This is a genomic window from Acidovorax sp. NB1, from assembly GCF_005405905.1.
In the GTDB taxonomy this organism is placed as follows: domain Bacteria; phylum Pseudomonadota; class Gammaproteobacteria; order Burkholderiales; family Burkholderiaceae_C; genus Acidovorax.
This window is the reverse complement of sequence record NZ_BJHU01000025.1, coordinates 222695-279286: the sequence shown is the minus strand read 5'-3', so window position 1 is coordinate 279286 and position 56592 is coordinate 222695. Positions and strand designations below refer to the sequence as shown.

The following is a 56592-nucleotide window of genomic DNA, read 5'->3' as shown; positions in this document are numbered from 1 at the left end:
CGCGGCTTCTTGCTGAACAACCAGCTCACCGACTTCTCCTTCACGGCCACCGACGCGGCGGGCAACCCCATTGCCAACAGCGTGCAGCCGGGCAAGCGCCCGCGCAGCTCCATGGCGCCCACCATCATCTTCAACGCCGCAACGGGTGACTTGGAAGGTGTTGTCGGCTCGCCCGGCGGCAGCGCCATCATCCAGTACACGGCCAAGACCATCCTGGGCATGACCGACTGGGGCCTGAACGTGCAGCAGGCCATCAACCTGCCCAACTTTGGCGCGCAGACCAACGCCACCACCTCCATTGAAAAGGGTTCGGTGATCGACACCGCCGCCATCCGCGACGGCCTCAAGGCGCGCGGCCACACCGTGGCGCAGACCGACACCTTCACCAGCGGCCTGCATGGCGCGGTGTTCAACGGTGTGCGGTCCAATGGCAATGTGGGCCTGCTGTCGCGCAACCCGGGCGCGGGCACCTATGCCGGTGGCGCCGACCCTCGCCGCGAAGGGATTGCGCAGGGCAACAACTGACCCGCGTTGTGATGGTCGGCTGCCGCATCCGAACCGGTGCGGCGCCGATGCAGGAAGAGGCTGCCAGGGGGACTACCGGGCAGCCTTTTTTTGTGGGGGCTCCGTGGCCACTGTCGGGTGTGGTTCGTCCGCCAGCGTGCGCAGCAGGGTGGTGAACGTGGCCGTGGGGCCCACGTTGTCCTCGGCGCGGTAGACCAGGGTCAGCGGCACATCCAGCCGCCCGCCATCCACCAGCGGCCGGTAGGCAATCGCATGGCGGTGCACGCCCAGCATGGACGACGGCACCACGGAAATGCCCGTGCCCGCCGCCACCAGGTTGAGGTTGGTCAGCATGCGCGCCACCTCGGCCACCACGCGGGGGCGCACGCCCTGCTCGGCACACAGCGCCAGCAGGTTGGCATACAGGCCGGGCGCGCCGGGGCGGCGCACCAGGATCATGGGTTCGCCCTCCAGGTCGGCAATCTGGATGGGCAGCGGCTTGCCTCGCCGCTGGCGCAGGGCCAGCGGGTGGTCGATGGGCAGGGCCACCATGGCGGGCTCGTGCTGCAGCGTGTCGAACACCAGGCCCGCAGGCCGCGCCACGGGCACACGCAGCAGGCCACAGTGCAGGCGGCCATCGGCCACGGCCTCAGTGATTTCGGCGGCGTTGTTTTCGCCAATCTCTAGCACCAGGCCGGGGTGGCGGGCGCGGCACTCCCGCAAGGCGAACGGGGTGAATTCATGGGCGGCGGCCGAGCTGGTGAAGGCGATCGCGAGCCGGCCGGTCTTGCCCTCGGCCAGCAGCTGCATGCGGCTGTGCAGCGCGTCGAAGTCATGCACCAGGCGGGCCGCATCGGCCTGCAGCGCGTGCCCGGCCTCGGTCAGCGTGACGCCCTTGGCGTGGCGCTTGAACAGCACGAGGCCCACGGTGTTTTCCAGGGCCTTGATCTGCTGGCTGAGCGGCGGCTGGGCCATGCCCAGCAGCTCGGCCGCGCGGGTCATGTGCCCGGCCTCGGCCACGGCCAGAAAGTAGCGCAACTGGCGGATGTCCATGTCAGTGCCTGCGGGTGGCTGGGAAGGTGGTCATATGAAAATCGTATTGCCGGGGCCAATTTTGCCTATTTGACGTATTGAGAGCCGGTTTCTACGATGCAGCGGCATCCGGCTGCGCACCACACAGACATACAGAACTTCTCAGGAGACACATCCCCCATGAACGCCCCGCAACCCCCTTCCTCCCAGCCCCCCCGGGCCCGCCTGGCCTTGGCGGGCCTCGCCTGCCTCGCGATGGCCGCCTGTGTGCCCATGGCACCGACCCGCGCACCCGCCGCCAAAGCCGAGGCCGCCCCTGTGGCGGCGGCCTGCCCCAAGGACCTGGCTGCCATCGCGCGCTGTCTGGCGGGTCGGGATTCGGCCGGGGCCTACTACCTCATCGCCATCCCGCAGAAGTGGAACGGCCACCTCGTGCTGCACGCGCACGGCGGGCCCACGCTGGGCGCACCCAAGGCCGAGCGTGCGGTGGAAGACCTGGAGCGCTGGTCCATCATGGTCCGCGCGGGCTATGCCTGGGCGGGCAGCACCTTCCGCCAGGGCGGGGTGGAAGTGCGTGCGGCGGCCGAGGACACCGAGCGCCTGCGCCAGATTGTTGTGCAGCATGTGGTGCAGCCGCAGCGCACCATCCTGCACGGCCAGTCCTGGGGCGCCAGCGTGGCGGCCAGGGGGGCCGAGATGTTCCAGCGCACGGCCGATGGCAAACGTCCGTACGACGCCGTGCTGCTCACCAGTGGCGTGCTCGCGGGCGGCAGCCGCTCGTACGACTTCCGCACCGACCTGCGCGTGGTCTACCAGTACCTCTGCAACAACCACCCCCGCCCCACCGAGGCGCAGTACCCGCTGAACATTGGCCTGCCTGCCGATGCGGCGATGACGCAGGCCGACCTGGCGGCACGCGTGAACGAATGCCTGGCCCTGAACAAGCCGGTGGCCGAGCGCACGACCGAGCAGCAGCGCAAGGTGCAGACGCTGGTGGACGTGCTGCGCATTCCGGCCAGCTCCATCCAGGGCCATATGAACTGGGCGACCTTCCACTACCGCGATGTGGTGCAGCACCGCACGGGGGGCGCTAGCCCCTTTGGCAACCGGGGCGCGGTCTACAAGGGCTCGCCAGACGATGCGGCGCTCAACGCGGGCGTGCTGCGCTACCGCGCCGATCCGCAGGCCGTGGCGCGATTTGCCGCAGACACGGACCCGACCGGCCAGATCCCCGTGCCCGTGCTCACCGTGAAGGGCGTGGACGACCCCACGGCCTTTGTCGAGCTGGACGCGCAGTTCAAGGCCACGATGGACAAGGCGGGCAGCGGCGCGCGGCTGGTGCAGACCTTCACGCGCCACAGCGGCCACAGCTACCTGAGCGACCCCACCTATCCCACGCTGATGGCGGCGCTGCTGCGCTGGGTGAATGAAGGCGAGGGCGCCAAGCCCACGCCCGCAGGCATTGCTCAGCAATGCGCTGCCTACGAGGCCGAATTTGGCAAGGGCTGTGCCTTTTTGCCCACCTATGTGCCCGCACCGCTGGCCAGCCGGGTGGTGGACCGCGAACGGCCATGACGCCACAGGGCCGAAAAGTCTGCTGTTGATCCCCTGCGCGATCGCAAGCAGGCCCTGAGGGCCCACCCGTAGCCCCCAAAACAAAAGGGCCCTGCGTTTCGGCAGGGCCCTTTTTTGTGTTTGCTATTAAATATATAGCTGCATTCGCTTGATGGTCGCGCGGTGGAGGCCTTTTTGATGCCTGAAATCCACCGGCGCTCCCTCCGCGCAGGTGCTGCGCGCCTTTCGCAAGCTCAGGCGCTCAGCAACCCAGCGGCTCACGCCACGGCTTACTTCACCGTGCTGAGTGCGTCGTTCAGCGTCTTGCTGGGGCGCATCACGGCATCCAGCTTGGCGACGTCGGGCATGTAGTAGCCACCGATGTCGGTGGGCTGGCCCTGCACGGCGTTCAGCTCGTCCACGATCTTCTGCTCGTTCGCGGTGAGCAGCTTGGCCAGGGGCGCAAACTTGGCGGCCAGGTCGGCATCTGCCGTTTGCGCGGCCAGTTCCTGGGCCCAGTACATGGCCAGGTAGAACTGGCTGCCACGGTTGTCCAGCTGGCCGGTCTTGGGCGAGGGGTTCTTGTTGTTGTCCAGCAGCTTGCCCGTGGCGGCGTCCAGCGTCTGGGCCAGGATCTTGGCCTTGGCGTTGCCGGTCTTCAGGCCCAGGTCTTCCAGCGACACGGCCAGCGCCAGGAACTCGCCCAGCGAGTCCCAGCGCAGGTGGTTTTCTTCCACCAGCTGCTGCACATGCTTGGGGGCCGAGCCGCCCGCGCCGGTTTCGTACATGCCGCCACCCGCCATCAGCGGCACGATGGACAGCATCTTGGCCGAGGTGCCCAGTTCCATGATGGGGAACAGGTCGGTCAGGTAGTCGCGCAGGATGTTGCCGGTGGCGCTGATGGTGTCCAGGCCGCGGATCACGCGCTCCAGCGTGTAGCGCATCGCACGCACCTGGCTCATGATCTGGATGTCCAGGCCGGTGGTGTTGTGCTCGTGCAGGTACATCTTGACCTTGGTGATCAGCTGCGCTTCGTGTGGGCGGTACGAGTCGAGCCAGAACACGACGGGCATGCCGGAGTTGCGGGCGCGGTTGACGGCCAGCTTCACCCAGTCGCGGATCGCGGCGTCCTTGACCTGGCACATGCGCCAGATGTCGCCCGCTTCCACGTTCTGGCTCAGCAGCACTTCACCCGTGGCCAGGTCGGTGATGTTGGCCACGCCGTCTTCGGCGATCTCGAAGGTCTTGTCGTGCGAGCCGTACTCTTCGGCCTGCTGGGCCATCAGGCCCACGTTGGGCACCGTGCCCATGGTCTTGGGGTCGAACGCGCCGTGCCACTTGCAGAAGTTGATGATCTCCTGGTAGATGCGGGCGAAGGTCGATTCGGGCATCACGGCCTTCACGTCCTTCAGGCGGCCGTTGGCGTCCCACATCTTGCCGCTGTTGCGGATCATGGCGGGCATGGAGGCGTCCACGATGATGTCGTTGGGCGAGTGGAAGTTGGTGATGCCCTTGGCCGAATCGACCATGGCCAGCTCGGGGCGGTGCTCGTGGCAGGCGTGCAGGTCGCGCTTGATCTCGTCGCGCTGGCTTTGTGGCAGCGTCTCGATCTTGCTGTACAGATCGACCATGCCGTTGTTCACGTTCACGCCCAGCTCGTCAAAGGTCTTGGCGTGTTTGGCGAACGCGTCCTTGTAGAAGATGCGCACGCAGTGGCCGAACACGATGGGGTGCGACACCTTCATCATCGTGGCCTTCACATGCAGCGAGAACATCACGCCGGTCTTGCGCGCGTCTTCGATTTCCTTCTCGTAGAACTCCAGCAGCGCCTTCTTGCTCATGAACATGCTGTCGATCACTTCGCGGTCGAGCAGGCTGACCTTGGGCTTGAGGATGATGGTCTTGCCGCTCTTGGTGATCAGTTCCATCTTCACGTCACGGGCGCGGTCCAGGGTCATGGACTTTTCGCCGTGGTAGAAGTCGCCGTGGTGCATGTGCGAGACGTGGCTGCGCGATGCCTGGCTCCACTCGCCCATGGAATGCGGGTTCTTGCGCGCGTATTCCTTCACGGCCTTGGGCGCGCGGCGGTCGGAGTTGCCTTCGCGCAGCACGGGGTTCACGGCCGAGCCGATGCACTTTCCGTAGCGGGCCTTGATCTCTTTCTCTTTGTCGTCCTTGGGCTGGTCGGGGTAGTCGGGCAGGGCGTAACCCTTGGACTGCAGCTCGGCGATGGCCGCCTTCAGCTGGGAGACCGATGCGCTGATGTTGGGCAGCTTGATGATGTTGGCATCGGGCTGCAGCGTCTTCTTGCCCAGCTCGGCCAGGGTGTTGGGCGCGCGCTGCTCTTCCTTCAGGAACTCGGGAAACTCACCCAGAACACGGGCGGCCACCGAGATGTCGGACTCCACCACGTTGATGCCCGCTGGCGCGGCGAACGTGCGGATCAGGGGCAGGAAGGAAGCCGTGGCCAGACGGGGTGCCTCGTCGGTCAGGGTGTAGATGATGGTGGGTTGCTGGGTCGTCATGGCTTGTCTCACGAAACAGAGTATGTAAATGCCCCCGGCTGGGTCACAGCGGGGCCAAACGCGGATGCTCTCTGATTCTCCTTGCTCGGGGCTGTCTGGGACCCCTGTTTTTGCAATCGAATCTCACAATGCAAAATTATCATAAGCCCAGGGCATCTTTTTTCACCAAATAAGTGGTAATCACCCTGCGGCCCCCTGCAGTTTGACCGCCTTGGCGCCTGCGCGCCACCCCCTCAAAGACCCTGTGAAAACCCTCAGGGAACGGCCATCACGCGGCCGGGCAGGATGGCAAACCGTGCCCAGTGCCCGGGCAACGTGTCGGGCGCCGTACCGGTGAAGGCGCCGAAGGCGGGCAGGACCAGCTGCCCATCGCCCCAGCCAAAACAGGGCGCCCGCAGCGCATCCCGCGCCGGGCCGCGCAGCCGCAGCGTGGGGTGCAGGTGCCCCGCGAGCACCGTGTGGCCCGCCACCGCCTGCGGGTGGTGGCAGGCCAGTACCGGCACATCGGCGCAAGGCCGCCAGGGCTCGTTGACCAGCGCCATCGCCAGTGCGGTGGGCGGGTCGCCCGCATGTAGGTCATGGTTGCCGCGCACCAGGGTCATCGCCACATGCGCATGGCGCTGGCGCCAGGGGAGCAACTGCTGCCACAGCGCATCGGCCGCGCCGCTGCGTGCGTGCAGAAAGTCGCCCAGAAACACCAGGTGGTTGGCGCCGGTGGCGGCCAGCACCGTGTCGAGCCGCGCGAGGTTGTCGGCCGTGGTGCCATGCGGCACCGGCTGCCCCGCGCGGCGGAAGGTGGCTGCCTTGCCGAAATGCACATCGGCCACCAGCACCCTGCGCGCGGCGGGCCACCACAGGGCGCGCTGGGGCAGTAGCTGCAGCGCGGTGCCGCAGGGCAGGGTGATGGCGTGCGCGCCTGTGGGGGATGCGTGGGCGCTGACGGGCAACGTGGTCATCGTGCTCAGAGTCCGGGGCGTTTGCGGGTGCGGCGGGGGGCGTTCCCAGCCGCTGCCCGGCGCGCGCGCTGTGTGCGGTTGCTGGTGTTCTCAGGAACGTCCCACACCATGTCCGTGGGCTGCACGGCGTGCTGCGCCAGGTGCGTGCCGGTAGTGGCGTCGGCCGCTTGCTCCAGCGCCTGCACCATGCGCGCCAGCCGGTCGGCCAGGGTCTCGGTGCTCAGGCGCTCGCGAAAGCGCTCCACCATCAGCGGCAGGGCGAATGGGGTGGGGCGTTTCAGCGCGTGGATGGACAGGGTCTGTGCCTGCATGTCGCGCAGTGTGTGCGCCAGGCGGTCCATGTCCAGTTCGTTGGTCAGCAGCTCGGCACGGGCCTGGGCCAGCAGCAGGTTGCCCGGGTCGTACTGCGCAAACACGTCGTAATACAGCGACGACGAGGCCTGCAGCTGGCGGCTGCTGCGCTGCTCGCCGGGGTGGCTTTGAAAGATGAGCCCCGCAATGCGCGCGATCTCGCGGAAGCGCCTGCGCGCCATCTCGGTGGCGTTCAGGCTGGCCAGCACTTCGTCTTCGAGCCCGCTGCCGATGGTGGTGTGTGTGCCTTCGCCAATCAGGCGCGGCAGCAGTGTGGTCCAGTCCACCGGCTTGGCCGACAGCAGCTCCAGCCCGTAGTCGTTGACCGCGATGGAGAAGGTGTTGGGCACCTGCTGCGATGCGCGCCAGCCCAGCAGACCGGCCAGCCCCAGGTGCACCAGGCGCCCCGCCAGCGGGTACAGGTACAGGTGCCAGCCCTCGCGGGTGTGCAGGGTCTCGGCCACCAGGCGGCTTGGTGTAGGCAGGGCCGACCAGGCCTGCTGCAGCGCCAGCAGCGGTTGGGCGCAGCGCATCTCGGGTGTGGTGAACTCGCTGCGCTCGGCCTGCGCCAGCTGTTCCAGCATTGCATCGGCCAGCGTGTTCGACAGCGGCATGCGCCCGCCGCTCCAGCGCGGCAGGGCGGCGCTGCCCTTGGGGGCGATGCGCACATAGGCCGTCATCTGCTGGGTGCGCACCAGCTCCAGCAGGCGACCTGCAAACATGAACACATCGCCCTTGCGCAGCCGGGCGATAAAGCTCTCTTCCACCGACCCCAGGCGCCCGCCGCTCACAAACTGCACCTGCATGGCGGCATCGCTCACGATGGTGCCGATGTTGCTGCGGTGGCGGCGCGCCAGGCGCGCATCGGGCACGCGCCAGATGCCATCGTCGTCCGGCACCACGCGGTGAAAGTCCGGGTAGGTGGCCAGCGACGCGCCGCCCTGGCGCACAAACTGTAGTGCCCATTGCCAATCGTTGTCAGTCAAGGCTGCGTAGGCCGGTGCGCGGCGCACTTCGGCCAGCAGCACATCGGGCACAAAGCCGCCGCCCAGCGCCACGGTCACCAGGTGCTGCACCAGCACATCCAGCGGTGCACGCGGCGTGTGCCGGTCTTCAATGCGGCCCTGCGCCAGCGCATGGCGCGCGGCGGCGGCCTCCACCAGCTCCAGGCTGTGCGTGGGCACCAGCGTGATGCTGGAGCTGCGCCCCGGCGCATGGCCCGAGCGGCCCGCGCGTTGCACCAGCCGCGCCACGCCCTTGGCCGAGCCGATCTGCAGCACCTGTTCCACCGGCAAAAAGTCCACGCCCAGATCCAGGCTCGATGTGCAGACCACGGCCTTGAGCTGCCCGGCCTTGAGGCCTTGCTCGACCCAGTCGCGCACCTCATGCCCCAGCGACCCATGGTGCAGCGCAAGGGTGCCCGCCCAGTCGGGCCGCGCCTCCAGCAGCGCCTGGTACCAGCGCTCGGCTTGCGACCGGGTGTTGGTGAACACCAAGGTGGACGCGGCCGCTTCGATCGACTGCACCACCTGCGGCAGTAGGCTCAGCCCCATGTGGCCCGCCCACGCAAAGCGGTCGGCCCGTGCGGGCAGCATCACCTGCACCTCCAGCCGCTTGTCGATGCGGCCCTGCACCAGCACGGCGGGCGGTGCTCCTGGTGCGTTGGGCAAGGGCTGGGGCAGCAAGGTGTGCAGGGCCTCCTCCAGGTTGCCCAGCGTGGCCGACATGCCCCACACCTGCAGTGCCGGGCTCCAGCCCGACAGGTGCGCCAGCGCCAGCTGCACCTGCACGCCGCGCTTGTTGCCCACCAGTTCATGCCACTCGTCCACCACCACCAGGCGCACGCTGGCCAGGCGCTCCCGCGCATCGGCGCGGGCCAGCAGCAGCGAGACGCTTTCGGGCGTGGTCACCAGCAGCGTGGGCAGGCGGCGGTCTTGCGCAGCGCGCTCTCCGCTGGCGGTGTCGCCCGTGCGCAGCCCGCTGGTCCATGTGGGGGCCAGGTCGGGCAGTGGGGCCTGCAGGGCGCGCAGCGAATCGGCAGCCAAGGCGCGCATGGGCGTGATCCACAGCACGGTGAGGGGTGGTGCCGCAGCGCGGCGCGTGCGCAGGGCGGTGCGGGCGTTGGGGGCTTCTTCAGGCTCCGGTGCAGCATCGGCCTGCGCCAGGTGCTGCAGCGCGCCCAGCCACACCGCATAAGTCTTGCCAGCCCCTGTGGTGGCATGCAGCAGGCCCGAGCGGCCCTCGCCCATCGCGCGCCACACGTCTTGCTGGAAGCCAAAGGGCTGCCACCCGCGCGCCGCCATCCAGGCGGCTGCGGCACTCGGTGCCACCGGGGGCTTGCGCGTGCGGCGGGTGGTGCTCATGCCGCAACGTCCTCCCCAGGTAGCAGTGCTATCAGCGTTTGCAGGGTATCGGCTTCGGCCACGGGTTTGTCCTGCCGCCAGCGCAGCATGCGCGGAAAGCGCACTGCAAAGCCGCTCTTGTGGCGCGGGCTCTTCGCAATGCCCTCAAAGCCCAGCTCAAACACCAGCGTCGCGTCCACGCTGCGCACCGGCCCAAAGCTCTCGCGCGTGGTCTTGCGGATGATGGCGTCCACCTGAGCAATCTCGGCATCGGTCAGGCCCGAATAGGCCTTGGCAAAAGGCACGAGCTGGCGCTCCGGGTCGTCCTGCGGGCCGGTCCACACGGCAAAGGTGTAGTCGGTGTACAGGCTGGCACGGCGGCCGTGGCCGCGCTGGGCGTAGATGAGCACCGCGTCCACGCTCATGGGGTCGATCTTCCACTTCCACCACACGCCCACATCCTTGGTGCGGCCCACGCCGTACTGCGCGCTGCGGTGCTTGAGCATGAAGCCCTCGGTGCCCATGCTGCGCGCGGCCTCGCGCTGCCGCGCGAGGTCGGCCCAGTCGGGGCCGTGCAGCAGGGTGCTCAGGCGCAGGGTGGGTGGGGTTACGGGTTCTGCGATGGCGTCGGGGGGCTGCAGCGCCGCTTCCAGCAGCGCGCGGCGGGCCTGCTGCGGCTCTTGGCGAAGGTCTTGCCTGGCGTGCTCCAGCAGGTCATAGGCCACCAGCACCACGGGCAGCTCGCGCCGCAGCTTGGGGGTCAGCGTCTTGCGACCCAGGCGCTTTTGCAGGTCGGCAAAGGGGCGGGGCTGGGGCTCATCGGGCAGCCAGACCAGGATCTCGCCATCGACCACCGTGCCATCGGGCATCTGCGCCATTGCGGCCTCGGCCAGTTCGGGGAAGCGGTCGGTCACCAGCTCCTCCCCGCGCGACCAGACCCACACCGCGCCCGCGCGCCGCACGATCTGCGCGCGGATGCCGTCCCACTTCCATTCCACCAGCCAGTCGCCGGGCGTTCCCAGCAGTGCAGGCATTTCGGCCACTGGCTGGTTGAACGGGTGGGCCAAAAAGAAGGGATAGGGCTGGCCCGCATCGGCAGCATCCGGCGTATTGGCATCCTCGTCCACCGGCGCGATCAGCGCCTGGTAGTCGCTGGCCTGCGGCTGCCGGCCGATCTGCGTGTAGCCCATCAGCCGGTGCGCGATGCGCTTGGGGTCGAGCGCGCTCACCGTGGCCAGCGCCTGCGTGACCTGCAGGCGCGACACCCCCACGCGGAAGTTGCCGGTGATGAGCTTGAAGTACACAAAGCGCTGCTCGGGCGCCAGCATGTTCCATTGCGTGCGCAGACGGCTATCCGCTTCATCGGGCGGCAGGGCGCGCAGGGGCAGCAGCTGGGCCATCCATTCGGCCAGCGTCAGTTCGGTGGGTTGGGTGGGTGGGGGCAGCAGCAGCGCCAGAGTTTCGGCCAGGTCGCCCACGGCCTGGTAGCTTTCTTCGAACAGCCACTCGGGCAGGCCTGCAGCCTCTTGCGCCAGCGCCTTCAGGCGCTTGGTGGGCACCATCTGGCGCGGTTTGCCACCTGCCAGAAAGTAGGTGGCCCAGGCCGCATCGGTGGGCGGCGCCACGCGCAGGTACGCCACCAGCGCCGCGAGTTTGGCCGACTGCGCGGTGGTGGCGTCGAGCGCCTGGAACAGCTGGGCAAAGGCCTTCATGCCGTCCCCTCGGGTGCGGGCTCGCTGCCTGGCTCCGGCGCAGCCCCTGTGTCGTCCTCGTTGTCATCGGCGCCGTATTCGGTGGCGAACACCTGGGCGTCCAGCCCTTGCTCGCACAGCCAGCGCACCATCACCGCCGTGCTGCCGTGCGTCACGATGACGCGCTCTGCGCCCGTGGCGCCAATGGCTTTCTGCAAGCTCGGCCAGTCGGCGTGGTCGCTCATCACAAAGCCCCGGTCCACGCCCCGGCGGCGGCGCGCGCCGCGCACCAGCATCCAGCCACTCGCAAACGCGTCGGAGTGTTCGCCCAACCGCTTGAGCCACGGCGTGCCCGCAGCCGAGGGCGGGGCCAGCACCAGCGCGCGTTTCAGGTCCGCCTTGGTCAGGCCCGGGTCCGTCACACGCAGCGTGGGTGGCAGGGCTACACCGGCCGCGCGGTACACAGCGTTGAGCGGCTCCACCGCCCCATGCACCACGATGGGCCCGATGCTGGCATCCACGCCATGCAGCAGCCGCTGCGCCTTGCCAAAGGCATACGCATACAGCACGCTGGCCTTGCCCACCGCCGCATTGGCAGCCCACCAGGCGTTGATGTCGGCAAACAGCGCGGGCTGCGACGGCCAGCGGTAGATGGGCAGGCCAAAGGTCGATTCGGTGATGAAGGTGTGGCAGCGCACCGGCTCGAACGGCGGGCAGGTGCCATCGTCTTCGAGCTTGTAGTCGCCCGAGGCCACCCACACCTGGCCGCCGTGTTCCACCCGCACCTGGGCCGAGCCCAGCACATGCCCGGCGGGGTGCAGCGACACCCGCACGCCATGGTGGTCGATGACCTCGCCGTAGCCCAGCGTCTGCAGATCAATGCCCGCGCCCAGCCGGTTGCGCAGCGTGCCCGCGCTGCCCTCGTGCGCCAGGTAGTGGGCCGAGCCCATGCGTGCGTGGTCTGAATGGGCGTGTGTGATCACGGCCCGCTCCACCGGCCGCCAGGGGTCGATGTAAAAGTCGCCCTGCGGGCAGTACAAGCCTTCGGGGCGGTGGACGATCAGATCGTTGCGGTGCATGTGGGTGGGATCGTAGGCGCCCCGCCAAAGCCGAGGTGCGACTTGGGATATCCGTCGCGCGCCGGTGAAAATATGGAAGAAAATAGCCGTCTCCGCGCGCCTATAAATGTTTGTAAGCTATTTATTTGATAGCAATTGCATGCTGCAGCGCTGCGGTTCACCAGGAGAGGAGGGCTCTGCATGCATTGTGTCGATTCAGGCTGGTGCCGGGGTGGGCTCCTGCCCCTGCTGGCCGCGTTCGCGGTGTCGTCGGCCAGCGCCCAGGAGGGGGCATCTCCGCAGGCGCGCACCAACGCCTTCAACGACCCCTTCGTTCAGGTCACCAGCGCCGTCCCGCACTGCCCCGTGCCCGAAGGTCCGCTCTACACAGAGGCGGAAGTGCGCGAGCTGGCGCATGTGCGATCGCAGCACGGCGGCAGCTGCCACCGCGTGGGGCGGTGCCGCCTGCCCAACTCCTACCTCTACGACGCCGAGATCATCCCGCGCGTGCAGCGCTACATCCGCGAGGACGGCCGTTTTGGCGACACCAGCGTGTGGGTGCTGGGCGAACGGCGGCTGGTCACGTTGATGGGCTGCGTGCAGTCGCAAGCCCAGGCCGAGGCGCTAGAGAAAGCGGTGCTGCTGGTGGATGACGTGATGGGCGTGATCAACCTGCTGCAGGTGGGCACGGCGCGCGATGGTGTGCGCTACCCGGCGCTGCCCGCGCAGTAGCTGGCGCACGGGCGCTGCCGGGGCCTCTTTATCCCAGCCGCGCCTGGTGCGCAATCGGTCCGGATACGGGCTTGCATCGCCTGTGCCACACATGGCGCGTGGGGGCTTGGGCTGGCCTGTTTCCTGCTGCATATTGCCGGTTCTCCTATTTCACCAAGGAAATCACGTCATGCGATTCAACCGTTCTCTGCTGGCGGCCGCCACCCTGGCCCTGGCAACCGTTGCTCCCACCGTGTCGGCAAAACCGTTCAAGTGGGCAGGCTCCACCGATATCCAGAGCATGGACATCCATTCGCAGAACAGCGCTTTGGGCAACGGCATCCATGCGGCCGTGTACGAGTCGCTGGTCATGTTCAACAGCCGCACCCTCAAGGTCGAGCCGCTGCTGGCCACGTCGTGGCAGCAGGTCAGCCCCACGCAGCTGCGCGTGAAGCTGCGCCAGGGTGTGAAGTTCAGCGATGGCTCGGCCATGACCGCCGATGACGTGGTCTTTTCGCTGCAGCGCGCCATGAGCAAGACGTCTACCTACTCCATCTACACCCAGGGCATGGACCGCATCGCCAAGGTGGATGGCGAGACCATCGATATCTTCCTGAAGAACCCCAACCCGGTGATCCTGAACCAGCTCACCGAGCTGCGCGTGATGAGCAAGGCCTGGGCCGAAAAACACAACGCGGTCGAACCCAAGGACATCAAGTCCAAGGACGAAACCTACTCCCACCGCAACGCGATGGGCACCGGCCCCTTCATGCTCAAGGAATGGGTGCCTGACCAGAAGATCGTGTTCACTGCCAACCCCAACTGGTGGAACGCAGGCAAGACCGAAGGCAATGTGACTGAGATCACCTTCACCCCCATCAAGTCCGAGGCCACACGCATTGCCGCACTGCTGTCGGGCGAGGTGGACATGGTGCGTGACACCAGCATCCAGGACCTGGGCCGCCTCAAGGCTCACCCCAACCTCAAGGTCATGGAGATGGTGGAGAACCGCACCGTGTACCTGGCCATGGACCAGTTCCGCGACGAGCTCCCTGGCGGCAACATCAAGGGCAAGAACCCGCTCAAGGACCTGCGCGTGCGCAAGGCGCTCTACCAGGCCATAGACAGTGCCACGCTGCAGCGCGTGACCATGCGGGGCATGTCCAAGCCCACCGGGGCCATCGTGTCGCCGCTGGTCAACGGCTGGACCGATGCCGCAGATAAGCGCCTGCCTTACGACCCCAATGCCGCCAAGGCGCTGCTGGCCGAGGCGGGCTACAAGGACGGCTTCGAGGTGGACTTTGCCTGCAGCAACAACGCCATCATCCAGGACGAGGAGCTGTGCCAGGCCATCACCTCGATGTGGTCGCGCGTCGGTGTGAAGGCCAAGCTGCGCACGATGCCCTCGGTCACCTACTACCCCATGGCCCAGCGGCACGAGGCCAGCATTGCCCTGCTCAGCTGGGGCGTGCCCACGTTCGACGCGCTGTACACCCTGCAGTCGCTCACCCGCACCAAGACCACGGGCGGCGACGGCAACTACAACCTGGGCCGCTACAGCAACGAGCGCATGGACTACATCGTGGACCGCGTGAAAACCGAGACCGACCAGCCCGTGCGCAACCGACTGCTGACCGAAGGCCTGCAACTGCAGAACGACACCGTGGCCAACATCCCCCTGCACAACCAGATGCTGGCCTGGGCCATGAAGAAAAACGTGGAGCTGGTGCAGCGGCCGGACAACCGCATCGATTGGCGGCTGATCAAGGTGAATTGAGCCCTTTGGCGCCGCAGCCTTCGAAGCTGGCGCGACCCATGCCAGTGCACCCGTGGAACCGGCTTTGCCGGGCCACCGGGTGCGTCCCCCCTGGAGGGAAGGCGCCGGAGGCGACTCAGGGGGGCATTCATTTCATCGGCTGCAGCATGATGATCGCCATGCCCGCCAGCGTGACCAGCACGCCCGCCACATCCCACGCCGTGGGGCGGATGCCATCCACCGCCCACAGCCAGGCCAGCGCCACCCCGATGTAGACACCGCCGTAGGCCGCATACACGCGGCCTGCGCCCGCAGTGTCGTGCAGCGTGAGCAGCCAGGCAAACAGCGCCAGGCTGGCGGCCGCAGGCAGCAGCAGCCACAGCGGTTTGCCGTGTTTGAGCCACAGCCAAGGCAGGTAGCAGCCCACGATTTCGGCGAGGGCCGTGGCGATGAAAAGCAGCAGTGTTTTCAGCATGGTGCGGGGCGGTGGTGCTGGACATCCGGGTCAGTGGCCAGCCACTGGCGCAGCGCCAGCTCGCCCTTGGGAGTGAAGTGCACCACGCGCGAGCCTTGCGCGCGGCGGGCCCATCCCCCGTCGAAGAGGCGCTGCAGCAGCGCCGCGCCCAGGGCGCCGCCCAGGTGGTGGCGGCGCTCGCTCCAGTCCAGGCAAGGGCGACACACCATGCGCCGCTGCTGCCCCAGCGTGGAGGTGTCGATCCCTACTTGGGCAAACCATTGCGTACCAGTGGGCGTGAGGGCCGCCCCCTGGGGCGTGGCCTGCAGCATGCCCTGGTGCAACAGCGCTTCATAAAACTGCACGCCCACCTCACCCGCCAGGTGGTCGTAGCACATGCGCGCGCGGCGCAGCGCGGGCTCCCGGGGGCTGGCGCGCAGGCGCACGGCACCGGCGCGGAACGCCACGTTCATCAATGACTCCAGCAGGTGCGCCACATCGCGGTCTGCCAGCCGGAAGTAGCGGTGGCGGCCCTGGCTTTCCACGGCGATCAGGCCGGCATCCAGCAGCTTGGCGAGGTGGGCGCTGATGGTCTGCTTGGTCACGCCCGCAAGGTCGGCCAGCTCGGTGGCCGTGAGCGCGCGGTCGGCCATCAGGGCGGTGAGGACTTCGGCGCGCGCGCTGTCGCCGATGAGCGCGGCAATGCGCGCGATGTGGGGGCCGTCTTTCATGGTTCGATCTTGGGCGAACCATCTCTGCCCGTCAACGGCCTATCGTGAAGCCCTTGCCAATCCCAGACTTTGGAACCCCATGATTACCTGCTTCATCCGCTACGAGATCGACCCCTTCCAGCGCGACGCGTTTGCCGAATACGCGCGCCGCTGGGGCCAGATCATTCCCCGCTGCGGCGGCCACCTGCTGGGCTACTTTCTGCCGCATGAAGGCAGCAATTACGAGGCCTGGGGCCTGATCGGCTTTGACTCGCTGGCCGCCTACGAGGCCTACCGCGCGCGCCTGCGCGCCGACCCCGAAGGCCGCGCCAACTTCGCGCTGGCGCAGAAGAAGCGTTTCATCCTGCGCGAGGAGCGCAGCTTCACCCAGGGGGTGGAAGGCACACTGGGCCTGCCCGCCCACCCACAGGGGGCCACCACATGATGGCGGTGATCTTCGAGGTCACGCCTGCGCACGGCCAGCAGGACGCCTATCTGGGCGCGGCCGCAGCGTTGCGTCCGGTGCTGGAGCAGGTGGACGGCTTCGTTTCCATCGAGCGCTTTGAAAGCCTGAGCGAGCCCGGCAAGCTGCTGTCGCTGTCCTTCTGGCGCGACGATGAGGCCGTGGCCCGCTGGCGCCAGCAAGAGGCGCACCGCAGCACCCAGGCGGCCGGGCGAGACCATGTGTTTGCCGACTACCGGCTGCGCGTGGCGGCGGTGGTGCGTGACTACGGCATGAACGACCGGGCACAGGCGCCCGCCGATTCCCGTACGGTGCACGGTTGACCGCGCGCAGGTCCCAGCAGCCTGTTTGCGACCCCTGCGAGATCGCAAACAGGCGCTCACACCGGCATGTAGCCCGTGCGCAGCGCGTGGGCCCATTCGGGCCGTCCATTCCGTTGTGCCAGCAGCGCCATGGGTTCGTGGTCGTAAGGCACCCGGTGGTGCGCCACCTGCCAGCCTTGTGCCGTCCGCTCCGCGATGGCGTAACACGCATCCGGCGTGCCGTTTTCTACTTTATGGGCCACAGGGTGGTCGTCACTGTAGGCCTGCAGGCCCACGCTGCCGGGGTTGACCAGCAAAACGCCCGCTCCCAGACGCACCTGGCGCGGCACATGGGTGTGGCCGCAGGCAATCAGCGGGGCGTATTGGCCCGACAGGCGCTCGTCGATCTCGGCCGGGGTGGCGGCGCGCACCGTGCAGCCGTCCAGCGTTTCGAGCAGGTATTCATGGTCGCTGCGCGGCGAGCCGTGGCACAGCAGCACGTCATCGTCCAGGCGCAGGGTGTGGGTCAGGCTGCGCATCCAGGTGAACTCCGCCTCGGTGAGTTGCGCATGCGCGTACTGGTCTGATGCGCCACCGTGGCCTGGGCGCAGCTGCAGCACCTGGCGCTCGTGGTTGCCCGCCAGCGAGAGCCAGTCCGACGCCATGAGCCACTGTGCCGTCTCGCGCGGCAGCAGCGGGCCCGAGAGGTTGTCGCCCAGGTTGACCACACGGTCGGCGCCCCGGCGCGTGATGTCCGCCGCTACGGCTTCGAGCGCCGTGAGGTTGCCGTGGGTGTCCGAGACAAAAGCGATGCGCATGGGGATGCCATGTTGTGGGTGGTTTGCGGGTCAGCACGGCGACACGCTGCCGCGTGTACCGCTGTACGTGTGCCGCACATCCTATGTGTTTGCCCGCGCTGCTTCCAGCGCCAGTGGCAGGTACTGCGCCAGTTGCTTGTGCGCCAGTTCGTCGATAGAGCGCAGCTTCAGGTGCCTGCGCCCCTTGCCCGCCCCCTCCAGGTGGCCGAAGGGGTCGCTGATGCGCGCGCCCTGCCCGAACTCCACCGACACATGCCCCTGGTAGGCGAACACGCCGCAGAACGACACCCCCTGCGCAGCAAACAGAATGCCGCCGTACTTCACCTCTTCCGTGGGTGCCTCAAAGGGCGGCTGCAGCACCAGGGCGCGCACGGCCTGCACGATGGCGTACTGGGTTTCGCCGAGGAAGCGGATGTCTTCAAGCAGTGCGGGGACAGAACGTGTGGCCATGGAGCATGTGAGGGCTGCGGGAATGTGCAGGGTAGGCGATGTTGCTGACAATGGGGTGGCAGCAGCGGGCGCATTGCCCAGGCACTCCGCACCCGCAGAGGCCTGTCAGAATCTCAATAAAAATAGCCGCTTCCGCCTATTAATATTGAATTTATTGCTATCAATAGAGTAGCAATTACAGGGTGAAAATTTTCCCCGGATTCAGGATGTTCTTCGGGTCCAGTGCGCGTTTGATGGCGCGCATCATGTCCACCGCGCCGGTGCCGGTTTCGTCCAGCAAAAAGCCCATTTTGTGGATGCCCACACCATGCTCACCCGTGCAGGTGCCGCCCATGCTCAGGGCCCGGGCGACCAGGGTGTGGTTCATGGCCTCGGCCTTGGTGCGTTCTTCGGCGCTGTTCGGGTCGATGAGGTAGCCGAAGTGGAAGTTGCCGTCGCCCACGTGGCCGACGAGGAAGTAGGGGATGCCGCTGGCTTCGACCTCGTCCACCGATTCGAGCAGGCAGTCGGCCAGGCGGCTGATGGGCACGCAGGTGTCGGTGCTGATGGCGCGGCAGCCGGGGCGGCTTTGCACGGCGGCGAAGTAGGCGTTGTGCCGGGCGGTCCACAGGCGCGTGCGTTCTTCGGGAGTGCTGGCCCATTCAAAGGCCTGGCCGCCAAATTCGCTGGCGATGTCTTGCACCATTTCGGCCTGTTCCTTCACGCTGGCGGGCGAGCCGTGGAACTCCATGAGCAGCATGGGCTCCTCGCGCAGGGTCAGCTTGCTGTGCGCGTTCACCATGCGCACGGTGTGGTGGTCGATGAGTTCCACGCGCGCAATCGGCACACCGATCTGGATGATCTGGATGGTGGTGCGCACGGCCGCTTCGATGCTGGGGAAGGAGCAGATGGCGGCGCTCACCGCCTCGGGCAGCGGGTACAGGCGCACGGTGATCTCGGTCATGATGCCCAGCGTGCCTTCGCTGCCCACCATCAGGCGCGTGAGGTCGTAGCCCGCGCTGCTCTTCTTGGCACGGGTGCCGGTGTGGATGACTTCGCCGCTGGCGGTGACCACCTCCAGCGCCAGCACGTTCTCGCGCATGGTGCCGTAGCGCACGGCGTTGGTGCCGCTGGCGCGCGTGGCGCACATGCCGCCGATGCTGGCGTCGGCGCCGGGGTCGATGGGGAAAAACAGGCCGGTGTCCTTGATGGCTTCGTTGAGCTGCTTGCGCGTGATGCCGGGCTGCACGGTCACCGTGAGGTCTTCGGCGTTGATGCTGAGCACCTGGTTCATGCGGCTCACGTCAATGCTGATGCCGCCCTGCACGGCCAGCAGATGGCCTTCGAGCGACGAGCCCGCGCCGTAGGGGATCACGGGCACGTCGTACTGGCTGGCCAGCTTGACCGCATCGGCCACGTCCTGCGTGTTTTCGGCAAACACCACGGCGCTGGGTGGCGGGGCCTGCAGCGAGCCTTCGTCGCGCCCGTGCTGCTCGCGCACGGCCTGGGCCAGCGAGCACTGCGCCCCGAAGCGGGCCTGCAGCGCATCGATGAGTGCCTGGGGCACGTTGCGCAGTTGGATTTCGGGCAGCAGGTGGGCGGCAGCGGTGGGGGCGTTCATGGTGTGTGTCTCCGGTGGGTGCGGTCAGTGAGAAGCATTCTAGGTTCGGCCCCGTGGTCGGGTGCTGGGTGATCGACCTTGGGCCCGGCTGGGGATGCGGGTATTCACGGGCTTGCTGGTCAGGAGTCGCGTAAATACATTACGTTTGAAATGTATATTGTGAAAACGCCATGAACCACCGTGTTTCCCCCAAGACAGGAGCGCGCCGCACCCATGCCGAGCGCAGCGCTGCCACGCGCCAGCACCTGATTGCCACGGCCATCGATGTGATCCAGCATCGCAGCCTGGAGGAGATGTCCATCCACGAGCTGGCCAAGTCGGCGGGCATGACCTCGGGCGCGGTGCAGCACCATTTCGAATCGAAAGCGGTGCTGATGATGAATGTGCTCAGCGAGCTGATCGAGTCCACCGTGCGCTCGGGCGAACTCTGGCCCAGCCCGGCGCTGCCAGCGCGCGAGCGGGCTACGAAGTTTGTGCAGGCCGTGTGGAACCTGGTCTATGCGCAGCCGCGTTTCATTGTGGCCTGGAACATCTACCTGGGCTGTCGCAATCAGCCCGAGGTGCTAGGCCACATTGCCGAGCTGCGCCAGAGCGTGCAGGCCCGCATGCACGAAGGCTTCTTCACGGCCTTCCCCGAGCTGGCGGCAGAGCCCGACCGCGACGGCCTGCTGGGCCTGGTGCTGTCGTCGCTGCGCGGGCTCGGGCTGCTGCAGTTGTTTGCCCCTGCACCGCCCACCGTGACCGATGCTGCCCAGCAGGCGCAACTGGACTGCCTGGCCGAATGGATTGCCGCCAGGTGCGAAGCCGCTGTTGCGCCTACCGAGGCGCGCACACGCCGCCGCTGACGCCCCTCTTTGTCTGCCCGTGGGGTGTGCGGCACGTACCGCCTGCACGCCGCGCCACTCGGGCATCCCTTGCAGAAAACATCACCAGGAGACACACCATGACCTCAGCCCCTGCGCGCGCTCCGCGCTTCCTCGCGCTCGCCGCTCTGGCCTGTGCGGCCGGCAGCGCCCACGCGCAGCAGTCTGCGGCCTACCCGGCCAAGCCCATCCAGCTCATCGCCCAGCAGCCGCCGGGCAGCGGTTCGGACGCGATGACCCGCGTGTGGGCTGATTGCGCCGCGCGCGAGCTGGGCCAGCCCGTGGTGGTGCAGAACAAGCCCGGGGCCAACGGCATCCTGGCCGTCAACTACCTCAAGGCCCAGCCTGCAGATGGCTACAACCTGCTGAGCATCGGCATGTCGCAGATGACCATCACGCCCTATGTCTACAAGCAGCAGCCGTATGACCCTCTGCGCGACTTTGACGGCGTGGCTGTGCTGGGCACGTCACCGCTGGTGCTGGCTGTGCCCGCAGGGCAGGGCATTGCCAGCCTGGCGGATCTGCAGAAGCTGGCGCGCTCCACGCCGGGCGGTATCAACTTCGGTTCGCCGGGCAAGGGCAGCCCAGCGCACCTGCTGACCTCTGCGCTCGTCGAAAAGCTGGGCGTGCCCGGCACCCATGTGCCCTTTGTGGGCGAGGGTGCAGGCCTTACCGCGCTCATGGGCCAGCAGATCCATGCGATGACGCTGGTGATTGGCACGGCGGCCGCACAGGTCAAGGCGGGCAAGCTGGTGCCGCTGGCGCTGTTTGGTGCGCAGCGCTCGCCCTTGCTGCCCGATGTGCCCACCATCGCCGAGGCCCTGCCCGCTGCCAGCGACCTGGCGCGGCCCGCGTGGATTGCCGTGGTGGCCAAGGCCGGCACGCCGCCTGAGTTGCTGAACCGGCTCAATGCCGCCACAGAGAAATGCCGGGGTGGCGATGCGCAGTACAAGTCCCGCCTCGAAGCCATGAACGTCACGCTCACTGCCACCGCACCGGCCGATGCGCGCGCCTGGGCGGCCCGCGATGCGGCCATTTGGCGCCCGCTGATCGACAAGCTGGGACTGGCCACCGAATGACGGTGGGCACTGCGGAGCCCCGGGTCACGTTGACCCACGGCGGGCAGCTGCGCGGCCTGTGGGAGGAGGGCGTGCGTGTCTTCCGTGGCATGCCCTACGCACAGGCGCCACGCGGCGCGCTGCGGTTTGCGGCGCCGGTGCCTGCCTCGCCATGGTCCGGCGTGCGCGATGCCACTGCGTTCGCGCCCATGGCACCGCAGCTGGCCCGCACCGCGCGTGCCAATGCGCCCATGCTGGGGGGCGACGACTGCCTGGCCGTCAACGTGTGGGCGCCGCCCGTTGAACCTGGCGCGCATCTGCCCGTGATGGTGTGGGTGCATGGCGGCGGCTTCTTTCGCGGTGCGGCCAGCGAGCCCCTGTACGACGGCGCGGCGCTCGCGCGGCGGGGCGTGGTGCTGGTGTCGGTGCAGTACCGGCTGGGCATTGACGGGTTTTTGCACTTCGAGGGCGAGGAGCAGGCTGCGCCTGCCAATCGCGGCTTGTTGGACTTGCTCATGGCGCTGCAGTGGGTGCGCGACCATATTCACGCCTGGGGCGGCGATGCGACGCGCACCACGGTGTTTGGCCAGTCGGCCGGTGCCGGGGCCTTGGCCTGCCTGATGGGCATGCCTGCATCGCGCGGGCTGTTCCAGCGCGCCATTCTGCAAAGCCCCAGCGTGGCCTGCCAGACCTTGCAGGAAGCCGCCGCCGCGCGCCGCGCTGTAGCCACGCTGGCCGGGGTGGAGCCCACCTTGACTGCATTGGGAGGAGCGCCGCAGACCGCCGTGCTGCGCGCCGTGCACCGGCTCGCGTCCGAGCCTGCGCTGCGGCAACAGCACGGGCTGGGCGGGCGCAACTTCTTTCCCCTGCGGCCCGTGGTCGATGGCCAGGTGCTCACCGCGCCGCCGCTGGACGCGCTTGCGCAGCAGTGGGCGGCCCAGCCGCCCGACCTGCAGGTGCTGGTGGGCAGCAACGCGCAGGAGATGCGCCTGTACCACGTGCCCGGCGGCGCCATCGACCGGGTGACGGAGGCGCAGGTCCATGCCTTTGCGCAGGATGTGGGCTTGAGCCCTGGTGCCGCCGAGGCCCTGCGCCACATGCTGCCGCCCGCGCAGCAAACGCCCGGGGAGTGGCTGTGCGCGATGCAGTCCGACTACTACTACCGCGTGCCCGCGCAGCGCATTGCCGCGCTGGCCAGCCGCTGGGCCCGCAGCGCCCATGGCTATGAGTTCACCTGGTCCTCGCCGCAGTGGCGCGGGCGCCTGGGCGCAGCGCACGGGGTGGAGCTGCCGTTTGTCTTTGGCAATCTCCACACGCCCACGGGGCAGGAACTCACGGGGCCCACGCCACCCGTGGCACTGGCGGATGCCCTGCAACAGCCCTGGGTCGCGTTCGCGCACCATGGTGATCCCGGGTGGCCGCCCTACGCCGGTGAAGAACCCCTTCTCCAGCACTTCGGCGAGGCGCTGTTGTGCGCGCCTTGCCCGCAGCCTGCACGGCTCGCGCTCTGGCAAGGCATCTTGTAGCAGCGCGTTCCAGAAGAAATCGGAAGGGCCAGGGAGGGCCTGTCAGGGGTACCGCATTCGCTGCCGGATGGCTACACTGGCCCGGCGTTCGTTCGCGACCGACCAACGATAGGGAGGGATGACCATGGCTTCAGCCAGTGTGGGAGATTGCCTGTCGGGTGCCTGGGGCACCTTCAAGAAAAACGTCCTCACCCATGTGGTGTGTACCTTGCTGGTGATGGTGGTTGCCGGCATCAGCGCGGGCCTGCTGGCCGGGCCCATGGTGGTGGGCTACATGCGCATGATCGAGCGCGAGACGCGCGGCGAAGCGGTGCAGATCGGCGATGTCTTTCGGGGCTTTGACGACTTTGTGCCCGCGTTTGTGGCGGGGCTCATCAGCTCGCTGGTCGTGTCGCTGGGCTTCATGCTGTGTTTCATCCCTGGCCTGCTGGTCATGGCGCTGCCCCCGGTGGCGTTGTTCCTGGTGGCGCGCGGCGAGCGCGACGGTGTGGCCGCTTTCAGCCGGGCCTGGAGCATCGTGACCAAGAACCTCGGCTCGGCGTTCTTCTGCTCGCTGGTGCTGGGCATTGTGGGCTCGCTGGGCTTTCTGCTGTGCTGGGTGGGAGCGCTGCTGACGCTGCCGCTGTCCACCATCGGCTCCTACTACATGGCACGCCAGCTGGTGGGCGATGAACCGGTGGCACTGCCTCCCCTCTGAGCCCGGCCCCGCCGTGGCGTCGCTGGGCAGCCCGCCCGCCTGGCAGCCGCTGGATAGGAGCGCGCGGCTGCTGCGGCTGGCGTTCGGCCTGGGCTGGCCCCTAGCCATGGCTGCCACGCCATCGTGGCTGGGGCGGGGTGGGCTGGGCCTGGGCTGCGGGTTTCGCGCGCTGACGGGCATGCCCTGCCCGCTGTGCGGCGGCACGCACGCGTGTGCAGCGTTGGTCCAGGGCGATTGGGCGGCCGCCTGGGCCGCCAGCCCGGGCGCGCTGATACTGCTGCTGTGGCTGGTGCTGCTGACGGGCCAGGCGGTGGTCGAAGGCGCCCAGGGCCGCCGCCGCGTGGCACGATGGCCGTGGTGGCACCCGGCGGTGCTGGCAGCGGTGGGCGGCGGGCTGGTGCTGTCCTGGGGCTTGCGCCTGGCCGGGCTTGCATAACGGCTTGCCGGCCCCTGAGGGCTTTGTTGCTTTCCTCTGTGCAAAAGCGATAGCGTTCTGCGGCCGTTGGGGCGCCGCGCGTGCGTAGCGGCCCGCCAACGCCTGCACCACATCCATGCACCAGCATCCCCTCGGGTGGGCCTGGCGCAGCCCTGCGCCTCGTTGCGGGGCAGGCTACCCCCATGGTGCACAGCCTCCGTGCGCCAGGCTGGTGCATTCAGCTTGTATACCAGTTGGCACGGAACCTGCGATACCGCAGGCAATGACCACCGCCACCGAGATCAGCAACCGCATCATCGAAGCCGTGATGGCGCAAAAGCTCGCGCCCGGCTCGCGCCTGGGCGAGCAGCAACTGGCCATGCTGTTCGACTGCAGCCGCACCATCGTGCGCGAGGCGCTCACGAGGCTGGCCACACGCGGCATCGTCACCGTCAGCGCCCGGCGCGGCTGGTATGTGATCGAGCCCTCGCAGGACGAAGCGCGCGAGGCCTTCGAGGCGCGCCGGGTGATCGAACTGGGTTTGCTGCACCAGCTCAAGGTGGTGGACAAGACGGCACTGCGCCAGCTCAAGAGCCACTTGCAGCGCGAAAAGGCCGCGCTGGCGGGCACCGATGTGGGCATGCGCAGCTTTCTACTGGGCGACTTCCACGTGTGCCTGGCCGAATGCCTGGGCAACAGCCTGCTGGCCGACACGCTGCGCGACTTCACGGCGCGCACCACGCTCATCGCCATGCTCTACCAGTCGTCGCACGATGCGGCGCAGAGCTGCGCCGACCATGTGCGCATCGTCGAGGCGCTGGAGGCGGGCGACATCGCCCACGCCGAAGCGCTCATGTCCGAGCACATCGGCACCGTGCAGTCGGCCCTGCGCCTGCAGGCCAGCAGCGACCCGCTGGCTGGGTTGCGCGACGCACTGGCGCCGGTGAGCAAGAGCCCTGCACAAGCCACTTCACCAGCCCGCGCGCGCAAGTCCCGCGCCACCAAGAGTTCCATCCCCCCAGCGTCTGACCCAGACGCGCCTGCCGACGCATCCACCTACCTAGGAGCCCTGCTATGACCACCGCCCGCACCGTCACTTCGTCCACCCGCCGCCTGACCCTGGGCGTGCTGGCCGCCACCGGCCTTGCTGCGGCATTGATGGCGCCCGCCGCCCACGCGCAAAACGCGCTGGACAACATCCTCAAGGCCAAAGAGATCAAGATCGCCATCCCCACCGATTACCCGCCCTACGGCTTTGTCGGCACCGACCTCAAGCCCCAGGGCCTGGACGTGGAGATGGCCAACTACATCGGCGCCAAGCTGGGTGTGAAGGTCGAGCTGATCCCCGTGACCAGCGCCAACCGCATCCCCTACCTGCAGACGCAGAAGGCCGATCTCGTGATCTCCACGCTGGGCAAGAACCCCGAGCGTGAGAAGGTAATCGACTTCACGGCCGCCTACGCACCGTTCTTCCAGGCCGTGTTTGCCAGCAAGAGCCTGAACATCAAGAGCTTTGCCGACCTGGCGGGCAAGACCGTGGCCGTGACGCGCGGCGCCATGGAAGACCAGGAGCTGGCCAAGGTCGCGCCCCCCGGCGTGGACGTGAAGCGCTTTGAAGACCACGCGGCCAGCATTGCGGCCTTTGTGTCGGGCCAGACGCAGGCCATTGCCACCAGCGCATCGACGGCGGGCACCATCATGGTCAAGAACCCCAACCTGGCCACCGAATACAAGCTGCTGCTCAAGGACAGCCCCAACTTCATCGGCGTGGCCAAGGGCGAAGACAAGCTGCGCCTGCGCGTGAACGAAATCATTGCCGAGGCGCGCAAGTCCGGCGACATCGACAAGCTGTCCAGCAAGTGGCTCGGCCGCCCTGCGGGCGACCTGCCCCTGTGATGCTGCGTACCGGATGAACTGCTGAAACCCAAGGGCCTGCGGCGCGACAAGCGGCGCAGGGCACAAGCATGCTGATTGCGCTCGATTTTTCTGCCGTCCTCGCGTCCTGGCCTTTGCTGGTGCGCGGCGTGGTCTGGACCATTGGCCTCACCATCGTGGGCACCGTGCTGGGCCTGCTGCTGGGCACGGCCTGCGCCTGGGCGCGGGCGCGCAACCTGGGCCACCGGCCCACGGCGCTGCGCTGGGTCGTGGCCAGCTATGTGGAGCTGGTGCGCAACACGCCGTTCATCGTGCAGCTGTTCTTCCTGTTCTTCGGGCTGCCCGCGTTGGGGCTCAAGCTCTCGCCCGAATTTGCATCGGTGCTTGCCATGGTGATCAACCTGGGCGCGTATTCGGCCGAGATCATCCGCGCGGGCATCGAGGCCACGCCCCGCGGCCAGATCGAGGCCGCGCACAGTCTGGCGCTCACGCCGGGCCAGACCTTCCGGCGTGTGGTGCTGCCGCCCGCGCTGCAAAAGGTGTGGCCCGCCATGGTCAGCCAGATCATCATCGTGATGCTGGGCTCGGCCGTGTGCGGACAGATCTCCACACCCGAGCTGAGCTACGCCGCCAACCTCATCTCCAGCAACACCTTCCGCGCGTTCGAGGCCTTCATCCTGGCCACGGCCGTGTACCTGGTGTTGTCCATGCTCACCCGCCGCTTGCTGATGTGGGTGGGTGCGCGTTTCTTGGTCGGGAGGTAAGCCGCCATGGTTGAGTTTTCTCTCTGGGACATCCTGCGCAACCTGCTGCTCGCAGCGCGTTGGACGGTGTCCCTGTCCCTCATCGCCTTCATCGGTGGCGGCCTGGTGGGCCTGGTGCTGCTGGTGCTGCGCCTGTCCAAGCTGCGGGGCGTCAACCGCGCGGTGGGCGCCTATGTGCAGGTGTTCCAGGGCACACCGCTGCTCATGCAACTGTTCCTCGCGTACTTCGGCATTGCGCTCTTTGGCATCAAGACATCGCCGTGGACGGCTGCTGCGGTGGCGCTCACGCTCTACACCAGCGCCTACCTCACCGAGATCTGGCGCGGTTGTGTGGCGTCCATCCCCAAGGGGCAGTGGGAGGCCGCGCAAAGCCTGGCGCTCAACTTTGGCGAGCAGCTGCGCCATGTGGTGCTGCCGCAGGCACTGCGCATTGCGGTGCCACCCACGGTGGGCTTTCTGGTGCAGGTGATCAAGGGCACCGCGCTGGCCTCGGTCATCGGCTTTGTGGAGCTGACCAAGGCGGGCAGCATGATCTCCAACGCAACCTACCAGCCCTTCCTCGTCTACGCCTGTGTGGCGCTGCTGTACTTTGCCCTGTGCTTCCCCGTGAGCCTGGTGGCGCAATCGCTTGAAAGGAAACTCCATGGCAACCGCCGTTGAAACCACCCCGGTCCCCGCGCACGATGGCATCGTGGTGGGCGAGCCCCCCATCGTGGACATTACGGCCCTGCGCAAGTCCTACGGCAGCAACGAAGTGCTCAAGGGCATTGACCTCAAGGTGCAGCGCGGCGAGGTGATTGCCATCATCGGCAAGAGCGGCTCGGGCAAGAGCACGCTGCTGCGCTGTGTGAACGGGCTGGAAGAGTTCCAGGAAGGCGCGCTCAGCGTCAACGGCCAAAAGCTGCTGCACGACAGCCCCGCAGCCATGCGCGCGCTGCGCCAGCAGGTGGGCATGATCTTCCAGAGCTTCAACCTGTTTCCGCACCTCAGCGTGGGCCGCAACATCATGCTCGCGCCCACGTTGGTGAAGGCGCGTGATGCCAAGACAGCGGAAACGCAGGCGCGCCAGCTGCTGGCCCGCGTGGGCCTGGCCGAAAAGTTTGACGCCATGCCCGACCAGCTCTCGGGCGGCCAGCAGCAGCGCGTGGCCATTGCCCGCGCGCTGGCCATGGAGCCGCAGGTGCTGCTGTGCGACGAGATCACCTCGGCGCTGGACCCCGAACTGGTGGGCGAAGTGCTGCGTGTGGTGGAGTCGCTGGCGCAGGAAGGCATGACGCTGATGATGGTCACGCACGAGATGGCGTTTGCCCGCAAGGTGAGCGACCGCGTGATCTTCATGCACCAGGGGCGGGTGCATGAAACCGGGGCGCCTGCCGCGCTGTTTGGCAATCCGCAGACACCGGAGCTGCAGCAGTTTCTGTCATCGCTGCACGATTGACACGTGAGCGCTTGTGAAGGGGCCTCGCCGCTCGCGTTGGGCTGGGCCCAGAATCTGGGCCGGGCGGTGGGTGCCGCGCTGCACGCGCTGTACGCGCAAGGGCCCGCCCACGCCCTGGAGTTCCAGCGTGGGCAGGCCCTGCTTCCTTCATTTCAGGCGTGGTAGGCGCCCGGCTGCGTCAGGACTGAACCCCCTTGTCGAATTCAGCGCGCGAGAGTGTGCCGTTCTGGTCGGCATCCAGCTCCTTGAAGCGCTGGCTGATGGCGGGCAGTGTGGCGGCTTCCTGGGCGCTCAACTGTCCGTCCTTGTTGGTGTCGGCCCGGTCAAAGGCGGCTGCAGCGGCTGTGGACACAGTGCTGCTGGGCCCGACCGTGAAGCCTGCGCCCGCCTGGGCTGTGCCCTTGCCCTGCGGCCCGAATTGGGGTGCGGAGGAAGACGACGTAGTCTGCGCGTGCAAGGCACCCACGCCGCCCAGGGTCAGGGCCGCAAACAGCATCACGCTGCGGGTGTCGAACGAATAAGTGCGTCGTTGCAATGCTTTCATGGGAAGCGAAGCTCCTTGGAAGTTGAACAGGCTTGCATTGCACCGCAGCCAGGCCCTGCACGCCAGCACTCTTGCCTGCTGTTGCCTGGGCCAACATTTGCCTGCGCCATGTAACGGTGCGGGCCCGTTTTGTGTTGTTGTGTGGCGGGGATGTGCCAAGACGTAGCTCGGGGGCTATGTGGGGCGGCTGGCGGAGAATCACACTTCTCCTTCTTCTACGTTTTCAGCAAGGCACCGCCATGGGCAACCGACTTTCACAGATCGCCACACGCACGGGCGACGCCGGAACCACCGGCCTGGGCAACAACCAGCGCGTTTCCAAGAACAGCTTGCGCATCCACGCCATGGGGGATGTGGATGAACTCAACTCCCACATCGGCCTGCTGCTGTGCGAGCCGCTGTCCGATGAAGTCCGCACCCTGCTGGTGGAAGTACAGCACCAGTTGTTCAACCTGGGTGGCGAGCTGTCGATTCCGGGCTTTGAACTGCTCAAGGCCGAAGCGGTGCTGGCACTGGACGAGGCCCTGGCACACCACAATGCAGCGCTGCCGCGCCTGCAGGAATTCATCCTGCCCGCAGGCACCCGCGCCGCATCGCAGGCCCACATCTGCCGCACCGTGGCCCGCCGCGCTGAACGCGCCGTGGTTGCCCTGGGCAACGAAGAGGCGCTGAACGACGCCCCGCGCCAGTACCTCAACCGCCTCTCCGACCTGATGTTCGTGCTCGCCCGCGTGCTCAACCGCATGGATGGCGGCGACGATGTGTACTGGAAAAGCGAGCGCCTGGCACAGCAGAACGCTACTGAATAGATAGCTATCAAGGCATTGTGGTCAAGCGGTAACGGCCAATTTCACTCGGATTTCCGCTAACCAGTTTGAAACCGGCGCGCACCAGGCCAGGACCGCCGCGCAAGGGCCGCCCCGCAGCGCTGGCGGTGTCCCCCTTCCCGGAGCGCGCAGCGCGTAGAGAGAAGGGGGAAGCGGCGCAGCCGCTCAGGGGGAAGTCCTCTACCGGGGTGCGAGGATCGCCATCGTCAGCCGCGACACGCAGGTCAGCTCACCCGCTTCGTTGTGCAGATCGATGTGCCACACATGCGTGGTGCGGCCGATGTGCACCGGCTTGGCTGTGCCGGTCACCCAGCCGCTGGTGGCAGAGCGCAGGTGGTTGGCGTTGATGTCCAGGCCCACGGCGCGGTAGCCCTCGGGCAGGGCGTAGTAGGCGCCGGTGGAGCCCATGGACTCGGCCAGCACCACGCTGACGCCGCCGTGCAGCAGGCCAAAAGGCTGGATGGTGCGGTGGTCCACCGGCACCCGGGCGCGCAGAAAGTCGTCACCCACCTCGACAAATTCGATGCCCAGGTGCTCTACGGCGGTGTTGCGGTTGGCGGCCTTCAGCAGGGCCAGATCGATGGGTTTCTTCCAGATGGGCATGGTGGTCTCGAAAAGGGGGCGGGGTAGAGTCGGCACACTACTGCGCCGCATGCGGGCTCCATAGAATGCCGGGTTCCCCCGGGGGTCGGCGGCTTGCCGGGTCAGCATGCAGTGAGTGTCTCACTGGCATGCCCGGGTTGTGCATTGTGCTTTTTCCCGGAGTCGGTTTCCTATCATGCAGCGTCGCCAGTTTGTCACCCTTGCCTCCCACACCACGGCCGTCCTGGCTGCCCCCGTCTTCATGCGCAACGCATGGGCACAAGAGGGCGGCATCACCGGCAAGACGCTGACCATCGGCTGCTCGGCCGCGCTCAGCGGCCCCCTGGCGGGCTTTGGGCAGGACATCAAGCAGGGTGCCGAAGCGGCGCTCGCGCACATCAACAGCCGGGGCGGCGTGCATGGCCGCACGCTGCAGTTCAACATGGTGGACGACGGCTATGTGCCCCAGCGCACCACCGACAACATCAAGCAGATGATTGGCCAGGGCAGCGCCTTTGCGCTGCTGTCGTGCGTGGGCACACCCAACAACACGGCCATCCTGCCGCTGATCGAAGAGGCGGGCGTCCCTTACGTGGCGCCGCTCACGGGTGCGTCGTCGCTGCGCAAGGGCGGGCGCAACGTGTTCCATGTGCGCGCCAGCTACACCGACGAAGTGCGCCGCCTGGTGCAGCGCCTGGCGGGCATGGGGCTCAAGGGCATCGGCGTGGTGTATCTGGACAATGGCTACGGCCGCGAGATGCTGGACGACGCCACGCGCTCGCTGGCCGAGCAGAACATCAAGCCCTCCGTCCAGGCCGCACTGGCCACCGACGGAAAGAACCTGGCCGATGTGCTGGCCAAGGTGGCCGAGGCCCGCCCCGCCGCCGTGCTGCTGGCCACGGCGGGTGCGGCCTCGGTGGAGCTGGTGCGTGGCATCAAGAAAACCGTGCCGGGCGTGCTGATGGCCGGTGTGAGCGTGACGCTGACCAGCGACGGCCTCAAGCAGCTGGGCGATGCAGGCAGCGGCATTGCCGTGACCATGGTCATGCCCGACCCCAACCGCGCCAAGACCCAGCTGGTGCGCGACTACCAGGCCGCCATGCGGGCCAAGGGGCAGCAAGACTTCACGCTGGGCAGCCTGGAGGCCTACGTCAACATGCGCGTGCTGGCCGAAGGCCTGGAACGTGCGGGCTCGGACCCCAGCCGCACCAAGCTGCGCAATGCGCTCGCAGGCATCCGCAACTGGGACATGGGCGGTTTTGTGGTCGATTACAGCGGCCAGTCGCCCTATGTGGGCTCGCGCTTCATCGACCTCGGGGTGCTCAACGGCGCGGGCCGTTTCCTGGGCTGATTCCACAGCCCGGCCGCGCCCGGCGCCGGGCGCAGCAACTGCGGCGGGTGGCCCCGCCCAGGTTGCTCAGCGGCTCGGCCGCTTAGCCGATAAAGCGGCCGTTGGCGCCCATCACGCCCAGGTCCAGAAAACGCGATCCCACATAGGGCGCGCCGCCTGCGTAGTCGATGGACAGGCCGCCCAGGTCATTGCTGCGAATGCCTGCGAGCGCATTGCGCAGCTTGGCGCGGGTCAGGTCGCGGCCGGCGCGCTCCAGGCCTTCGGCCAGCACGCGGGCGTTCACGTAGCCTTCAAAGCTGCGGGCCGAAAACTCCTGGTAGCCCAGTGCGCGCATGGCCTTCTGGTAGTCGCGCACCACGGCAAAGCTGGTGCGGGCCGCGTCGGGCAGCACCATCGACAGCGCAATGCCCGAGGCCTTGCCGCCCAGCTGGCGCAGGTTGTCGCCCGACAGCGCCACGCTGGTGGCGGCCAGCGGCGTGCTGGGCGAGACTTTCTTGAATTCATTGACCAGCGTGGCGGTGATGTCGCCCGCCGTGCCCAGCAGCACCGCATTGGGCTTGGCGGCCACGGCCTTGCCCACCACATCGGCCACCTGGGCGCCCTGGGCGTCGAGCTTGAAGGCCTTGGGCGCGGGCTGCTTGGCAGCGGCCAGGGCCTTGCTCACATCGGCCAGAAACTCGCGGCCAAAGGCGGTGTCCTGGTACACGACGGCCAGCTCGGTGATGCCCATGGACACCAGCTTTTGCGCCAGGCGCTGGGCTTCGTCGGTGTAGCTCGCGCGCACGTGGAACACCGAGCGGTACTCGGCCTTGCGCAGCGACGTGGCGCCGCTCTGGGGTGCCACGTAGGGGATCTGCGCCTCGTCCACCAGCGGCAGGATGCGCTGGTTGTTGGCCGTGCCCATGCAGGAGATCAGCGACACCACGTTGGCGTCGGCAATCAGCTTGCGCACGTTGTCTTCGGAACGCGCGGCGTCGTAGCCGTCGTCCAGGGCCAGCAGCTTGATCTCGCGGCCGTGGATGCCCTTGGTATTGGCCTGCGCAATGCCTGCGTCCAGTCCCTGCTTGAGTTCCTTGCCCAGGCTGGCCAGCGCACCGCTGGTGCCCAGCGAGCAGCCAATCGTCACGCTCTTGGCGTCCATGGGGTCTTGCACGCCCACGGCGCGCGACGAGGTGGCAAGCAGCAGGCCGGTGCTGGCGGCCACGAGGGATTGGGTGAACTGACGGCGTTGCATGATCAAAAAACTCGCGGGCAAAAAAGCCACCAGCCCCGGGCAGGGGCTGGTGGATGTTGAACAGGGGAGGTCGCTAGACCTAGGGTTAACCCTGATTTTATCTGCCCAAGCTGCCAATTGGCTGTCAAAGGCCTGCGGGCTCTGGGGTGAGAGCCTCGTCCTCTCACGCCCCTCACACCCTTCGCCCTTTACACCGCGTTGCCAGGGCCCGCTGGCGCGCGCATGCTGCCCGTCTCCACATACCGCTGGTGCCACGACAGCGCCTCGTTCAGCAGGTGCGGCGTGTGCTGGCCCACGGCGCTGCGTTTGGCGCGGGCCACGTAGTCGTGCAGCGCGGGCCGGAAGTCCGGGTGCGCGCAGCGGTCGATGATGATTTCGGCGCGCTGCGAGGGCGAGTGCCCGCGCAGGTCGGCCAGGCCTTGCTCGGTGACAAGGATCTGCACATCGTGTTCGGTGTGGTCCACATGCGAAGCCATGGGCACGATGCAGGAGATGCCGCCGTTCTTGGCCAGCGACGGCGTCATGAAGATTGACAGGTAGGCGTTGCGCGCAAAGTCGCCCGAGCCGCCGATGCCGTTCATGATGGCCGAGCCCATGATGTGGGTGCTGTTGACGTTGCCGTAGATGTCGGCTTCGATCATCCCGTTCATGGCAATCAGGCCCATGCGCCGGATCAGCTCGGGGTGGTTGCTGATCTCCTGTGGGCGCAGAACGATGCGCTCTTTGTAATAGTCGATGCGCTCGTTGAAGTCCTGCATCGCTGCCGGGCTCAGCGACAGCGCCGTGGCCGATGCGCTGGCCAGCGTGCCCGAGCGCAGCATGTCCAGCATGCCGTCCTGCAGCACCTCGGTGTAGGCCGTGAGGTTCTCGAACGGGCCGTTGTTCAGCCCGGCCAGCACCGCGTTGGCGATGTTGCCCACGCCCGACTGCAGCGGCAGCAGGTCTTTGGGCAGGCGGCCCTTCTTCACCTCATGCTGCAAGAAATCGATGATGTGGCCCGCGATGCGGTTGGAGGTGTCGTCCGGCGCGGCGTACACGCTGTTGCGGTCGGGCTGGTTGGTCATCACCACCGCAATCACCTTGCTTGGGTCGCAGCGCAGGTAGGGCTCGCCGATGCGCTCATCGGGCCGCGTCATGGGGATGGGCTTGCGGTGCGGCGGCAGGTCGGTGCCGTAGTAGATGTCGTGCATGCCTTCCAGCTTGGGGTTGTGCCAGGCATTCACCTCCAGGATGATCTTGTCGGCCTGGTCCAGCCAGGTCTTGTTGTTGCCCACCGAGGACGACGGGATCAGCCGCCCGTCGGGCAACACGCCCGCCACCTCGACCACCGCCACATCCAGCTTGCCCAGAAAGCCAAACCACACAAACTGCGCCACGTGCGACAGGTGGATGTCCACATACTGCATCTGCCCCGCATTGATCTGGCGGCGCACCGTGGGGTCGGACTGGTAGGGCAGGCGCATCTCGATGCCGTCCACCTGGGCCAGCGCGCCGTCCAGTTCGGGCGCGGTGCTGGCGCCCGTCCACAGCCCGATCTTGAAGCCATGGCCCTGCGCGTTCAGGCTCTCGATGCGGCGCGCCAGCGCACCGGGCACGGCCTTGGGGTAGCCCGCGCCGGTGAATCCGCTCATGCCCACATGGGCACCGGCGGGGATCAGGGCGGCCGCCTCGTCGGCGGACATGGTGCGGGAGAGAAAGTCGGGGTACAGCACCCGATCGGCCAGGGACATGAACAAACTCCGCAAAAAAGAAAAAGGGGCCGCCCACCTCGCGGGCGGACGACCCCCAGGGCAAAACCCAGGATGCTAGCGGTCGTTGCTTACAAAATCAGGGTTAACCCTTACAAGATTCATCGGCCTTTGCGATTGAGCAAGGCATACAGCAGGATCGCACCAAACGTGGCTGTGCCAATGCCGCCCAGTGCAAACTGGCCGAACTTGAGCGTGAAGTCACCCGTGCCCAAGATGAGGGTGATGGCCGCCACGATGAGGTTCTTGTTCTGCGAAAAGTCCACCTTGTTGTCCACCCAGATCTTGGCACCCGCCACCGCGATCAGGCCAAACACCACGATGGAGACACCGCCCATCACCGGCAGCGGAATCGTTTGGATCAGCGCGCCGAACTTGGGGGAAAAGCCCAGCACCAGCGCAAACACGCCCGCCAGCAAAAACACGGCGGTGGAATAAATCTTGGTCGCCGCCATCACGCCGATGTTCTCAGCATAGGTGGTCACGCCCGTGCCGCCTGCGCCGCCGCTAACCATCGTGGCCACGCCATCGCCAATGAACGCGCGGCCCATGTAGCGGTCCAGGTCCTGGCCCGTCATGGCCGTCACGGCCTTGATGTGGCCCAGGTTCTCGGCCACCAGGATGATGGCCACGGGCGCGATCAGCAGCATGGCACTGGCCTCGAACACCGGCGCGGCAAAGTTGGGCAACCCAAACCACGCGGCGTTGGCCAGCGCGGACAGGTCCATGGGCTTGCCCAGGCCCAGGCCGTTGGTCAGCACCGCGTAGATGATGCTCGCCACGATCAAGCCCACCAGAATCAGCAGGCGCTGCACCATGCCGCGTGTGAGCACCGCCACCAGGCCCACGCTCACAAAGGTCACCACCTGCATCCAGCTGTCAAAGTTGCTGGCCGCCATGTTCTTGATGGGGATGCCCGCCAGGTTCAGGCCGATCACCGCCACCACCGAGCCCGTGACCACGGGCGGCATGAAGCGCTCGATCCAGCCCGTGCCCACCGCCTGCACCAGCGCACCAATCAGCGTGTAGAGCAACCCGCAGGCGATGATGCCGCCCAGCGCCACGGCAATGTTGGCATTGGGCCCCTGGCCTGCATAGCCGGTGGCCGCAATCACCACGCCGATGAACGCAAAGCTCGACCCCAGGTAGCTGGGCACCTTGCCGCCGGTGATCAGGAAGAAGATCAGCGTGCCCACGCCGCTCATCAAAATCGCCACGTTCGGGTCAAAGCCCATCAGGATGGGCGCCAGCACCGTGGCGCCAAACATCGCAATCACGTGCTGCACGCCCATCACCGCCGTCTGCGGCCAGGGCAGCCGCTCATCGGGCGCAATGACCCCGCCTTGTTGCAGCACCTCCGCGCTTTTCACGCGCCAGTTCATGAATCCCATCTTGTTGGTTCCTTGTTGTTGAGGCGCGAATGCTAGTGGATGGGCAGGGCCCGGCCGTGAACCTGCGCGTCAGTTGCCAGGCTTCCATCCGCCTTGTGCCGGGTTAGCATCTGCGCCAACCTCTGCTCTGTCTGCCACAGGCACCGCCGCCATGCACCCTCTGCCGTCCTGCCCCTCTTGCCGCCAGCCCATGGAGGCGCACCGGTTCACCAGCAACCAGGGGCACGCGCTGGAGCTGGACATCTGTTTTGCCTGCCAGGGCCTGTGGTTTGACCGGCACGAAAACCTCAAGCTCGCGCCCCAGTCGGTGGTCGAGCTGTTCCGCCTGTTGCACGAACACCGCACCGACCAGCACCAGCCCCTGGCAGAACGCATGGCCTGCCCGCGCTGCAACACCAGCCTGGCCAAGGGTTTTGACGTGGTGCGCAGCGGCCGCTACATGATCTACCGCTGCGGGCGCCAGCACGGCCGCTTCAGCAGCTTCTCGTCCTTCATGGTCGAAAAAGGCTTTGTGCGCCACATGACGCGCCCCGAGATCGACGACCTGGCCAAACGCGTGGGCGCCATCTACTGCACCAGCTGTGGCGCCCCCGTGGACATCCGCAAGGACCACGCCTGCCCCTACTGCCGCGCCGCGTTCTCCCTCATCGACCCCGACGCCGTGGTGCGCGCCATGGAGGGCTACGCCAAGGCCAGCAGCGAGCGCACCACCCACGCCACCCCCTCGGTGGACATCGGCGACGCCCTGGTGGCCCTGGAGCGCGACCGCAGCCGCGCCGAACGCGAGCGGCAAAAGCGCGCATTCACCAGCAGCAGCGACGCTGCCGACAGCTCATTCACGGGCGACCTGGTGGCAGCGGGGGTGGCGCTGGTGTGGGCGCTGGTGAAGGACTAGCGCGGGCGCCTGCCCCTTCCTCCGTGGTGCGCGCGGTCTGTTCAAAGCCCAGCAGCAGGGCTGGCCTTGCAGTTTTTAGAGCCAAATTGTGCGTTGCCGCCTGCTGGACAAGCATGAGTAGCTATCGATTTAGGAGTTTTCTCGGCGACTTCTAAGGCAACGTAGTTGCGGTAGCTACCAGACGATGTACCGCTTCGGCTCAAACCCGGTCACTACATCGCTACACAGATGGCACTCACCGCGTCTTGCAGATTCTTTGGCAGCCTGATTGTGTTCAGGGGACAAGAATCTGTCCGGACAGCATTCAACGAGCCTCGGCCCCGTCGGAGAGTGCGACAACGTTATCCCGATCGGTGAAAACGGTGCCAATGCGACAAGCGCAGCCGCAGAGAGCACTGCTCGATAGCTGCGTCTGAAATGCTTGTGTGCAAATCCCAATACCAAGAAGAACGCTAGAAGCAATGCCTCTGGCCTCATTGTGAATACTGCCCAAGCCACACAGGCAACCACAAGCAGAAAAACGATGGGAGTGCGATTTGACGTCACAAGACAATCCTACTTTGAACGAGTGCGAGTGCTACTGTTGTTCGATGCGTACCGGAGTCTGGTGATTTTCCTGGGGGGTGTTCAGGTGGTCGCTGTGCACGGCATAGGTCTGGCCGTTGACCACTGCCGCAATGGGCATGGGGCCTTTGGCCGTGGGCAGCCAGAGGTGTTGCGCACTGCCTGAGGCGGCGGCGCTGCCTTCCCCATATTTGGCCAGCAGGCTGCAGTCGGAACGGCGCGCAATTCAGCTTGAATCCTCCGCTTCGGGATGCGACAGCTACCTTCACGTCCCTGACACGTTCCGTCGGCGCAGATCGTCAACAAATGTCATGCCTCCTTCTCACAGGTGTTGGGCAGAGGTATCTTTCCACTCGCACTTCCCGACCCGTTGCAGGCAGTCAAAAAGCGACAACGCGTTGCATAGGGTTCAGCCAAATGGCGCAAAGGGGAGTCTCCAAAAAACATCCAAACATTCATCCCAATCAACCCACCAGCAGCATGACCGTCGAACACAGAAGAAGCGCGGAGCGGCGCAGCGGCAAAGATCGCCGCCAGATCGACAATGGCCCTCCCACCAACTATGAGCGTCGCCGCGCAATCGAAGCGAGGCAGCCAGAGCTGATAGAGGTGCATATGAGCGAGGACGAGATCCGCGCGCTGGGGTTTGTGTTTGAACAAACCACGGCTTCAGCGAACGGCTGAGGCCGGTACACCCTGGTGTGTCATGGGCTCAGTGCGCGTGCTGAGGGCCTCGCAGTGCAGCGCGGGTTGAGCCGCGCCTCGAATACCTGAAGGTCCAGCCCAGCTTCTCGGCGTCACTGGTGGACGGGCTCCAGAGTTTGCTGAAGAAGAAGTTGAGCAGTTGCTGGATGAGGCCGGGCTGTTCGCCCTGGGGGGCCTTGTCGCTGTCTCCGTCATCGCCGTCATCGGCCAGCAGGTTGTTCAGGTTCTTGGTGCTGGCGGGTTTGCCTGTGGCGCTGTTGCATTCAGCATCGATGGGCTGCTCAAGGCCCAGCAGGCGGTTGGCCTTGCTGGGTTTAGAGTCAAATTGGGCGTTTCCGCCTGGTGAATAAGCGCTGATTGCTATCAATTTTGGAGTAAGCGACAGCTGCAAGCCAGCACTTGTGGGGCGGGTTTCACTTCAATTTGAATCCTGCATTTTGTGACTTAGGCAAAAGGCAAGACCTGAACCCGTTGCGTGCTCTCCATGACCCCTTTGCTCCATAAGGAAGATCAACTCCGCACGACGACCGTGAAGTCGCAGTACTTTTGCTCGATCAACGCAAGACGTCCGTCAGGAGTCCGAGCCTTCACATAGCTCAGGTCAACGTGGCCGTACGGGTTCCAGTCGAAGAACTCGATATAGCGATATTGCAAGATGTCCGTACAGGGAACAGAGCAGGGCAATTCCCATTGAATATTGCGGTTCGGATCAACAGAGCCAAACTGAACGGGAACATCAGTTAGTCCGCTCTTAGCGAGCAAGTTGATCGGTAGCGGAACACGTCGGTAGTCATCCGCTACGTCTGCCATGCCTACGGGCAGCAACACCAGAGCACGAATCAGCTCACGCTCGATCTTCTCAAACGAGTCCTGAATCTCAGGAGACATTGGCGAACCGGCCTCCAGCAGATATGTGTTCCATACATGCCTCGCCGCTTCCTTGAAGCGCAGCATCTCTTCAGTGACGTCTTCCATGCTCACATTCCTTCCAGGCCTTGGCTCGGTCGATCTGGATAGCACATGCAGGTTGTCGGATCTTGGTTGTACCGAATTTCTTTCCAGTAGCCATTTTCATGTCCGTGGCCAGGCCTCGGAACAAACCACCTTGCTCCGGGCGGGCATGGATTGCACTTGCCATCGCAGTCTCTGCCGGGATTGACCGGCGGCAAGATCACCGGGTCATTCCTTACCCCTCCCGGCCTACGAGACCCCATCCAGTTGGGCCAAGTCACCCCGCCCCAATTCCACGTCGGTAAGAGCGGACTTGGTTTAAACAAGTCTGGCACAGGCATGTATCCCGGACTCCCGGTTGAACCACCAGGCGGAACAACTGAAGGAGGTGGAGCAGGAATTGGAAGAGCCGGTTGCAACCCGTTCGTATCGACAGAGCTCAGCGGATTCCCCCCCACATAGGCAAACCGATTCCACCCCCCATCCAACCCAATCGGATCAGGCTGCGTATACCGCCCCGTACCCGGCGCATACGTCCGGAAGTAGTTGTAATGGAGCCCCGTCTCCTTATCAAAGTACTGCCCCGGATACCGCAGATTGAACGTGACATCCGGGATGCTGGTCGCCCCCGTCGTCGGGTTAGTCATCTCACTCGTAAACCGCTTGGCCGCCGTCGTCGGCTGCTCATCCCCAAACGCACTGTACGCCCACTGCCACACGGCCTGCCCATTGGCCTGGGTGAGTTTTCTGGGGGTGTTCAGGTGGTCGCTGTGCACGGCATACGTCTGGCCGTTGACCACAGCCGCAATGGGCATGGGCCCGTTGGCCGTGGGCAGCCACAGGTATTGGGCGCTGCCTGAGGTGGCGGCGCTGCCTTCTCCGTATTCGGCCAGCAGGCTGCCGTCTTCTGCGTACACATAGGTCCAGCCCAGCTTCTCGGCATCGCTGGTGGCGGGGCTCCAGAGTTTGCTGAAGAAGAAGTTGAGCAGTTGCTGGATGAGGTCGGGCTTGTTCGCCCTGGGGGTTCTTGTCTCCGTCATCGCCGTCATCGGCCAGCAGGTTGTTCAGGTTCTTGGTGCTGGCGGGTTTGCCTGCGGCGCTGTTGCATCCAGCGGCTGCGGGTTGCGCAAGGTCCAGCAGGCGGTTGGCCTTGCTGGGTTTGGAGCCAAATTGGGCGTTTCCGCCTGATGGATGGGCTCTGATAGCTATCAATTTAGGAGTTTTTGACAGCTGCAATCCAGCACTTGTGGGGCGGGTCGCATTTCAGTTTGACTTTTCCAAGTCGTGATTTACTTTCCCTCGGAAGCGACTAGTAATTTATGACCAACAACTTCTTTGTTAACCACAACATATAACGTGTCGCCGCCTTTAAGCCGATTGTTTATCCTGACCATTATGCTTTTGGCGCAGGAACAAGAGCTTTTCCCGTAGTCGCTATTAAAAACCAATGTGGCGCCACCATTGCGCGCAACAGTAAGATACGGCTTGTCAATTTCTGCTGCACATGGAAATTCCCAAACAAGATTAACAACCTGCGACGTTCCCAACTCCTTAATTGACACCGAAGATGGCTGCTCCTTAATGCATATACCAACCTCAGAATCGAGGCCGGTTTCAAACGTGAAGGAAGTCGCTTTATCGCTATCTTTTTTACAGCCCAGCAACAAGAGGCTGATAGAAAAAGCCAGCAGCATCCCAATCAACCTTCTCATCTCACACTCCCGAAGTGGATCCATCGACCCGGTCGAAAAATATTTGGAACTTGATGCAAGATAGAGCCGGGGTCATCGGAGATTGGGTGATATGGCTCATCACCCAGCTCTGTCCAAGTAGGCGTATTTGAGCCGATAACCGTCACATTTCTGATGCGCGCCAAATGCGACGCAACTGAGTTATGCCCGGCACCTGCATAGCAAGAATTCAATTTGACCGGCAAGGAGCCGCAGCCACTCTCATCAAGAACGTTATTCAACTCTGGAGCCTTCATGCCATTGACAGAAGTTGGACTTCCATGCGAAATGACAATGCATTTACTTGGATCATCTGGATAGTCAAGCGCTGCGGGATACCCTGGGTCGCGTGGATCCAGGAGAACAACTTTCTTTAGTCCCTTCGGATCGGCATAGAGTAGTGAACTGCCCCCCACATACCCAAACCGATTCCACCCCCCATCCAGCCCAATCGGATCAGGCTGCGTATACCGCCCCGTACCCGGCGCATAAGTCCGGAAGTAGTTGTAATGGAGCCCCGTCTCCTTATCAAAGTACTGCCCCGGATACCGCAGGTTGAACGTGACATCAGGAATGCTGGTCGCCCCCGTCGTCGGGACAGTCATCTCACTCGTAAACCGCTTGGCCGCCGTGGTCGGCTGCTCATCCCCAAACGCACTGTACGCCCACTGCCACACCGCCTGTCCATTGGCCTGGGTGAGTTTTCTGGGGGTGTTCAGGTGGTCGCTGTGCACCGCATAGGTCTGGCCGTTGACCACTGCCGCAATGGGCATGGGGCCATTGGCCGTGGGCAGCCAGAGGTATTGCGCGCTGCCTGAGGTGGCAGCGCTGCCTTCTCCGTATTCGGCCAGCAGGCTGCCGTCTTCTGCGTACACATAGGTCCAGCCCAGCTTCTCGGCATCGCTGGTGGCGGGGCTCCAGAGTTTGCTGAAGAAGAAGTTGAGCAGTTGCTGGATGAGGCCGGGTTGTTCGCCCTGGGTGTCCTTGCCTTCGTCACCGTCATCGCCGTCATCGGCCAGCAGGTTGTTCAGGTTCTTGGTGCTTGCGGGTTTGCCTGCGGCGCTGTTGCACCCAGCGGCAGCGGGCTGCTCAAAGCCCAGCAGGCGGTTGGTTTTGCTGGGTTTAGAGCCAAATTGGGCATTTCCGCCTGATGGGTATGCGCTGGCAGCTATCAATTTAGTAGTCTGAGGCAACTACAAGCAGGCATGCGTGGGGCGGGTTGCACTTCAGTTTGAATCCTGCATTTGTGATTTAGGCACAAGGCAAGACTTGACCTCGTCGCTTCGCGCTACTTACTTGATTTGAGAATTTTTCTTCGACTTTGTAGAGCGATACCACTTCCAAACTACGCAAGCTGCGGCAATTGCGAAGACTACAGTTGCTCCTAGTTGCAAGTAAAAGTGAAGCGCTGCACTCGGAGTATCTCCACCCGGAAAGGATGCAATCCAGACGGTCTGCATGGCCCACGTCAAAAAGACGAAACAGGCAATGACAAAACCGATTAGTAGAACAGCAAATTTGGCTGCGGATTTCATGGCCTCGAGTATCCAAAGTAAGGGCGATTCGTACCATTGGTAGTGCATTTCTCAATTACCGACTGAGCAAAGCTCTGACACTGATTCCATGGCATCCACCTGCCTGTTCGCTGGCCTGGTCGTATTGCATTGTTCACGCACTGTTCGTCAACGTCCTGGATAGGTACGCACGTAGAACTCGGATCAGCGCTCTGGCCTTGATGATTAATCGTTTGTGTTTGTGCACCTGGTGTATCTGAGCAACCTTGTCCCGGTACCGGGCACTGCGCGCCCATGCCTGCTTCATAGGTACCTGTTTGAACCCAGTTGTGCTGAGGCAGATAAGCACTAGCCCCACCCACCCAGCTAATGTTTACTGGCCGGCTGCAAACTTGAACTCCGGTCCAATAAGGTCCATATGGCCCCATGCCAGGATGATCTAAACCGCGCGGATCGGTTAACTTCAGCGGATTCCCCCCCACATACCCAAACCGATTCCACCCCCCATCCAACCCAATCGGATCAGCCTGCGTATACCTCCCCGTGCCTGGCGCATACGTCCGGAAGTAGTTGTAATGGAGCCCCGTCTCCTTATCAAAGTACTGTCCCGGATACCGCAGGTTGAATGTGACTTCGGGGGTGCTGGTCGCCCCCGTAGTCGGGTTAGTCATCTCACTCGTAAACCGCTTGGCCGCTGTCGTCGGCTGCTCATCCCCAAACGCACTGTACGCCCACTGCCACACAGCCTGCCCATTGGCCTGGGTGAGTTTGCGGGGGGTGTTCAGGTGGTCGCTGTGCACGGCATAGGTCTGGCCGTTGAGCACTGCCGCAATGGGCATGGGGCCATTGGCCGTGGGCAGCCACAGGTATTGCGCGCTGCCTGAGGTGGCGGCGCTGCCTTCTCCGTATTCGGCCAGCAGGCTGCCGTCTTCTGCGTACACATAGGTCCAGCCCAGTTTCTCGGCATCGCTGGTGGCGGGGCTCCAGAGTTTGCTGAAGAAGAAGTTGAGCAGTTGCTGGATGAGGCCGGGCTGTTCGCCCTGGGGGTCCTTGCCTTCGTCACCGTCATCGGCCAACAGGTTGTTCAGGTTCTTGCCGCTGCCCGCTTTGCCTGCGGCGCTGTACAGCGGCTCGGTCTTGAACACGCGCTGGCCCAGGGCGTTGTGGGCGTACTTGGTTTTGGGGGCGTCGGCCCCTTCGCCCGTGGTGGCGCTTTCCATGCGGCCCTGGCTGTCGTAGGCGTAGCTGCGCAGGCCATCGCCCAGCAAATCGCCTGCGGCGTTGTACTGGTAGCTGACGCTGGTGGTGGCGCTGTTGCCGCCAGCGGTGGCGGTTTGCTCAAAGCCCAGCAGCCGGTTGTGGCCTGCGGCGGTGCCGTAGGCGCGGCTGATGCTGCTGGTGGCGGCCGGTGTGCCTGTGGTGGTGGTTTGCACGCTGGCCGTGCGGTTGCCGTTGGCGTCGTACTGGTACGTGGTGGTGCGCACGCTGTCGCCCATCTGGGTGATGCGGCCCAGGGTGTCGTACTGCACGGTCCAGGTGGTGTCGGCGCGGGCCAGGGTGGTTTCCAGCGGGTCGGTGCTGCCGGGCTTCCAGAGGTTTTGCGTGAGGCTGGTGATGCGGCCTGCGCTGTTGTACTGGTAGCTGCTGAACTCGGTGGCGGTGAGCTGGCCTGCGGTGTTGTAGCTGCGGGTGGCCGGGATGGCGGCCGTGGCGCCGGGCAGGTTCCAGCGCCAGCCGGTGGGCTGGCCCAGGGGGTTCCAGGTGATGTTGCTCACCAGGCTCTGGCCCGCCCAGGTCAGGCCGGTGAGCAGGCCGGTGCTGTTGTAGACATGCTGCAGCACTTGCCCGCCAGGGTAGGTGGTGCTGGCCAGCAGGCCGCTTGCGGCGTAGGCATAGCCCACGGTGCGGGCTGTGCCGCTGATCAGGGTCTGGGTCTTGGCGGTGACGCGGCCGAAGTGGTCGCGCTGGTAGGTGGTGGTGCCGCTGGCGTCCACGATTTCGCTCAAGGCGCCTTTGCTGGCGTTGGGCTGGTCGGTCTGGTTGTAGGCAGGGCCCGCCAGGTCGTAGCGCAGGGTGGTGGTGGCGCCGCCCGGCTGGGTGATGAGCGTGGGGCGGCCCAGCAGGTCGCGGTCGATGTGGGTGGCCTGGCCCAGCGCATCTGTCACGGTGCTGGGCAGGCCCAGCGCGTCGTACTGGGCGCTTTGCAGGCCACTGTCGGGGCTGGATTCGCCGGTGGCGTTGCCCAGGGCGTCGCGGGCGTAGGTGGTGCCTACGCCTTTGAAGTCGCTGGCCTGGGTGACGGCATCCAGGGCGTTGTAGGTCAGGGATGCCGTGGCGTTGGCGGCGTTGGTGATGGTCTTGACGCGGCGCAGGGCGTCCAGGCCCAGGTGGGTGGATTCGTTGGCGCCGTTGGTGCTGCGCACGGTTTCGCCGTTGGCGTCAAAGCCATGGGTGGTGGTTTGCTGGCCGCCCACGGTGGTGCTTTCCACGCGGTTCAGGCTGTTGATGCTGCGCGCCAGCAGCCACACCAGCTGGCCCTGGGCGTTGCGCACTTCCTCGCGGGTGCGGTTGCCCATGGCGTCCAGGGTGTAGGTGCCGCTGTTGTTGCGGTTGTCGCTCCAGCCGGTCATGCGCTGGGCGGCGTCGTAGGTGTAGGTGATGGTGTGACCGTAGGGCAACCTGACAGTGGCCACCTGCCCCGAGGGGCGGTAGGTGAACCGGGTCGTCTGCCCACCCCGGTTGGCGGTGAGCATGCGGCCCCGGGCGTCATAGGTGTAGGTGGTGGCGAGGCCGGTGGGCGCGGTGTGGGTGAGCACGCGGCCATTGGTGTCGTGGGTGTAGGTGTCTACATGGCCCAGGGCGTTGGTGGTGCTGGTGAGGTTGCCGGCACTGTCGTACTGGTAGCTGGTGACCGCGCCATTGGGGGCGGTTTCGGTAGCAACCAGGCCCGAGGGGTGGTACGTCCAGCTGGTGGTGCGGGCGGTGCCGCTGCCCATGCCCGCACCGGTGTCGGTGACGGTCTGGGTGAGGGGGTTGCCCGCGCTGTCGTAGGTGTAGCTGGTGGTGCGGCCGGGCTCGCTCACTGTGACCGGCAGGCGCCACTGGGGGTGCCAGCTGGTGATGGTGGTGCGCTCTTCGGGCTTGCCAGCGGCTTCGGTGACGGCGGTGGGCAGGCGGCGGGCGGTGTCCCAGGCGTAGCTGGTGGTGGTGCCCAGGAAGTCGGTCTCGGCGGTGACCAGGCCCAGGGGGTTTTGCACGCGGCTGGCGGCGTCGCGCAGGCCCAGGCCGTCGGGCTTGTCTGCGCCGGTAACGGCGAGCTGGCCCAGGCTGGCGCTGTAGTTGAAAGAGCGCACCGTGCCCAGGGGGTCGGTGATGGTGGTGGCCCCACCGCTGCTGGCGGGGTAGCCGACCTGGTACCGCTCGACCGCACCGGCATGCTCGGTGCTGACGGCCCGGCCCACGTCGTCATAGGCGTAGGTGGCGAAACGCTGGTTGTTTTCGTCCACGATGCCCGTCAGGGCGTGTGGGTAGCTGGAGTTTTCGTAGAGGTAGGTGTTGGTGGTGTTGTCGGCATAGCGCGCCGTCAACAAACGACCCGATGTCTCGTATTCGTAGCTCACCTGCACCTTGCTGCCCGCAGCCACCGAGACCAGCTGGCCCTTGGTGTTGTAGTTGAGCTGCAGTTTGCGGCCAAACTGGTTGGTCACCGTTTTCAGCATGGGGATGCTGTTGATCGCCACATAGCCATAGGTGGTCACCCAGCCGTTGCGGCCGGTCACGCTTTGCAGCAACCCTGTGGCAGAAAACTGCAGCTTGCGGTCTGCATCCAGATCGGTGTAGAGCCAGCCGCTGGCATTGGTCTGCAGCTTCTTGCTGCCGTTCTGGTTTTGCCAGGTGGCGGTGGATGCGGAATAGGTGAACCGCTGCAGGTCCCCATTGCCCATGACGAGGGTTTGTGCGGTGCCATCGCTCCAATTGAGGGCACTGCCGGCGGGTTGAAGCCTGGCGCTGTGGTTGTGGCCCCACCCGGGCGACATGCCCACCAGTGGCAGTACATAGGTCGCACGGCTGTTGGCGTATAGGCTGCGGTAGGTGCGCGACCAGTTCAGGGCATGGGGGCCTTGCCCGATGACGTCACTGAAGGGTTTGTTCTTGTCGCCCGTTGCGGGAATGATCGGGTTGGGTGTGCTGCCGCCCGAGTAGTCACCTTCTGAGCACGTGGGAGGCTTCGATGGACCCGCAGGCCCGGAATTGTTCGGCGGAGTGGGTGGCGGCGGTGACGGCGGTTCCGAAGGCGGTGGCGGGGTGGATTCTGGCGGGTCCAGCTCCCTGGTGCAGACCATCGAGATACCGCCGTACTCTGGACTGTGGTATCGAGTTCCGTCAGGAAACGCGTGGGAGTATGTCCAATAGCTTCCGGCAACGCACTGCTCCAGTTGGTACGGAATGCGCGAGGTGACGGGATCCGTGGCATTGGACCAGTCAATGTTGGCTTGTGCCGCACCACACCAAGTTGAGCTGCGAAATTCGGGGGAGTCCTGCCAATAGAAGAAGTACTTCAGCCTCTCCTCATTAGGGCACGCAGTAAGCGTAGTGTTGGAATACACCACCTCAAACGAGCCATTGCGTGTGGCATTTCTCAAGCGGGCAGAGCCGGGCAGGAGATGTGGTGGCATTGGCGCGGACGCTACCCCCGTTGGAACTGGCGCTGCGAATGGCTGGTTTTGCGCAAAGGCTGCTGGCGTGCCCACTGCCACAGCGCCCACAACCGCAAGATAGCTCCCTGCAATGGCTGCGAGCGCACGCGAGCCACCGCGTCTTTTTTCAAGACGTTGCATTTTTCTTCCCTCCCTTTGGTGCGCCAGACTGTAGAGAGCGCGCAGCCACGGGGCAAGGGATTCCGGCCTGCGGCGTTGTAAATCGGTGTAACGCTGCGGCCACCGTGCCCCGCCACAATCCGTTCACAATGGCGCAGGCCTGTGCCCTGGGCCTCCCGCATCCCACCCCACCGTGGCGCCTGCTGCCACACGAGGAGCGCCCGTGCCGCAGACCCCCGCCCGACGCTGTGTTCGACCGCCGCGCAGCCTTGCGCCCGTTGCGCAAGCCGTCAGTCGCCCCTCCAACCTGCTGCAGCGCGCCCGGCTGCATCCTGTGCCCAGCACCCTGCTGATCCCCTTGGCGGCGCGGGCGCGGGGGGGGCGCTACTTTCCGTGGCTGGACTGCCGCGATGTCGTGGCGGCCGGGCTGCTGCAGCGCCTGGGCGCCGATGTGGATGCGTTGCTGGACGACCTGCCCACGGTGTTCCAGGTGCTGTGGCGCACCGGGGCTGTCAAGGACGCGGGGCGCGCCTTTTTTGCGGCGCACCCGCAGGGCCTGGGCGCCAATCTGGGCTGCGGGCTCACGCAGCATTTCCAGTGGCTGGACGGGGGCGCCAACCAGTGGCTGGATGCCGACCTGCCCGAGGTGATGGCGCTGCGCCAGCAGCTGCTGCCGGTGTTGGGCCCGCGCATGCGGCAGGCCGGGGTGGACCTCACGCAGCCGGGCTGGTGGCAGCGGCTAGGTTTGCCATCGTGCAGCAGCACGCAGCCGGTGTTGCTGGTGTGCGAAGGCGTGCTGATGTACCTGCAGCCCACACAGGTGCAAGCGGTGCTGGCCGAGTTTGCGCAGTGTGCGCCCCCGGGCTCGCGCATGGTGCTGGATGTGCTGACGCGCCAGGCCGTGGGCCGGGCCGCCCGCCACCCCAGCGTGGGGCCCACGGGGGCCGAGTTTTGCTGGGGCGTGGGCCGCATGGCCGAGCTGGCCGCGGTGCACCCGCGCCTGCGGCTGCTGCGCGAGCAGAGCGTGGCCGAGGGCTACGGCTGGGCGGGCATTGCGCTGGATGCGCTGTGGCGGCCCTGGCTGGCTGCGCCGGTGTATGGGGTGGCTACGCTCGGAGTCGAGGATGGCTTCGCCTGAGCCGCTCTATCTCTCTGTACCGCTCTATACCTGTCGGGGTTCCGCCGCCGGCCCGGGCGCCAGCACCCGCATCCACGCGGGCGCCTTGCCCGTGAGCTGCCCCACGATGGCCGCCTGCAGCGGCGGCAGGCGCCGCGCGCCCTGCAGCACCAGTTGCCGCAGCAGGCGCGGCACCGGGCGGGCGTCGGTGTACAGGCGCACGATGGCGTTGGTGCCCTGGTAGATGGGCCAGGCGTGGCGGTGGTGGCCCAGGGCGTAGGGGGCCAGTGCGTCGGCGCTGCCGATGTCCTGCCCGCGTTGGCGCGCGCTGACCAGCGCGGCCGTGAGCCGCTCCACCCCCGCCAGGCCCAGGTTGTAGCCATGGGCAGTGACCGGGTGCATGCCCACGGCAGCGTCGCCCAGCAGCGCGCAGCGGTGGCCCGCAAACCGCTGCGCGTACACGGCCACCAGCGGGTAGGCATGGCGCTCGCCCATCAGGGCCATGGGGCCCAGCCGGTCGTTGAACTGGGCCTGCACCTGCGCGGCAAAGGCCTCGGGGCTTTGGGCCATCAGCGCCGCCGCGTCGGCCGCACCCGCTGTGACCACCACCGAACACAGTGCATGCCCCTCTTGGGGGTCATCGGGCAGGGGCAGCACGGCCAGGGTGCGGTCGTAGCCAAAACACTCGTGCGCCACGTTGTCGTGGGGCTGCGTGTGGCGCATGCGGCAGACGATGACGGTGCGGCCAAAGTCGCTCATCTGTGCGCCGATGCCCAGCTGGCGGCGCGTGGCCGAGAAGCGGCTGTCGGCGGCCACCAGCAGCGGGGCTGTGAGGCGCTGGGGCGTGGTGTCGGCAGCAGCGTGGGTGGGCACGCAGTCCAGCTCGGCATGGCCGGGCAGCGTGGCCACGCGGGTGACCTGGGTGCCGGTGAGCAGGCGCACACCCGGCGTCTGCGCGGCCACCGTGTGGGCCGTGCGGCGCAGCGCGTGGTTGGGCACGATAAAGCCCAGGGCGCCGGGGGCCGACGCAACGCCATCGGGGGCGCCGCTGGCCGCGTTCAGCTGCAGCGCGCTGTGGCGGCCCAGCGGCCCATCGTGCACCTGGGCTTCAGCAATCTGGCCCACCTCGTGGTTGGCCAGGTGGGCCCAGCTGCCCAGCCGCTGCAGCGTGGCCCGGCTGGGGTGGGTGAGGGCGATCTCGCGGCCGTCGGGGGCAGGCTGGGCCAGGGCGCTGTCACTCTGCTGTTCCACCACCGTGGCGGTGAAACCGGCCTGGGCCAGGGAGATGGCCAGCGACAGGCCCGCCGGGCCTGCGCCGACGATGAGCACGTCGCTGTGGTGGGTGGTCGTCATGGCAGGGAGAAATCCAACGGCCCTGAACAAGGGCCCAAGTGCCTGCGATTGTGTTCGCGGCCCGCGCGGAGGGGTTTGCCCTGGGTCAAGCCGTTGTGCGGGAGTGTGCTATACAAATAATAGCTATTAAGGCAATACCAGTGCGCGGAGGCGGCCAAAAAACTTCAAACTTCAAACTTCTGACCCCAGACCACGTGCTGCACACAGTGGGCTGATTTCCCTTGCCACGGTCCCGCAGGCGTTCAGTCCTTGGCGGCCTTGCGTGTGCTCTTGGCCGGTTTCTTCTTGGCTGTGCCCGGCTTCTTGCCACGCAGGTGCAGCCCCCAGGTCACCAGCAGCCACAGGTAAGACGCGGGGATGCTGTACGCGGCAAAGGCCGCCAGCGACAGCGGCGGTGCGGCGATGGAGCGGGGGTTGGCAATGGTCGCCAGCAGCTGGCGCGTGCCTGTTCCCACCTCGGGCGTGGTGTGCTGGCTTCCCGCGCGCGCCATGAGCGCGCCCATGAAGGTGAAAAACTCCATCAGCAGCGCGCCGATCAGGAAACACGCCGCCAGCGCCAGCAGCTGCGCAAAGGCCCGGCGGTTGCCCTTGGCCAGAAAAACAATGGCCGACACCAGCACCAGGGCGGGCAGCACAAGGACCACGGCGGGCCAGGCGGACATGAGCAGGGGCATGGGAGTCGGTACCGGTATCAGCCGCGAAGCAAGAAGATGAGACAGAAGGACGCTGGGGCGGGTGTGGCTGCGGATGATAGACGCATGCACCCCGCCCCTCGCGCCCATGGCGCCGGGCTACGGCTGCGGCGGCGTGGCCGGGCCCGCCATTTCGCGCAGGCGGCGGCGCAGGGCGCGGTCGCGGCGGTCGTCGGCTTCCCAGTCGGCTTTCACGCCGCGCCACAGTGCCAGCGCCATCAGCAGGATGACGGCGGTGAACGGCAGCGCGAACACGATGGTGGCGGTCTGCACCGCCTTCACGCCACCGGCCAGCAGCAGGCTGATGGCGATGCCCGACACCAGCACGCCCCAGGTGATCTTGACGCGCGCCGACGGGTTCTCATTGCCGCCGGTGCTCATCATGCCCAGCACCAGCGTGGCCGAGTCGCCCGAGGTGACAAAGAACACCAGCACCAGCACGGTGGCCACGAACGACATCACGGCACCCCATGGCAGCGCGTTGAACATGGCAAACAGTGCGGTGGACACATCGGCCTTGACGGCTTCCGACAGAGGCACGCCCTGCATGATCTCCAGGTGCAGCGCCGTACCGCCGAACACCGAGAACCATACAAACGCGGCCAGCGTGGGCGCCAGCACGGTGCCCAGGATGAATTCGCGAATCGTGCGACCCCGCGAGACGCGTGCGATGAAAAGACCCACGAAAGGCGACCAGCTCACCCACCAGGCCCAGTAAAACACCGTCCAGCCGCTCACCCAGCCGCTGTCGCGGAACGGCGTCATGCGCAGGCTCATGCGCACGAACTCGCTCAGGTAGCTGCCCAGCGTGTTGGTGAAGCTGTCGATGATGATCACCGTGGGCCCCAGCACGAACACCGCCAGCGCCAGCAGTGCGGCCATGACCAGGTTGAAAGTGGACAGCCACTTGATACCGCGCGCCACGCCCGACACGGCCGAGGTGAGGAACAGCACCGTGGTCACCACGATGATGCCCACCTGCCAGGCTTCGTTCACGGGCACACCCATCGTGGCTGCCAGGCCGCTGTTGATCTGCAGCGCACCCATGCCCAGCGAGGCGGCCACGCCAAAGGCCGTGGCGATCACCGCGAGGATGTTCACTACGGGCCCGATGCGCTGCAGCGGCGCCCAGGGCAGCGCCATCACCGCCGTGCTGACCAGCGCCGAGCCGCCCCGGCGGAACTGGAAGAATGCGATCGCCAACGCGACGATGCTGTACACCGCCCAGGGGTGCAGCCCCCAGTGGAAGAAGCTGTAGCGCATGGCCGCGTTGGCGGCCTCGGGCGTGTTCGGCGCGATGCCCGGCGGCGGCGTGCCGTAGTGCGAGATGGGCTCGGCCACACCCCAGAACACCAGGCCGATGCCCATGCCCGCTGCAAACAGCATGGCAAACCATGCGCCGATGGAGAACTCGGGCTCGTCGTCCTCCTGGCCCAGCTTCAGGTCGCCATAGCGGCTGAAGGCCAGGATGAGCGCCATCACCACCAAGCCCAGCACCACCCACAGGTAGAACCAGCCGAAGTTGCGTGTGATGGCCGCCAGGGCCGTGTCGAACACGGCGCCGAGCGAGTCCGGCGCCGCCACGCCCCAGAGCACGATGGCGAGGATCAGCCCCGCCGAGATAAGAAGTTCCATGGATCACCTTTCTTCTGCTGAATCGACAAGGAGATGCGCGGGCCGTGCGCCGGGCTTGGCCTGGCTTGCGGCGTGCAGGGGGCGGCATGCCACATCGGCGCTGCAGCAGCGTGCCACCGTGCGCGCTGGGCGGTCAAGGCTTATGCGGCACCCGTGCGCCATGCACGAACAAAGCGCATACGTGCAGGTGCCGACCGCAGCGGCTGCTGCGCATCTCGGAAGGAAAGACGGGCCGGCCTGGCGGATGGCAGGCACACCCGCAGGGGTGGCTTGCCGGAACGCCGCATCGCAACGATGAAGAGAGGGCCGGGCCCGGAGCCGATGCGCGCGTGGGAACCAGCGGCGCGGCAAGGCAGGGCATTTGCGCGGCACCGTCCGTGGACGGCACCAGAGGGTTGGCGCAAAAGGGAAAAAGGGCGCCAGTGTAGGCAATGGCTGCGCTACGGCACCGGCAATACCGCAGTCAAGCCAGGGGTTGTGGGCGGTGTGAGGGCGCCGGGCCAGCGTTTGCGGGCGCTGTTGCAAACGCTGGTGCGGCGGGCGCTATGCGGCCACAAAGTCCGCCACCGCCTGCAGCACCTCGGCCTGCTGCAGGATCTTGCGATGGCCCAGCCCCTCGGTGGCCAGCAGCGTGGCGCCCGCGATGTGGTCGCGGTAGGCCTCGCCGTCGGCAAAGCGGTTGATGCGGTCGCCCCGGTCGTGCACCACCAGCGTGGGCAGGGCGATGCGCGGGCCCACGGCCGGGGGTTCGAACTGGCGCATCAGGATGCCCTCGCGCGCTTCGATGCGCCGCTGCATGGCAGAACGCGTGCGCTCGGACAGGCCGAACACCTGCGCGAACAGGCGCGTGTATTCGTGCGGCGAAGCGGGCGGCGCCAGCAGCACCAGGCGCCCGGTGGCCAGGCCCCGGCTGGCTGCGTGCGCTGCTGCGTTGGCTGCCAGCGAATGCGCCACCACGGCGTGGGGCGCCGAGTCCTGCGCATGCAGGCGGGCCGTGGTGTATTCGATGGCGCGGGCGAACTGCGGCAGGTTGCTCACGCGGCCCCGGCTGCCGCCGTGTGCAGGCAGGTCCACCAGCACCGGGCGCAGTCCGCGCGCGGCCAGGGTGTCGGCCAGCGGCAGCATCTGGCGCGCGTGGCCGCCCCAGCCGTGCAGCAACAGCACGGTGGGGCCGTGGGGCTGGGCCTGGGGCAGATAGAGCGTGATCTCGGCGTCTTCAAACGCCAGGCGCTCTGTGCGCCAGTGGCCGGGCGGCATGGCATGGCGGCCGGGGGCGCGCAAGGGCAGGGGCGTGCCAAAGAGGCGCGAGGCTGCACGCACAGCCAGCGCGGGCCATAGGCGCTCGGTGGTGCCCAGCGCCAGGCGCACAAGGCGCATGCCGGGGTGTTCGCCGTAGTAGCCAGCGGTGGCCTGCAGCGCGGTGGAGGAGGACGAGGAGGCAGTCATGGTGGGGCTCCTGAAGGGATGGAGTGGGGCGGGCGCGGTGCGCGGCTCAGTAAAAGATCCAGTCCCGGTTGCTGCGCGGGAGACTGGTGAGGGTGCTGCGCAGCGCCCGGAAGGCGCCCGCTGCGGCCGCGATGACGGCAATGCCCAGGATGATCAACATGGTGTTTCCTTTCTTCGCACGGTTGTGCGAAATTGAGGCATAAAAAAACAAGAGGTCTCCATGGCACACCACCGCGTCTCAGGCGGGGGAGGGGAGGTAACTCTTGACGAGGCGCGCCCAGGACGCCTCGGTGCGTGCCACTGCCTGCGGATCGCGCAGGAAGCGAACGTCGTGCAACAGGCCCATGATCAGGGAATAAATCTCGCCCACCAGCTGATCGGGCGGGGTGTCGGCCGCCAGGTGCCCGGCCTCGATGGCCTGCAGCACCGTGCGGCGCAAGGCAGCGCGCCAGCGGGTGATTTCAGAGTGCAGCAGGTCGCGCAGCTCACCCTCGCGGTCGTCCAGCTCGAAGGCGCCTGCGGTGTAGATGCAGCCGGTGAAGGCCTCCACGTCGCGCGTGCGGGCAATCCAGCGGCGCATGATCTCCTGCAGACGCGGCAGGCCCTTGGGGTGCTGCATGGCGGGCACAAACACGTCGGCCAGAAAGCGGCGGCCAAACTCCTCGATCACCGCCTTCTGCAGCGCCTCGCGCGAGCCGGCACGTGAGAACACGCCGCTCTTGGACAGGCCCACCCGGTCGGCCACGGCCTGCAGCGTGATCGACTCCAGCCCCTCGGCCGCAGCCAGGTCCAGCGCCGCGCCGACGATGGCGGCGCGGGTGAGCTCGGCTTTTTGGGTTTTGGCGTCCATGGGGCGAAATTTAGCACAACTGTGCTAAATGCAAAAGACACCGTTGCCAGGCAGGTCATGCGCCTGAGCAGGTCTTCAGGGGTACTGGTGCCCCCGGTGCGTGCGCCGGACATCCCCGCTGGACAGGCCCGTGGCGGGGCCAATGCCGGTGAGTGCGCTGGCGGTTGTCGAAACCGCACTGCCGGAGGCCGTCGTGTCAAAGCCATAGGTGCTTTGCCACACGGACCAGGCCATGTCGTTGCCTGTGCACTCGCTGTCCTTGAACGCCAGCGCGTGGGTGCTCTCGATCAGGTTGCCTTCTGCGGCCATTTTGGTGGCCATGCTTGAAGGGCGGCTCTGGCAGGAGAGGCCACCATAGGGGCTCAGGCTGCCGTTGCTGATGATGTTGTGGCTGATGCGTGTGCCGTAGCTTGTGGGGTTGAAGGGGCCCCAGCCCAGGCCGATGCGGTGTTTGACGACCGTGTTGTGGTGCACATCGTGGTCGCGCATGGAGCAGGTGGTCTGGAAGCACTGCACGCCCAGGTGGATGCCGCTGTTGATCAGCAGGTTGTGGTGGATGTGCACGTTGGCCGAGTTGTCCTGGGCAGAAATCTGTATGCCCATGGCGGTGCGGTGGGCGTCGGAGAAGACGATGTAGTTCTCGCGGTAGGTGTTGTGCTGCGCGTTGTCCTTGTCGTGAAAGCCGCCGTTGACCTTGCCCAGGTTCAGCTGGTTGTTCTCGATCAGCGAGTGGCCGGCATCGAACAGGGTGGTGGCGTAGCCGTTGCCCACATAGGTGCCAAAGTCGTTGTCCTGGATGAGGAACTGGTGCCGCCAGGCCGGGCCGGTGTCCCCCCAACCGTGGATGAAGGCGGGGTTCTCGCTGTTGTTGGTGGCCTCGCCGTCCAGAAAACGCACATGGCGCACCACCAGCCCGGCCCGGCTGGGGTCGCTCACGATGCCCCACTGCCTCACGCCCGTGATGTCGAAACCTTCAAAACGCGCGGCCGGGGCTGTGCTGCTGCTGACGCTGATATGGCTGCCGCCGCCAAAGCCCAGCGTCACCACCTCGTCGGGGTAGGCCAAAAACTGCTTGGCCTTGTTGTCCAGCACCCGGAGGGTGCCGGGCAGATAGGTGCCCTTGCGCAGCACGATGGCGTGCTGCGGCCCCGACTGGGCCAGCGCATAGGCCAGGGTTTTGTAGGGGGCGGCCAGGGTGCCGCGCCCCGGTGCGTCGGCACCATCGGTGGCAACAAACAGGAAACGCGCTGCGGCGGACTGGATCGTGAAGCTCTGCTCCAGCGACTTTTGCGCGGTGCCGCTGTCGCGCACTTCCAGCGTCAGCACATAGCTGCCTTCGCTTGCGGGCGTGAAGCGCACGGTGCCCCGCCGCCAGTCCACCGACAAGCCCGCCGTGGCCTGCGCCACGCCGCCCAGCGTGAGGCTCTTGATGCGGAACGTGTACGGAAAAATGCCCCCCACCACACCGGGACGGCTTTCATAGGCCATGCCGGGGTGGGCGATGTCGCGCAGGCCAAACGACACGGCCAGCGGGGCGTTGGGCTGTGTGTCGGGCAGGGTGACAGGGGCGCCGGGGGTGAATGCGCAGCGCACAAACACGGGCGCCCCATCGGCGGGCACCGTGGCAGGCGCTGTGCCCGCCACGGCGCACGACTGGCCTGCTGGCTGGGCCAACACCCGCAGGTCCAGCGCCGCACCGGCCGCCACCTGGGGGGCAAACCGATAGGGCTGGTTGAGCGTGGCGTCCAGCACGGCCGAGCCATGCCCCAGCCTGACCGTGGCACCCAGGCCCAGCCCCTGGACGCGCAGGTTCAGGGCGACCGGGCTGGCGGGTGCTGGCGCTGGTGTGGGAGCTGGGGCCGGTGTCGGTGCAGGGGCCGGTATTGGTGCTGGAGCGGGCGTCGGTGCAGGCGTTGGCGCCGGGGGCACGGCCGGACCGGGCGCCGGGGTGGGGCTGGGCAAGGGCAGGGGGATCGGTGTGGGGGCCGGGCCTGGCGCAGGGGCCGCAGGCAACACGGTGGCAGGCGCGGGCGCCGCCGGGGTGGCCACAGGTGCGGCCGGGTTGTCCGAGCCACCGCAGGCGGCCAGCCCCGCCGCGAGCGTCCAGGCCGCCAGCGCTTGTGCCACGCGTTGTTGGGGGCCCGGCGCCCATGGGGGTGCGGGGTGGGGCAAAGTGTGAGGCAGCATCGCGCGCAGATCCTTCGGGTCTGTGGTGTTGTGGCCCGGCTGGGCGCCGGGGCGTTGTGTAGGCTGCCGCAGCGGTGCGACCCCCTCTCTGGCCGCGGATTCTGGAGTGGTCAGACGTCGTACGTGATAGGGGCTGCCCCTAAATTTGTTAATCCTTGTAATTTTTCAGGCCATCCGGCGGACCAGATCCGTGGCCTGCGTGCCCGTCTGTCAAACACATGACTGCCAAAGATGGCTTTTTGCGGTGGGCACTGCTACCTTGCCGGGCATGGAGACAAACACCCAATTGCACCGCCCCGGCACACCGGCGGCGGGCCCCCAGCCCCCTTACATCCCCCAGATCCGCCTGTACCAGAACTGGCTGCGCGACCAGCGTGGCCTGCAGTTCGACAGCTACGACGCGCTGTGGCGCTGGTCCACCACCGAGCTGGATGCGTTCTGGCAAAGCGTGTGGGACTATTTCAAGCTGGAATCGCCCACGCCCCACACGGCCGTGCTGGCGAAGAACACCATGCCGGGCGCGCAATGGTTTCCCGGCGCCCAGGT

At 66.3% G+C, this 56592-nt stretch carries 50 protein-coding genes and 1 pseudogene (2 of these 51 only partly in view); 22 read left to right on the top strand and 29 right to left on the bottom strand.

The genetic code is table 11. The features are described from left to right. Window positions 1–525, top strand: partial view of a gamma-glutamyltransferase gene (gene ggt, locus AvAM_RS12515; protein WP_137747362.1) — the 3' end only. It extends 1353 nt beyond the left edge of the window; 525 of the gene's 1878 nt are visible here — the last part of the coding sequence; its start codon lies beyond the left edge, outside the window; its stop codon occupies window positions 523–525. 72 nt (window positions 526–597) lie between these two features. Here the strand turns inward: ggt and AvAM_RS12510 are convergent, their stop codons facing one another. Beyond that, entirely contained in the window at window positions 598–1557 is a 960-nt protein-coding gene (locus AvAM_RS12510) for a LysR family transcriptional regulator (protein WP_137747361.1), read from the bottom strand. Window positions 1558–1716: 159 nt separating this feature from the next. Between AvAM_RS12510 and AvAM_RS12505 the strand changes: the two genes are divergently transcribed. Next, complete coding sequence (locus AvAM_RS12505) at window positions 1717–3111, top strand: hypothetical protein (RefSeq protein WP_137747360.1); 1395 nt, start codon at window positions 1717–1719, stop codon at window positions 3109–3111. A 269-nt stretch (window positions 3112–3380) separates the two neighbouring features. On the opposite strand, the gene AvAM_RS12500 is transcribed toward AvAM_RS12505, so the two are convergent. The 5 genes from AvAM_RS12500 to AvAM_RS12480 form a co-directional block, all read right to left on the bottom strand. Further along, the gene (locus tag AvAM_RS12500) at window positions 3381–5615 is read right to left on the bottom strand and encodes an NADP-dependent isocitrate dehydrogenase (RefSeq protein ID WP_137747359.1); all 2235 of its coding nucleotides are present in this window, start codon (window positions 5613–5615) and stop codon (window positions 3381–3383) included. A gap of 254 nt (window positions 5616–5869) precedes the next feature. Then, window positions 5870–6571, bottom strand: a complete 702-nt coding sequence (gene pdeM / locus AvAM_RS12495) for a ligase-associated DNA damage response endonuclease PdeM (protein WP_171012210.1) — start codon at window positions 6569–6571, stop codon at window positions 5870–5872. A 5-nt stretch (window positions 6572–6576) separates the two neighbouring features. Beyond that, window positions 6577–9285: a ligase-associated DNA damage response DEXH box helicase gene (locus AvAM_RS12490; RefSeq protein ID WP_137747358.1), complete on the bottom strand. Its 2709-nt coding sequence runs from the start codon at window positions 9283–9285 to the stop codon at window positions 6577–6579. Then, window positions 9282–10976 carry an ATP-dependent DNA ligase gene (locus AvAM_RS12485; protein ID WP_137747357.1) on the bottom strand — a complete coding sequence of 565 codons (1695 nt, stop codon included), beginning with the start codon at window positions 10974–10976 and terminating at the stop codon, window positions 9282–9284. Before AvAM_RS12485 ends, AvAM_RS12490 begins: the two co-directional genes overlap by 4 nt. Next, window positions 10973–12034 (bottom strand): ligase-associated DNA damage response exonuclease, encoded by a 1062-nt coding sequence (locus tag AvAM_RS12480; protein ID WP_137747356.1) that lies wholly within the window; start codon window positions 12032–12034, stop codon window positions 10973–10975. The genes AvAM_RS12485 and AvAM_RS12480 overlap by 4 nt, the downstream gene beginning before the upstream one ends. Window positions 12035–12214: 180 nt before the next feature. Here AvAM_RS12480 and AvAM_RS12475 point away from each other — a divergent pair, with 180 nt between their 5' ends. Next, entirely contained in the window at window positions 12215–12745 is a 531-nt protein-coding gene (locus AvAM_RS12475) for a BON domain-containing protein (protein ID WP_249368095.1), read from the top strand. Window positions 12746–12914: 169 nt separating this feature from the next. Further along, window positions 12915–14501, top strand: a complete 1587-nt coding sequence (locus AvAM_RS12470) for an ABC transporter substrate-binding protein (protein WP_137747355.1) — start codon at window positions 12915–12917, stop codon at window positions 14499–14501. A gap of 127 nt (window positions 14502–14628) precedes the next feature. Here AvAM_RS12470 and AvAM_RS12465 read toward each other — a convergent pair whose 3' ends face one another. Next, entirely contained in the window at window positions 14629–14952 is a 324-nt protein-coding gene (locus tag AvAM_RS12465; RefSeq protein ID WP_137747460.1) for a YnfA family protein, read from the bottom strand. Beyond that, entirely contained in the window at window positions 14949–15665 is a 717-nt protein-coding gene (locus AvAM_RS12460; RefSeq protein ID WP_137747354.1) for a helix-turn-helix transcriptional regulator, read from the bottom strand. Before AvAM_RS12460 ends, AvAM_RS12465 begins: the two co-directional genes overlap by 4 nt. 79 nt (window positions 15666–15744) lie before the next feature. Between AvAM_RS12460 and AvAM_RS12455 the strand changes: the two genes are divergently transcribed. Further along, entirely contained in the window at window positions 15745–16089 is a 345-nt protein-coding gene (locus tag AvAM_RS12455) for an NIPSNAP family protein (RefSeq protein WP_137747353.1), read from the top strand. Next, the gene (locus AvAM_RS12450; protein WP_137747352.1) at window positions 16086–16430 is read left to right on the top strand and encodes an antibiotic biosynthesis monooxygenase; all 345 of its coding nucleotides are present in this window, start codon (window positions 16086–16088) and stop codon (window positions 16428–16430) included. Before AvAM_RS12455 ends, AvAM_RS12450 begins: the two co-directional genes overlap by 4 nt. Window positions 16431–16486: 56 nt before the next feature. Here AvAM_RS12450 and AvAM_RS12445 read toward each other — a convergent pair whose 3' ends face one another. From AvAM_RS12445 to AvAM_RS12435, 3 genes are all read right to left on the bottom strand, one after another. Beyond that, window positions 16487–17227: a metallophosphoesterase gene (locus AvAM_RS12445; protein ID WP_137747351.1), complete on the bottom strand. Its 741-nt coding sequence runs from the start codon at window positions 17225–17227 to the stop codon at window positions 16487–16489. Between the two features lie 81 nt (window positions 17228–17308). Then, a complete protein-coding gene (locus tag AvAM_RS12440) occupies window positions 17309–17677 on the bottom strand; it encodes a DUF1801 domain-containing protein (RefSeq protein WP_137747350.1) in 369 nt (122 codons plus the stop codon). A 175-nt stretch (window positions 17678–17852) separates the two neighbouring features. Next, window positions 17853–19277, bottom strand: coding sequence for an FAD-binding oxidoreductase (locus tag AvAM_RS12435; RefSeq protein ID WP_137747349.1), 1425 nt, complete (start codon window positions 19275–19277; stop codon window positions 17853–17855). A 170-nt stretch (window positions 19278–19447) separates the two neighbouring features. On the opposite strand from AvAM_RS12435, the gene AvAM_RS12430 reads away from it, so the two are divergent. The 10 genes from AvAM_RS12430 (at window position 19448) to AvAM_RS12385 (ending at window position 27913) form a co-directional block, all read left to right on the top strand. Next, window positions 19448–20122, top strand: coding sequence for a TetR family transcriptional regulator (locus tag AvAM_RS12430; protein WP_137747348.1), 675 nt, complete (start codon window positions 19448–19450; stop codon window positions 20120–20122). A 98-nt stretch (window positions 20123–20220) separates the two neighbouring features. Next, window positions 20221–21219, top strand: a complete 999-nt coding sequence (locus AvAM_RS12425) for a tripartite tricarboxylate transporter substrate binding protein (protein ID WP_137747347.1) — start codon at window positions 20221–20223, stop codon at window positions 21217–21219. Beyond that, the gene (locus AvAM_RS12420; RefSeq protein ID WP_137747346.1) at window positions 21216–22724 is read left to right on the top strand and encodes a carboxylesterase/lipase family protein; all 1509 of its coding nucleotides are present in this window, start codon (window positions 21216–21218) and stop codon (window positions 22722–22724) included. The genes AvAM_RS12425 and AvAM_RS12420 overlap by 4 nt, the downstream gene beginning before the upstream one ends. A 124-nt stretch (window positions 22725–22848) precedes the next feature. Then, window positions 22849–23421: a hypothetical protein gene (locus AvAM_RS12415; RefSeq protein ID WP_137747345.1), complete on the top strand. Its 573-nt coding sequence runs from the start codon at window positions 22849–22851 to the stop codon at window positions 23419–23421. Next, window positions 23393–23857 (top strand): DUF2752 domain-containing protein, encoded by a 465-nt coding sequence (locus AvAM_RS12410; protein WP_137747344.1) that lies wholly within the window; start codon window positions 23393–23395, stop codon window positions 23855–23857. The genes AvAM_RS12415 and AvAM_RS12410 overlap by 29 nt, the downstream gene beginning before the upstream one ends. Window positions 23858–24119: 262 nt before the next feature. Further along, window positions 24120–24914: a GntR family transcriptional regulator gene (locus tag AvAM_RS12405; RefSeq protein WP_137747343.1), complete on the top strand. Its 795-nt coding sequence runs from the start codon at window positions 24120–24122 to the stop codon at window positions 24912–24914. After that, complete coding sequence (locus AvAM_RS12400; RefSeq protein ID WP_137747342.1) at window positions 24911–25732, top strand: transporter substrate-binding domain-containing protein; 822 nt, start codon at window positions 24911–24913, stop codon at window positions 25730–25732. Before AvAM_RS12405 ends, AvAM_RS12400 begins: the two co-directional genes overlap by 4 nt. Window positions 25733–25800: 68 nt before the next feature. Further along, entirely contained in the window at window positions 25801–26475 is a 675-nt protein-coding gene (locus AvAM_RS12395) for an amino acid ABC transporter permease (protein WP_137747341.1), read from the top strand. Between the two features lie 6 nt (window positions 26476–26481). Next, on the top strand, window positions 26482–27135 hold the full coding sequence (locus AvAM_RS12390; RefSeq protein WP_137747340.1) for an amino acid ABC transporter permease: 654 nt from the start codon (window positions 26482–26484) through the stop codon (window positions 27133–27135). Continuing rightward, window positions 27119–27913, top strand: coding sequence for an amino acid ABC transporter ATP-binding protein (locus tag AvAM_RS12385; RefSeq protein WP_137747339.1), 795 nt, complete (start codon window positions 27119–27121; stop codon window positions 27911–27913). The genes AvAM_RS12390 and AvAM_RS12385 overlap by 17 nt, the downstream gene beginning before the upstream one ends. 178 nt (window positions 27914–28091) lie before the next feature. Here the strand turns inward: AvAM_RS12385 and AvAM_RS12380 are convergent, their stop codons facing one another. Continuing rightward, complete coding sequence (locus AvAM_RS12380) at window positions 28092–28457, bottom strand: EF-hand domain-containing protein (protein ID WP_137747338.1); 366 nt, start codon at window positions 28455–28457, stop codon at window positions 28092–28094. A gap of 239 nt (window positions 28458–28696) precedes the next feature. Between AvAM_RS12380 and AvAM_RS12375 the strand changes: the two genes are divergently transcribed. Beyond that, window positions 28697–29266, top strand: coding sequence for a cob(I)yrinic acid a,c-diamide adenosyltransferase (locus AvAM_RS12375; RefSeq protein ID WP_137747337.1), 570 nt, complete (start codon window positions 28697–28699; stop codon window positions 29264–29266). Between the two features lie 198 nt (window positions 29267–29464). Here AvAM_RS12375 and AvAM_RS12365 read toward each other — a convergent pair whose 3' ends face one another. Further along, window positions 29465–29887: a hotdog fold thioesterase gene (locus AvAM_RS12365; protein ID WP_015011965.1), complete on the bottom strand. Its 423-nt coding sequence runs from the start codon at window positions 29885–29887 to the stop codon at window positions 29465–29467. Between the two features lie 175 nt (window positions 29888–30062). Between AvAM_RS12365 and AvAM_RS12360 the strand changes: the two genes are divergently transcribed. Further along, entirely contained in the window at window positions 30063–31217 is a 1155-nt protein-coding gene (locus AvAM_RS12360) for an ABC transporter substrate-binding protein (protein WP_137747336.1), read from the top strand. An 82-nt stretch (window positions 31218–31299) separates the two neighbouring features. Here the strand turns inward: AvAM_RS12360 and AvAM_RS12355 are convergent, their stop codons facing one another. The 3 genes from AvAM_RS12355 to AvAM_RS12345 form a co-directional block, all read right to left on the bottom strand. Next, window positions 31300–32451, bottom strand: a complete 1152-nt coding sequence (locus tag AvAM_RS12355) for an ABC transporter substrate-binding protein (protein WP_137747335.1) — start codon at window positions 32449–32451, stop codon at window positions 31300–31302. Window positions 32452–32639: 188 nt separating this feature from the next. Beyond that, window positions 32640–34181, bottom strand: a complete 1542-nt coding sequence (locus AvAM_RS12350) for an acetyl-CoA hydrolase/transferase family protein (RefSeq protein WP_137747334.1) — start codon at window positions 34179–34181, stop codon at window positions 32640–32642. A 119-nt stretch (window positions 34182–34300) separates the two neighbouring features. Then, on the bottom strand, window positions 34301–35590 hold the full coding sequence (locus AvAM_RS12345) for a solute carrier family 23 protein (protein ID WP_137747333.1): 1290 nt from the start codon (window positions 35588–35590) through the stop codon (window positions 34301–34303). Between the two features lie 151 nt (window positions 35591–35741). Between AvAM_RS12345 and AvAM_RS12340 the strand changes: the two genes are divergently transcribed. Together AvAM_RS12340 and AvAM_RS12335 are read left to right on the top strand one after the other, a co-directional pair. Next, window positions 35742–36485 (top strand): zf-TFIIB domain-containing protein, encoded by a 744-nt coding sequence (locus AvAM_RS12340; RefSeq protein WP_137747332.1) that lies wholly within the window; start codon window positions 35742–35744, stop codon window positions 36483–36485. Window positions 36486–37529: 1044 nt separating this feature from the next. After that, window positions 37530–37733, top strand: coding sequence for a hypothetical protein (locus AvAM_RS12335; RefSeq protein ID WP_137747331.1), 204 nt, complete (start codon window positions 37530–37532; stop codon window positions 37731–37733). Between the two features lie 28 nt (window positions 37734–37761). On the opposite strand, the gene AvAM_RS12330 is transcribed toward AvAM_RS12335, so the two are convergent. The 7 genes and pseudogenes from AvAM_RS12330 to AvAM_RS26145 form a co-directional block, all read right to left on the bottom strand. Then, a complete protein-coding gene (locus tag AvAM_RS12330; RefSeq protein ID WP_137747330.1) occupies window positions 37762–38145 on the bottom strand; it encodes a hypothetical protein in 384 nt (127 codons plus the stop codon). Between the two features lie 119 nt (window positions 38146–38264). Further along, entirely contained in the window at window positions 38265–38729 is a 465-nt protein-coding gene (locus AvAM_RS12325; protein WP_137747329.1) for a hypothetical protein, read from the bottom strand. Window positions 38730–38731: 2 nt separating this feature from the next. After that, window positions 38732–39754, bottom strand: coding sequence for an RHS repeat-associated core domain-containing protein (locus tag AvAM_RS12320; protein WP_137747328.1), 1023 nt, complete (start codon window positions 39752–39754; stop codon window positions 38732–38734). A 240-nt stretch (window positions 39755–39994) separates the two neighbouring features. Beyond that, on the bottom strand, window positions 39995–40399 hold the full coding sequence (locus tag AvAM_RS12315; protein ID WP_137747327.1) for a hypothetical protein: 405 nt from the start codon (window positions 40397–40399) through the stop codon (window positions 39995–39997). Window positions 40400–40413: 14 nt separating this feature from the next. After that, window positions 40414–41610, bottom strand: a complete 1197-nt coding sequence (locus tag AvAM_RS12310) for an RHS repeat-associated core domain-containing protein (protein WP_137747326.1) — start codon at window positions 41608–41610, stop codon at window positions 40414–40416. 356 nt (window positions 41611–41966) lie between these two features. Beyond that, complete coding sequence (locus tag AvAM_RS12305; protein ID WP_171012208.1) at window positions 41967–45893, bottom strand: RHS repeat-associated core domain-containing protein; 3927 nt, start codon at window positions 45891–45893, stop codon at window positions 41967–41969. Window positions 45894–45914: 21 nt separating this feature from the next. Next, window positions 45915–46292 (bottom strand): annotated as a pseudogene (locus AvAM_RS26145) (DUF6531 domain-containing protein); the annotation flags it as partial. Between the two features lie 697 nt (window positions 46293–46989). Here AvAM_RS26145 and AvAM_RS12300 point away from each other — a divergent pair. Beyond that, a complete protein-coding gene (locus tag AvAM_RS12300; RefSeq protein ID WP_137747324.1) occupies window positions 46990–47904 on the top strand; it encodes a class I SAM-dependent methyltransferase in 915 nt (304 codons plus the stop codon). A 24-nt stretch (window positions 47905–47928) separates the two neighbouring features. Here the strand turns inward: AvAM_RS12300 and ubiM are convergent, their stop codons facing one another. The 6 genes from ubiM to AvAM_RS25800 form a co-directional block, all read right to left on the bottom strand. Further along, the gene (gene ubiM / locus AvAM_RS12295) at window positions 47929–49236 is read right to left on the bottom strand and encodes a 5-demethoxyubiquinol-8 5-hydroxylase UbiM (protein WP_137747323.1); all 1308 of its coding nucleotides are present in this window, start codon (window positions 49234–49236) and stop codon (window positions 47929–47931) included. A gap of 242 nt (window positions 49237–49478) precedes the next feature. Further along, window positions 49479–49910 (bottom strand): hypothetical protein, encoded by a 432-nt coding sequence (locus AvAM_RS12290; protein WP_137747322.1) that lies wholly within the window; start codon window positions 49908–49910, stop codon window positions 49479–49481. A 117-nt stretch (window positions 49911–50027) separates the two neighbouring features. Then, a complete protein-coding gene (locus AvAM_RS12285) occupies window positions 50028–51563 on the bottom strand; it encodes a BCCT family transporter (RefSeq protein ID WP_137747321.1) in 1536 nt (511 codons plus the stop codon). Between the two features lie 543 nt (window positions 51564–52106). Continuing rightward, window positions 52107–53009 carry an alpha/beta fold hydrolase gene (locus tag AvAM_RS12280; protein ID WP_137747320.1) on the bottom strand — a complete coding sequence of 301 codons (903 nt, stop codon included), beginning with the start codon at window positions 53007–53009 and terminating at the stop codon, window positions 52107–52109. Window positions 53010–53247: 238 nt separating this feature from the next. Then, window positions 53248–53859 (bottom strand): TetR/AcrR family transcriptional regulator, encoded by a 612-nt coding sequence (locus AvAM_RS12275; protein ID WP_137747319.1) that lies wholly within the window; start codon window positions 53857–53859, stop codon window positions 53248–53250. A 75-nt stretch (window positions 53860–53934) separates the two neighbouring features. Continuing rightward, on the bottom strand, window positions 53935–56046 hold the full coding sequence (locus AvAM_RS25800) for a right-handed parallel beta-helix repeat-containing protein (protein ID WP_212742270.1): 2112 nt from the start codon (window positions 56044–56046) through the stop codon (window positions 53935–53937). 268 nt (window positions 56047–56314) lie between these two features. Here AvAM_RS25800 and AvAM_RS12260 point away from each other — a divergent pair, with 268 nt between their 5' ends. Next, window positions 56315–56592 carry the beginning of an acetoacetate--CoA ligase gene (locus tag AvAM_RS12260; RefSeq protein ID WP_137747317.1) on the top strand. It continues 1831 nt past the right edge of the window, so the window shows 278 of its 2109 coding nt (coding positions 1–278); the start codon lies at window positions 56315–56317; the stop codon falls past the right edge of the window.

Bases quoted from the DNA above. Each gene is read 5' to 3' on its own strand.
- AvAM_RS12315 (WP_137747327.1), bottom strand. From the start codon at position 40,399: ATGCTGCTGGCTTTTTCTATCAGCCTCTTGTTGCTGGGCTGTAAAAAA.
- AvAM_RS12380 (WP_137747338.1), bottom strand. From the start codon at position 28,457: ATGAAAGCATTGCAACGACGCACTTATTCGTTCGACACCCGCAGCGTG.
- AvAM_RS12285 (WP_137747321.1), bottom strand. From the start codon at position 51,563: ATGGAACTTCTTATCTCGGCGGGGCTGATCCTCGCCATCGTGCTCTGG.
- AvAM_RS12275 (WP_137747319.1), bottom strand. From the start codon at position 53,859: ATGGACGCCAAAACCCAAAAAGCCGAGCTCACCCGCGCCGCCATCGTC.
- AvAM_RS12485 (WP_137747357.1), bottom strand. From the start codon at position 10,976: ATGAAGGCCTTTGCCCAGCTGTTCCAGGCGCTCGACGCCACCACCGCG.
- AvAM_RS12290 (WP_137747322.1), bottom strand. From the start codon at position 49,910: ATGCCCCTGCTCATGTCCGCCTGGCCCGCCGTGGTCCTTGTGCTGCCC.
- AvAM_RS12390 (WP_137747340.1), top strand. From the start codon at position 26,482: ATGGTTGAGTTTTCTCTCTGGGACATCCTGCGCAACCTGCTGCTCGCA.
- AvAM_RS25800 (WP_212742270.1), bottom strand. From the start codon at position 56,046: ATGCTGCCTCACACTTTGCCCCACCCCGCACCCCCATGGGCGCCGGGC.
- AvAM_RS12460 (WP_137747354.1), bottom strand. From the start codon at position 15,665: ATGAAAGACGGCCCCCACATCGCGCGCATTGCCGCGCTCATCGGCGAC.
- AvAM_RS12510 (WP_137747361.1), bottom strand. From the start codon at position 1,557: ATGGACATCCGCCAGTTGCGCTACTTTCTGGCCGTGGCCGAGGCCGGG.
- AvAM_RS12360 (WP_137747336.1), top strand. From the start codon at position 30,063: ATGCAGCGTCGCCAGTTTGTCACCCTTGCCTCCCACACCACGGCCGTC.
- AvAM_RS12445 (WP_137747351.1), bottom strand. From the start codon at position 17,227: ATGCGCATCGCTTTTGTCTCGGACACCCACGGCAACCTCACGGCGCTC.
- AvAM_RS12395 (WP_137747341.1), top strand. From the start codon at position 25,801: ATGCTGATTGCGCTCGATTTTTCTGCCGTCCTCGCGTCCTGGCCTTTG.
- AvAM_RS12480 (WP_137747356.1), bottom strand. From the start codon at position 12,034: ATGCACCGCAACGATCTGATCGTCCACCGCCCCGAAGGCTTGTACTGC.
- AvAM_RS12500 (WP_137747359.1), bottom strand. From the start codon at position 5,615: ATGACGACCCAGCAACCCACCATCATCTACACCCTGACCGACGAGGCA.
- AvAM_RS12415 (WP_137747345.1), top strand. From the start codon at position 22,849: ATGGCTTCAGCCAGTGTGGGAGATTGCCTGTCGGGTGCCTGGGGCACC.
- ubiM (WP_137747323.1), bottom strand. From the start codon at position 49,236: ATGACGACCACCCACCACAGCGACGTGCTCATCGTCGGCGCAGGCCCG.
- AvAM_RS12440 (WP_137747350.1), bottom strand. From the start codon at position 17,677: ATGGCCACACGTTCTGTCCCCGCACTGCTTGAAGACATCCGCTTCCTC.
- AvAM_RS12455 (WP_137747353.1), top strand. From the start codon at position 15,745: ATGATTACCTGCTTCATCCGCTACGAGATCGACCCCTTCCAGCGCGAC.
- AvAM_RS12365 (WP_015011965.1), bottom strand. From the start codon at position 29,887: ATGCCCATCTGGAAGAAACCCATCGATCTGGCCCTGCTGAAGGCCGCC.
- AvAM_RS12345 (WP_137747333.1), bottom strand. From the start codon at position 35,590: ATGGGATTCATGAACTGGCGCGTGAAAAGCGCGGAGGTGCTGCAACAA.
- AvAM_RS12435 (WP_137747349.1), bottom strand. From the start codon at position 19,277: ATGAACGCCCCCACCGCTGCCGCCCACCTGCTGCCCGAAATCCAACTG.
- AvAM_RS12305 (WP_171012208.1), bottom strand. From the start codon at position 45,893: ATGGGCAATGGGGACCTGCAGCGGTTCACCTATTCCGCATCCACCGCC.
- pdeM (WP_171012210.1), bottom strand. From the start codon at position 6,571: ATGACCACGTTGCCCGTCAGCGCCCACGCATCCCCCACAGGCGCGCAC.
- AvAM_RS12410 (WP_137747344.1), top strand. From the start codon at position 23,393: ATGAACCGGTGGCACTGCCTCCCCTCTGAGCCCGGCCCCGCCGTGGCG.
- AvAM_RS12355 (WP_137747335.1), bottom strand. From the start codon at position 32,451: ATGCAACGCCGTCAGTTCACCCAATCCCTCGTGGCCGCCAGCACCGGC.
- AvAM_RS12385 (WP_137747339.1), top strand. From the start codon at position 27,119: ATGGCAACCGCCGTTGAAACCACCCCGGTCCCCGCGCACGATGGCATC.
- AvAM_RS12470 (WP_137747355.1), top strand. From the start codon at position 12,915: ATGCGATTCAACCGTTCTCTGCTGGCGGCCGCCACCCTGGCCCTGGCA.
- AvAM_RS12425 (WP_137747347.1), top strand. From the start codon at position 20,221: ATGACCTCAGCCCCTGCGCGCGCTCCGCGCTTCCTCGCGCTCGCCGCT.
- AvAM_RS12400 (WP_137747342.1), top strand. From the start codon at position 24,911: ATGACCACCGCCCGCACCGTCACTTCGTCCACCCGCCGCCTGACCCTG.
- AvAM_RS12325 (WP_137747329.1), bottom strand. From the start codon at position 38,729: ATGGAAGACGTCACTGAAGAGATGCTGCGCTTCAAGGAAGCGGCGAGG.
- AvAM_RS12350 (WP_137747334.1), bottom strand. From the start codon at position 34,181: ATGTCCCTGGCCGATCGGGTGCTGTACCCCGACTTTCTCTCCCGCACC.
- AvAM_RS12475 (WP_249368095.1), top strand. From the start codon at position 12,215: ATGCATTGTGTCGATTCAGGCTGGTGCCGGGGTGGGCTCCTGCCCCTG.
- AvAM_RS12420 (WP_137747346.1), top strand. From the start codon at position 21,216: ATGACGGTGGGCACTGCGGAGCCCCGGGTCACGTTGACCCACGGCGGG.
- AvAM_RS12335 (WP_137747331.1), top strand. From the start codon at position 37,530: ATGACCGTCGAACACAGAAGAAGCGCGGAGCGGCGCAGCGGCAAAGAT.
- AvAM_RS12430 (WP_137747348.1), top strand. From the start codon at position 19,448: ATGAACCACCGTGTTTCCCCCAAGACAGGAGCGCGCCGCACCCATGCC.
- AvAM_RS12405 (WP_137747343.1), top strand. From the start codon at position 24,120: ATGACCACCGCCACCGAGATCAGCAACCGCATCATCGAAGCCGTGATG.
- AvAM_RS12375 (WP_137747337.1), top strand. From the start codon at position 28,697: ATGGGCAACCGACTTTCACAGATCGCCACACGCACGGGCGACGCCGGA.
- AvAM_RS12490 (WP_137747358.1), bottom strand. From the start codon at position 9,285: ATGAGCACCACCCGCCGCACGCGCAAGCCCCCGGTGGCACCGAGTGCC.
- AvAM_RS12505 (WP_137747360.1), top strand. From the start codon at position 1,717: ATGAACGCCCCGCAACCCCCTTCCTCCCAGCCCCCCCGGGCCCGCCTG.
- AvAM_RS12280 (WP_137747320.1), bottom strand. From the start codon at position 53,009: ATGACTGCCTCCTCGTCCTCCTCCACCGCGCTGCAGGCCACCGCTGGC.
- AvAM_RS12320 (WP_137747328.1), bottom strand. From the start codon at position 39,754: ATGACGGCGATGACGGAGACAAGAACCCCCAGGGCGAACAAGCCCGAC.
- AvAM_RS12340 (WP_137747332.1), top strand. From the start codon at position 35,742: ATGCACCCTCTGCCGTCCTGCCCCTCTTGCCGCCAGCCCATGGAGGCG.
- AvAM_RS12450 (WP_137747352.1), top strand. From the start codon at position 16,086: ATGATGGCGGTGATCTTCGAGGTCACGCCTGCGCACGGCCAGCAGGAC.